Raw genomic sequence first — 57,671 nt, 5'->3', positions numbered from 1 at the left:
CAGCCAGACGTCTGCCCCGCCCCGCGCCAGCGTGCCACCGATCGTCGAGCCCAAAGCCCCCGCGCCGACAAAGCAGATCCTCATCCGAACGCTTCTCCCTGCGCAACTTTGCTGTTGGAAGCTCGGATACCAGCCGACGAAACATTTTGATATGCTATGGGACTTATATTGATTATTGTGAATCACAATGACGCGTCATGACCTGCCCCACGCCAACCTGCTCGACCCCCGCCTATTGCGGCTGTTCGACGCGCTGTTCACCACGGGCAGCGTCACCAAGGCGGCCGAGAGACTGGGTCAAAGCCAGCCGACCGTTTCGATATGGCTTGCGCGCCTGCGGCAGGAACTCGACGATCCGCTGTTCGTCCGATCGCCGGAGGGAATGCTACCGACGCCTCGGGCCGAGGCGCTCATCGGCACTGCGAGGCAGGCACTGGAAATGCTGCGGCGGCTGGCCGAGCTGCGCACGGACTTCGATCCAGCCACCGCCAAACGGCGTTTCAGCATCTGCATGACTGACGCAAGCCATATTACGTTGCTTCCAGCCATCCTTGCCCATGTTCGCCGCGTCGCGCCGGGCATTCGGATCGAAGCGGCACAGATCGGCATGGACACTCCTCGCATGCTTCAGTCCGGCGAAAGCGATCTGGCGCTCGGCTACATCTCGGATCTTGATGCCGGCCATTTCCAACAGGCGCTGTTTCCGCAGGATTGGGTCTGTCTGGCGAACGCTCATCATCCTCGCATCAAGAACCGCATCACATTAAGAGATTTCAGGCGTGAGGCTCACGTGCTCATTCGGTCCGGCACGGGGCATCAACTGCTCGCTGACGCCTCTCGGGAACAGGGGATCGCGCCGGATATCGCGCTGGAGCTACCGGGCTTTCTCGGTCTGCCCGCAATCATCGGGACCACCGACCTGATCGCCACGCTGCCGCGCCACATCGGCGAAACCCTGGCACACTATTACGGGCTGCGCGTGCTCGCGTGCCCGCTACCAATCCCCAGCTTTACAGTCAAACAATACTGGCACGCCCGCTTCCATCATGATCCAGCAAGCCAGTGGTTGCGCGGCGTTTGCGCCGCGCTTTTCCAGCAGCAGGACGTCCGCGGCCTGCATCGCTCAGCCCGACCGCGAAGACGCAAGGCGACCTGACTGGCAGCATGGCAACAGCATCTGTTGCTCCACCACGCAGCTTCGATCCATTCTCGACGAATAGTCGGGGAATCCAACCATTATTGCATTTCCCAATAGAGCCTATCACGCCTCGCACATATACGCCGACGCTAAAGCCTCCTAATCCTTCCTCAAGCACCAGCGCGGCAGCCGCTGGAGAAGGCGGGAGGCCTATCGCTATTTGCGGTATCGACGCGTGACTTCGCGCGTCGGATAAGACCCTCAGCCGATGGAGGATCCATTGACCCATCGAAGCTCTGTTCCCTGTGGCACGATCATTCCTTTCTTGGCCTCCTGAGTGCCGGCATATGGCAGCGCGGGTTACTGGCTCTTGTCCCCAAGCGTCGGGGTTAAAGGACTTGGCTGATGTTGGGCGCGCTTTGTGGATTACGTTCGTCGATCCTAATCCCCTTGACAATGCCGGCGCGCTCGCTCGCGAGGACGGATCGTGACCTATCACTTCGACTTCAGCAGCCTGCTTCCCTATTGGCGGGACTTGCTGTTCGGCTGCGGGCTTACCCTCGCAATGACCTCCATCTCGGTTCTGCTGGGCTTCACGATTGGCTTGTTGACCGTGCTCGCTCGCCGCAGCAGCCTGAGGGCGCTGAACGTCCTGGCCATCGGCTACATCGAGATCATCCGGAATACGCCCTTCTTGGTGCAAGTGCTGTTCATCTATTTTGGCCTGCCCGCGTTGGGATTGAGCCTCGCTGCATGGCCGGCGGGCGTGATCGCGCTCAGCTTGAATGCCGGTGCGTTCGCGGCAGAGATCATTCGCGGCGGCATCGACGGTATTCCAAGAGGCCAGTTCGAGGCTGGCGCCGCGCTAGGTCTGCATCCTTTTCAGGTTTTGCGTTTCATTGTCTTCAAGCCCGCGCTGCGCGCGATCTACCCCGCCCTCGCAAGCCAGTTCGTTCTGTTGCTTCTGACCTCGAGCATCGTTTCGGCGATCTCGGCCGAAGAACTCACCGCAGCAGCCCAGTCCGTCGACACGCTGACATTCCGCAGCTTCGAGATCTACATCGTTGCCACGCTACTGTACCTGCTAATGGCGCTGGTTTTCTCACAGGCGTTCAAGGCAATCGAACGCCATGCGCTCGCCTACCCCGTAAGGTGAGAACCGCGATGATTCGTGACTTCGCTTTCCCTGAAATCCTGTCCATCGCAGCAGGCATCAAGGCAACGATATTACTCTCGTTGATCGCCTTCTGCGGCGGCGGCGGTGGCGGCCTCATCGTCGCCCTGCTGCGCACGGCCGAACGGAAGTGGGTGCGCTCGCTGGCCGCCATGTTCGTAGATTTCTTTCAGGGAACACCGATGCTCATGCAGTTGTTCCTGGTTTACTACGGACTTCCGGTCCTCGGATTTCACGTCAACGTATGGGTGGCTGCCAGCATAGGGTTAACGCTGCACGCCAGTGCTTTTCTCGGCGAGATTTGGCGTGGCGGCATCATGGCAGTGCCACGCGGCCAGATGGAGGCCGCGAGCGCGCTCGGTCTTGGTTATACATCTCGGATGATCGACGTTGTTTTGCCGCAGGCCTTCCGATTGTCACTCGCTCCGACGGTCGGCTTTTTGGTGCAGTTGATCAAAGGCACGTCGCTTACGTCTATCATTGGTTTCGTCGAGCTCTCGCGTTCGGCGCAGATCGTGGCGAGCACGACCTATCGTCCTCTCCTCGCCTACGGCATGGCGGGGCTTTGTTACTTCGCCCTGTGTTTCCCGCTTTCCCGTTACAGCAGCACGCTCGAGCGCCGGCTGGCGACTCGGAGTTGATCCTAACCTTCGAGATAAGAGCAAGGAGTGAAACGATGCCCAAATTCTCCCGTCGTCAGGTGTTGAGAGCCGCTGCCGGCGCCGCAACGCTGTCGCTTCTTGCGCGGGCAGCAAGCGCCGATACATTGCAAGACATTCGCAAATCGGGCGTCCTGAAAGCCGGCTGCCAGGTTGCGCAGGTCCCCTGGGGATTCAGCGACGACAAGGGGGTATTAACCGGCTTCGATGTCGAGTTCGTCCGGCTATTCGCTGCCGATCTCGGCGTAAAAGCCGAAATTTCTCCGGTTACGTCCTCTAACCGCGTCGCCGCGCTGCTGACAGGACAAGTGGACATGCTTGCCGCAGTCATGGGCATCTTCGCCGATCGACAAAAAGTCGTTCTGTTTGCGCGCCCTTATTGTGTCAATGACACTGTCTTCATTGGGAAAGTCGGACAGACCGTAAAGGGCTGGAGCGACATGACCGGGCTGCGGGTCGGCGTACCGCGTGGCACACCGCAGGACATAGCACTCACCAAGGCCGCACCGAAGGGCGCAACAATCCAGCGCTACGATGACGATGCCAATACTGTCCAAGCACTCATCGCCAACCAAGTCGATCTGATCGGCGGAGCCTCTACTCAGGTTCGAAACATCGCTCATGTGGCCGGCGACGGAAAATTCGAACAGAAATTCGTGCTGGCCCGTGCGTATAACGCCGCTGCATTTCGTCCCAGCGAGCGTGCGCTGGCCGATGCATGCAGCGCGTTTGTGGCCAATAGCCTCGCAAACGGTTCACTCCCAGCGCTGTTCGATCGATGGATCGGGACAAGTCTGCCGGATATGCCCGCCACCGGTGAGGGTAATGCGGCTTTGCCGATTTCGATGACCGCTTTGTAATCAGGGCTTCGCGTCCTGTTCAAAGAAGCTCTCGCCCGTCGCCGCCGATATCGCAAGTCTCGAGCCCGTCCGTTTTTTTCGCTAGAGTGTCCTAATCTACGACGGTCATGTAATTCGCCTGCACCGCGCGGCGCTCGCGCTGTATCTCACGATGCGAACGCACTAGGAGGGACAGAGCCAAAGTGGGTGTGTGACTTGGTCTCGACCACAGAGAGGATCGATCAACCCGAGTGTCCAACAGAAAGGCCCGTTCTTAGGCAAAAGCCTTCCAACCGGTTGATTTCGCTATGGTGGGCGCACCAGGGCTCGAACCTAGGACCCGCTGATTAAGAGACAGCTCTAGCCTGAAAAACTCAATGATTTACTGATCGCATGACCGAGCTTACCCGACCGCTAATGGGCATTCGTCGCACGATAATAGTCGTGGATGTCTGCGCACGCCCGCAGCGGAAACATCACGGAACTATCTCCAACAACCATCATCGTACTGTCCTTGATTTGCTGTCGCTTTGAGGCCCGTGCGATGGAGAGGCAGTGCGACGAAGTTCCAAAGATTGCCGGCACCGGTGCCCAACCGGAGTCGACCGCGTTGCTCCAGACGCGCGGCCAGCGGCGCGCCTGCTTCGACGCCAGCGCGATGGTGTGTGGCCCCTCACAATTGAATGAACTGGCGATTGAGACGTGCGGCGTCTGGACAGCCGACAAGTGCCAGCGTCGTATCGAACTCGGCAGTAAGGATTTGAAGCGCGTGACTAGCCCCTTCTTCGCCTGCAGCGGCGAGCCCATAAAGGATTGCACGTCCCAACAACACCGCTTTGGCACCGAGCGCTAACGCCTTTACCGCATCTGCTCCGCGGCGTATGCCGCCATCAACGAGGAGCGGCATCGCATTCTGATTCGAGATTTCCGCTAACAAATCTATGGGCGCCTGAACGTCCTCGATCTGCCTTCCGCCATGATTGGACAGAACGACGGCATCAACGCCAAGTTCCCGACATCGATTTACGTCGGTCGCAGTCATAATGCCCTTCACTATAAGCGTACCCGGCCAAGCGTCGCGGAGCGCCTGAAGATCCTGCCAACAGAAACTGGCATCCATCTGCCGGCGCATCAAGGCGGCCTGTGCATTCACGTCGGTTGCGTCAGGGCTGGCAAAATTTGCGAGCTGAGGCAATCCGTGGCGGATCTGGCCGAGCGCCCACCGTGGATGAGTTACGGCGTCCAGAACCGATCGGGGAGTTTGGCGGAACGGTATCGCAAACCCATTTCGCAGATCACGCTCCCTTTTGCCATTCACTGCAACATCGACGGTGAGGACCAGCACGCGGTAACCCGCGTCTTTGGCCCTGCGAACAAGCTGCTGCGCCAGATCTCGCTGCACGACGTAAAGCTGGAACCAAAGGTCACCGCCCGCTCGTTCCGCGACGTCCTCAATTGTCGCGTTTGATGCGGTCGAAAGGGCAAACGGGATCCCTGCGCTGCGAGCGGCCCGGGCTAACGCGACATCGCCATCAGGCCACAGAGCACCATTCAGGCCTGTCGGCGCGACCACAAAGGGCGTTGGAAGCGTCCGTCCGAACAGAGATATGGACGAACTGCGCTGGCTGACATCGACAAGCCGCCGAGGAGCAAAATTGATCGCCGCAAAAGCTTTGAGATTTCGGCGCAAACCGCGTTCGCTTTCGGCTCCCCCATCAAGATAGTCGAACACCATTCGTGGAAGGCGACGCTTAGCCAAGGTTCGATAGTCGTCCACGTTAATCGGGGTCACTGTAAGCCCTCAAGCCACACCGTTCTTATCACAAAGGTAACTCCAAACGGTTCCCGGCAAGGCACGTAACGGATGCCGAGCGAACGCAGTATCACGTCGACGGTTCAAGTCTCGGTGAAAGTGACCGCCGCGTTCTCGTCTTCGCTGAAGCTGACGCTCGTGCGACGCGGGCTGCGGTTGACCATGAGACGGACGACGTCACCGCGGGCGTAGTGCCCCGTGGGGTCGTAAGCTGCCTTGGCGATTGCAATCATTGACAGGTCTACGTCAGCATAGAGGATGCCTTCCTTGTCTTGCGGCAGATGCTCGCACATCGGCTGACCATCGGGACCGAAAATCATCGAATAGCCTCCACCCGGCTTCGCTCCCTCCGCGTTCAGCAAATCGGCCTTTTCCGGAGTATCGCAAAGCATGTCGAACATATCCTGACCAGTAATTGCCGAGGCATGCAGGACGAAGCAACCTCCCTCTAGCGCATAGATCTGGCTGGCGGCGAGATTCACCTCATGGCCCAAAGCGTAGGCCTTGCCGCGATACAGCGTAAAAGATGGCCACGACGCCACGTGAACTTGCTCGTTCATCGAGTACATGGCGTATTTCGACAACGGCTGAATGTGCTCGGCGCAGCACAAGGCTCCGAGACGTCCGACACTGCTTTCGACGACGCGGAAATCAGACCCATCTCCTTCGCCATAGAGCGTACGTTCGACGTGTGTCGGCTTCAGCTTTCGGCGCTTGAAGATGATCTCTCCCGCATCGCTGATAAAGACCTGACTTAGGTAGAGCGTTCCTCCGTCGATTTCGGAGAAGCCCATCACAACATTGATTTTCGCTTCGGCGGCGGCCGCACACAGTGCGAGGATTTCGGGCCCATCAGCACGCAGCGAATTGGCGTGATAGCGGGGTACAAACTGCATTCCCCAAGCCGGCGTCCCGAGCCAAAGCCACCAAGGATAGCCCGGAATCCAGACCTCCGGGAACGCCAGCAGCTTCGCCCCCGCTGCACCCGCCTCCGCAATGAAACCAATCGCCTTGGCCACGGAAGCTGGCGCATCCATGAATACCGGCGCAGCCTGAACGACCGCGACTTTGAATTTCGTGTCCTGCATGCGAGTTCTCCGAACTAGGTTTTCAAGTTGTGGGGAATGACGCGGACCGGTCCAGATCGGACTCGACCATGCGCCGGCGTATCCGGAACGGATCAAGGCGCCACTTTTCCGGAACGAGAGAAACCGCGCCGCCCGGAGCTGCCACCATTGTCAGGATCGCAAGCAGCCCGACCCCGATGAAGTACGAGGCGCCATAGCCCGCGAAGGTCTCGCGGAGCAGGAAATACACGATCGTACCTACGATCGGGCCCTCCAACGTTCCGATGCCTCCGAGTACAGCAATGAAGATTGCCGCCGCGGTCCAGTTCAGCGAGAAAGAGGCATCCGGCGTAACCTGAAGCGTATTCATGTACGAGACGGCGCCGGCAAGCCCCGATATGACAGCGCAGAGCACCCAAAGCGCGATCTTCGCACGAGCAACCGGAACGCCGCTCGCAAGCGCGGCAGGTTCGGAGTCACGCACACTCATCAATGCAAGTCCCAGCGAGCCGCGCAGCACCTGCCGGCTTGCGACCAGCGATCCCACACCGACGAACAGCGCTGCCCAGTAGACTCCCGCGTTGCGCGTCCACCGATCGATGTCGCTCATCGCCTCCAGCGGCATGCCGCCTCCTGCGCCCAGCCATGGCGCATTCAACGTCAGGATCCGCATCATCTCAGCGAGAACCCATGTGCCCACCGCGAAGTAAGCACCGCTCAAACGGAACATCGGCCAGGCCGAAACGAGGGCGAAAGCAGCCGCGAAGACGGCCGCGGCGGGCAGCAGCAAAAACGGATTCAGATGCAACTGGTTCGAGAGCGCGAAGAGCGAATAGGAGCCGACGCCGACAAAGACATGCAAACCGATGGCGACCAGGCCGCCGTAGCCTGCGAGCAGATTCCAGGCGAGCGCGACAGCGAAGAGCGTGAAGACTTCGACGAGCAGCCGCTGGACGGCGAACGTCGACAGCCAGGGCATCGAAACTGCGAGCACAGCGGCAATGAGGAGCGCCGCCGCTGAGGACATCCGCACCAATGTTGTCCTGGAATTCACACGTGACATGGTGGCCACGGTCATGACGGCGCCTTTCCGAACAAGCCCTGGGGACGGGCGAGCAGTGCCACGAGAAATGCGAGATGGCCGAAGAAGGGACCGAGACCAGAGGCGATCTTGGCGCCGAAAAGCTGTGCGACGCCGATCACCAGTCCGCCGAACAACGTACCCCAGATATTGCCGAGCCCACCGAGCACCACCGCCTCGAACGAATAGAGAAGCCGCTCGGGTCCAGCCGTTGGCGAAAAGGGCGTCCGGAGAGCGTAGAGCACCGCTGCCACACCGATCATCGAAAAGATGACGCCGGTCACAATCCCGAACAGCCGCCTATCGTTCACGCCGACCAGCCTTGCAGTGCCGGGGTCATCCGATACGGCGCGTGCCTGACGCCCGAAATGGGTGTGACCGACCAGCCAATGCGTCGCACCGAGCAGTGCGATGCTCGCGAGCGCAGAGACAAGCGGAAGAACTCCTATGGAAACGCCAAGAACGTTAAACCCAAGACCGGCGAGATCACCGGCCGGCAAGCTCCGCGTGTCGGCAGTAAACATCTCCTGAAGGACATTCTGCAACACGATAGAGAGACCGAACGTCAGGAGCAGCGGCGCGAGGGCATCCCGTCCCACGACACGGTTGAGCAAAATAATCTGAAGGATCCAACCGAGCGCGAACATCACCGGAATGACCACGAGCAACGCGGTAAGCGCACCGACGCCTGCTCCGCTCATGACAACGCTGGTGATATAGGCCCCGACCACGATCAGATCGCCGTGGGCGATGTTGATCATGCGCATGACCCCGACGCTCAGACTCAGACCAAGTCCGAACAGCGCGTAAAGCGCCCCCAGCATCAGCCCGTTCAACAACGTTTCTGCCGCGATCTGCATGATCAATCTCCGAAATACGCAGCCGATACGCGCGCGTAATCGGCCGTCTTCGAGATGCCCTCGAGCACGACGTTCCCCTTCAATATGCAGTAGTACCTGGACGACTTGGAGAGCGCGCGACGCACGTTCTGCTCGACAAGGACCACCGCCATGCCTTCCCCGATAACGGTGCCGAGCAGCTCGTAGACCGTCTCGACAGCGACCGGCGAAAGACCGAGTGATATCTCGTCGCAGAGAAGGAAGTCTGGATTCGTGACCAGCGCCCGACCAACCGCCACGAGCTGCTGCTGACCGCCAGAAAGAGCCGTGGCAGGACGAGAGCGCAGTTTCTCGAGAACCGGCAGTTCCCGGTAGAGACGGTCAGGCGTCCATGGTCCTGGGCGGCCGTTTCGCGCGGCGAGAAGCAGATTCTCCTCGACGGTCAGGCTCGGAAACAGCCGGCGACCTTCCGGCACCAGCGCAATTCCGCGACTTAGCTGATCGATCTCGGCCGAGCCGCCGACCGGCTTTCCGTCGAGCAACACACTCGGAGCGGCAACCGGGACAGAGCCGACGATGGCGCGAAGCAGCGTCGACTTGCCAGCGCCATTTGCGCCGATCAGTGAAACGACCTCGCCGCGCCCGACCGAGAAGTTGATGCCGAACAAGGCCTGAAACATGCCGTAGTTCGCGTTGAGATGCTCAGTGGACAGCATGGGACGCCTGCTCGTCGAGATCGGATCCGAGATATACGTCGCGAACTTCGCGGCTGCTCATGACCGCGCTGGGCGCACCGTCGCCGAGCAATCTTCCCTCCGACAGCACGAGCAGGCGATCGGCGGACGAGACCAGCGCATGGACGAGATGCTCGATCCAGATCACCGTCACGCCGGCTTTGTGGATCGCGGTGACGAGTTCCAGCAACTCTGCGACTTCGGCGTCCGTCAACCCGCCCGCGACTTCGTCGAGCAGTAGCAACCTTGGCTCGGTCGCTAGTGCCCGGGACAATTCAAGCCGCTTGCGCTGGAGCAAGGTCAGGCGGCCGGCTCCCGTGTCGCCGAGATGCTCGAGGCCGCAACGAACGAGTGCTTCGCGTGCTTTCTGCTCAGCTTGCTTGCCGCGCAGAGCGGCCCCGAAAGTGGCCGCCACGAGCGCGTTCTCGAACACGGTCATGCCCTGGAACGGCTGCGGGATCTGGAATGTCCTGCCGACGCCGGCACGGCAACGCGCATCGGCGCCGAGCGCAGTGACGTCTTCCCCATCGAGATAGACCGCTCCGGAATCGCAACGCAGGTTACCGGAGATAAGGCCGAACAGAGTGGTCTTACCCGCCCCATTCGGCCCGATGACTCCGACGAACTCGCCTGCCTGAACCCCAAGCGTCAGGCCAGGGATCACGACCATGTCGCGATAGCGCTTGCTGACATCCCGCAGTTCGAGCAACGCTGTCATGGCCGTCAGCTCTTCAGACGTTCGAGTTTGCGCTCGGCCTTGATTTCGGGCGCAGTGCTGTTGCTCGTGATGTAGAGGTGCGGCTTTCCGCCGTCCTCGACATGCCACTGTCCTCCGACCACCCGGATCTTCGAAACATTGGCGATGCCGCTTCCACCGAAGTCGAGACTTCCGATGACCGTATCGGTCTTGAGCTTGCGCAGGCTCTCGACGACCTTGCCCGGGGATTTCGGATCACCGCTTGCCTTCAAGGCTTGAATCCCGGCCTCGAACAAGGCGTGCGCGACGCCGATCGGTTGCGTCCACTCCCGCTTTGTCGTTTCCTGATAGGAAGCCGCAAGCTCAGACGCGGTTTGCCCGGTCAGGCTCGAGCGGAACGGGTAGCTCGGCAGCCACCAGATTTCTGTGGACATGCCTTCCGCGCGCGGTCCGAGAGCCGCCACACCGCCCGGGAAGAGCAACGCCTTCGCGATGGTACAAACCTTCGGCTTGAATCCCATCTGGGCAGATTGATTGAGAAAGGTCGCCCATTCCGGTGGGTTGAACAGGCCGGTGACGATCTCCACGCCTTCCTTCTTGAAGGCCTGGATGTGGGTCGAGAAATCGTCCGCTCCGACCGGGAAGCGCCCGACATCGACGATCTTGTAGCCGGCCTTGGCGAAGGCACCAGGCATGCCGAGCTTCGCGTCGCCCATGGCGTTCCCGGGAACGTCATTCGAGAAGACGGAGCCGACCACCTTGTTGGTGTCCGCGTCCTTCCAGATGTCGAGATAGACGGCCGCAATGTCCTCGATCCCCCAGAAGAAATGAAACACGTTCTTGAATCCCTTGGCCGGATCGCCCTTCATCGGGAACATCCACGCCTGCCACGGACCCATCGTCGAAATGCAGGGTACGCCGTTGAGCTCGCATTGCTGCGAAACTGCCGGACCGATCGAGACCTGCGCGAGCATCAGGTCGATGTTCTCCTTGTTGATCAGCTCGGCGGCGAGATTGGACTGCCGATCCGGGCTGCTCTGATCGTCGCGCGCGATGATCTCGACCTCATATTTCGAACCTCCCACCGAAAACCCGCCGGCGAGCGACTTCCTGACCTGATCGAGGATGAAATCGTCCGCCTCGGCAAACGGTGCGAACGGCCCGGTTTTCGGACTGATGTAGCCGATGCGGATTTTCTTATCGGCGGCAGCCCACGCGCGGCCGGTCGATCCGAGCGTCGCGCCTGCCGTTAACGCCGCTGCGGCCTTGAGAAAATCGCGGCGCGCGAGGTCGGCAATACCAGTCTCGGGGACAAGACTGGGGTTAATCTTCGAAACCATGAATGCTCTCCGATGCAAAGATGCTGACCGAATTGACGGCCCTACATTGGTCAGCTCTGTCGAAGGCGGCTTGGTTCGGGCGGAACAGAAACTTGTCTGAGACGGCTAGACGAGGTCCTCGCGCCACAGGAAAACAATCCGGGCCAACCCGGGAAATTGGCATATTTCGTGCTTGATCGGCCCCGAAATTGAGCAATAAACTTCGCATTGGCGGATGACTGTCAGTGATCGACCGCCGAAGGGGCACCCAAGAACCCCATCGTAACGGACCGAGGGGAATCAAGAGATGCTTCTAGAAGCCACAAAGATTGCTTCGATGCAGTCGTGCTTCGCCTCGACGGCGAGCCTTCCGCCGCGAGAGCGCTTCGACTATTGGCACGACGTTGTGAGCCGCAACCTCGTCGACCTGGACTACCGGTTGGTCGGCGAAGCTCAGTTCGATGCGAGCTTCCACTCCACACCGATCAATGGTCTCGACCTGTGCCGCATCAAGGCTTCTCCCCACGTGGCTCAGCGAAGCGCCGCAGGCATCTCCCGCGCAGACCACTCGATGCTGGTCTTCAACTTCGTCCTCTCGGGCTCGTTGGTCGCCGAGCAGGATGGGCGCCTGGCGCACTTGAAGCCCGGCGACGGTGCACTGTGTGACGCAACGAAACCCTACAAGCTTTCCTCGCACGAAGCGTTCGAGCTTGCCTGCGTTCGAGTCCCCCGCGAGCAGTGCATCGGCCGGATCCCGCACCTCAATCGTCTCTCGGCGTGCAATTTGGGCGAACGATCTGAGCTCGCGCCAATGGTCTTTGGCTACTTGTCACATCTCGTCGATCGCGCGCCCCATCTCACGAGCCGTGCAGCCGGCCTCAAGATATCGCAGAACTTCAAGGACCTTCTGCTCGCCCTGCTAGTGGAATTGGCCGACTCCTGCGCGCCCTCGCTTACCGAATATCGGAGCCTGGCTCTGATGAGGATCAAGGAGACGGTCGAGCGCAACGTTCACGACGCCGATCTGACACCGGCGACGATCGCAGCCGAGCTCAAGCTGTCGGCACGATACATCAACCAGCTGCTCGAAGCCGAGGGGACCTCGTTGTCGCGCTACATATGGTCGAGACGGCTCGATCGCTGCGCCGAACAGCTAAAGGACCCGGCTTTGCGCGCGCGCGGCGTGTCACAGATCGCGATGGACAACGGGTTCAACGATCTCAGCCATTTCAGCAAGGCCTTCCGCATCAAATTCGGAGTGGCGCCGCGCGACTATAGAAATGGTCAGGCGATGCATTCCTGATGTCCCGGCGCTGACCCGCTCAGCCCAGGCAACCACGTTGGGCCCAATTCATACCGTGAGGTGGGCGAGAATCTGCTGTCGATCGAGCTCGGACGCAGGCGCGCTCAGGACGATTTCTCCGTGGTCCATGATCACGATCCGGTCGGCCACCCGGTCGACCAATGTCAGGTTCTGTTCGACGACCAGAAACGACGCCCCGGCGTCCTTCTGCGCGAGCATGAGTTCGGCCATACGAACGACGTTCTCGAACTGAACCCCCTCGGTCGGCTCGTCGATCACTATCATGGCCGATCCCTCCGAGAGGCCGCGCACAAAGGACAGCAGCCTCTTCTCGCCGCCCGAGAGCGTTCCGGCGTGCTGGCTGCGGCGTTCGGAGAGCCGCGGAAAGGCGCGAAAATAGGGCTCGAACTCGTCGAGCCGGCGATCAGTGCGCATCAACGACAGATTTTCCGCGACGGTGAGGTCATCAAATACCACCCTCTCTTGCGGGCAATAGGTCAAACCCAGTGTCAGGTTCTCCGACGGTCGCTTGCCTGTGATCTCAACGCCCGCGAGCCGCACTGCTCCGCCCATTGGTCGCAGGAATCCGCACGCAAGCTTCGCAAGGGTCGATTTTCCCACGCCATTGCGACCAAGCAGACACACCACCTCTCCCCGACCGATCGAAATGCTGACATCGCGGACGACGCGTCCCGACCCATACCCGCCGGAGATATTCTGGATCTCGAAATACCCGCCTGTCACCGGGAGCCCCCAACATAGACCGCGCGAACTTCCGGATTTCGCTGCACCTCCTCGACGCTGCCGTCCGCGAGAAAGCGGCCTTGATGCAGCACGACCACGCGGTCGGCGAGGCGGCGCACGAGCTCCATGTCGTGCTCGATGATGATGACGCGCAGGTTGAGCTCGCCTCGCGCCCACTGGATCGCGTCAATCACCGCCGCGGTCTCTTCGTGCGACAGCCCCGCACAGGGCTCATCCAGCAGCAACATGCGCGGCTCGGTGATAAGCGCCATGGTGAGCTCGAGAATTTGACGCTCGCCATGGGAGAGAGCAGATGCCGACCTTGTTCCAGCATTCAGGAATTGGAAGCGCCTCCGCATCTCTTCAAGCAACGGCGAGGTCCATTCAAACAGACCGAGCCGAAGCAGATCGAGCCCCCGCCAACGCCCGGCCCAAAGCGCGACCGCCAAATTTTCATCGATCGTCAACTTCGGAAACACCGACGGCGTCTGGAATTTGCGGGCGACGCCCTTATTTGCGACGATCGCCGGCTCCGGTCGAAGAACATCCGTTCCATCGATGACAATCCGGCCACCCCGCCTCGGCAGCACACCGGTCATGACATTGAGCGTCGAGGTTTTGCCGGCTCCGTTCGGGCCGATAACACACAGCACGGCTTCCTCGCCGGTGCGCACCGACAGGCCATCGAGGATCGTCACATCCCCCACGCGCACACATACATCCTCAAATGCCACAGAGAGAGACGTCGCAATGCGCGGCTTACCGGGGGCTGTTGATCGGACGCGTGTGGAAGTCCTCGCGAACGAGAATCGCCGCAATGGCGCAAAGAGAGTCATGAGTCCGCCGGGAAGACGAAGCACGACGACGATGAAGAACAAAGCGATACCAATCTCCCACCAAGGGAAGCGATCGCGCAACTCGGCCGACAGAACCCCGACGACGACGGCGCCGATCACAGGCCCGAGTACGGTGCCACGACCGCCCACCGCAGCAAAAATCACCAGGTCACCGGAGAAGGCGAAGCCCGCAAGATCGGGCGTCACGAGGTTTTGCTGCGGAGCATACAGGGCTCCCGCAAGCCCGGCGAGACCGGATGCTACAGCAAACGCTGCTGCTTTAATAACAGCAACGTCATAACCGAGAAAGGCGAGCCGCCGCTCGTTGTCGGCGATCGCGCGCCACAGCACACCAATTGGGGCACGCACGAGGTAGTCGACGGCGGCGATGCTCAACCCCAAGAGAATGGCAATGAGATAGTAGAGGTCGAGAAAGCCATCCAGGCCGGGCAGGCCCGGAATATTGCGAAGCCCATTGAATCCCCCCGTGACGCTGCTCCAGCCGTTCGCCACCTGAAATGCCGCCAGCGTCAAGGCGAGCGTCATCAATGAGAATGACGGGCCTTGCTCAAACCGCCCTCGAAACACCAGAGCAGCGAATGCAAAGGCAAGAACAGCGACGAGAACGCAAGCGGCAGGCAGCGCGAGATAAGCGATCGGCGACGAGCCGAGAGCCAGCAGCCCATGTGCCGTGACGTAGGCGGCGATCGCGACAAACATTCCCTGCCCGAGCGGCAGGATTCCAGCCTGCCCCCAAGCGAGACCAACACCCAAGGCGGCCAGGCCGTAAATGAAATAGAGTCCGAGCTGATAGGCCCAGAACTCGCCCATGAATGGCGGAATGAGGAGCAGGAACGCCAGTATCAGGACGTTACGGACGAGGAAATAGGCCACGGGGTCGCTGCCAGAGGAAGAGGATGGAGATGAGGAGCATCGCAAGATAGGCCGAGGTCGGGCTGACGGCGGCCGATAGAACGCTTTGCAGACCACCGATGATAGTCGCGCCAGCGAACAGGCCCGATACCGTTCCCATTCCGCCGACCACCAGCGCGAAGAATGAGTTCACGATGAAAGTGAGCCCCATGAATGGTTCGACCGGCGTGAGCGGCGCGACCATGACTCCGGCGACACCTGCCAATGCGGTGCCCGTGACGAAGGTGTTTCGCGCGAGTTCACGCGTTCGGATACCGACCGCCTCCGCAAGCACGGGATTGCCGACCATGGCACGGATCCGAGCCCCGGTCGGAGCGCGGCGGTACCAGATGAACAGGCCGGCAAGCACCAAGGCGGCGACCGCCATCAGCACCAATCGGTACGCTGGATAGGATTCACCAAAGAGGCTCAACGAACCACCGATTGGTATCTCGACGCTGCGATAACCGCGGCCAAACGCAAGCTCGACGCACTTGCGAAGCAGCAGTCCCAGCCCCCAGGTCGCCAGGAGCGTCTCGAACGGTTCGTAGTGCAATGGCCTTATCAGGCATCGCTCCACGACAAAGCCGATGGCCCCACAAACCAGCGCCGCGGCCGGCACTGCGAGCAAATATGGAAGCCCTGCCCTTTGCACCACGTAGGCGGCATACGCGCCCATCATGATGAACTCGCCATGCGCGATGTTCAGGACGTTCAACAAGCCCATCACGACGGCCAGGCCCAGGACCAGGATCGCAAGGATCAGGGCTTCGTAGACGACGTTGAGTCCCTGCGTGAAGAGCAAAGCTTCCATTCTCGGCGACCTCTTCAGGTACAGGACTGCTGTGTCGGTACGGCTGCAAACTTGTCGATCACAGTGAACTTCGTTCCCTCGCAACGAGCCAGGAAGATGTTTTTCGCGGTGTGACGATGCGTCATGGTCATCGACCCGCTCGGGGTCTCGAACTGCACACCCTCGGCCGCCGCGGCGAACTCCTTGGCCGCGAGCGATTTCGACTTGGTCGTCACGGCAGCGGCGAACACAAAGGCATCATAAAGGCCCTTGGAGATCGTGCACTGCTGCGGCGCCTTATCGCCATACTTCTTGGTCAGCTCGCCAATGAAGGCCTTGTTCTCCGGAAGGTCGAGATCCGCGAAGTAGCCGAGGCTCGAATACAGGTTCTTGCTGGCGTCCTTCCCGATTCCGATCAGCGTATTCTCCTCCAGAAGGCACGACAGGCGAACGATATCGTCCGACAAATTGAAGTCGGCGAAGGTGCGGTTGAAATTGACATTGTCACCGCCGACCAAGGTTTGCAGCACGATAGCGGGCTTCGCAGACTTGATCTTGGCCACCGTGTTCTCGAACTTGTTCGGCGCGCCAAGCGGATAATAGTCCTCCGCGACGACGGTGCCACCGAGATCCGCGATGTATTTCTTTGCCTTTTCATTGGTCGTGCGTGCCCAGACGTAGTCGTTGCCGACAAGGTAGAAGGTCTTCCCCTTGGCGAGTTCGACCATTTTCGGAAGCGTCTTCTGCAGCTCCTGCTCGGGTACTTCGCCGAGAAAGTAGACGTTTGACGAGCAGTCATCGCCCTCGAACACGGGCGTGTAAACGTAGGGTATTTTGCCCTTGACGACGTTCTCCACGCCCTGCCGGACAGCGCTGTCGTGCGACCCGAAGATCATCTCGACCTTGTCGCTCAACATCAACTTGACGGCGCTCTTGGCCACCTCGGCAGGCGGAGCACCCGCATCGGCGAAGATGATTTCGACCTGACGTCCGAGAATTCCACCCTTGGCATTGATGGTCGCAGCACCCAGTTCTGCAGCCGCGCGTTGCGCAGGGCCGAACAAGGCAGCTGGCCCAGAATCGGCGACAAGAACGCCGATCTTGAGGACGTCCGCGGCCAAAGCTGGGCGAATGATTGCGGGCGCCCCGATCGCAAGGGCCGCTGCGCCGGCGGCGCGGACGAGGTCGCGACGAGTCATCTTGATCGATGTAACCACTTTTTCCTCCAATGATGGCATAACGATATGTGCGATCGGGTCAGGGCGTTGGCGGCGTCGGAAGCACCGTCTCGAGCGCGATAGCAAGCGAGAGCAGTTCTCGATCCCTGCCGGCGGGAGCGTCGAATTCGAGACCGACCGGCAGACCAGCCGAGGTCAGGCCGACGGGGAGGCTAATGCCGGGAAGGCCCGCATTGCTTCCCGGATCAGTGTTACGGATGACGGCTGCGAAGGTCGGAATGGCCCGGCCGTTGAGCATCACGCTATCGTCTTCACCGATGAGTGGCGGCGGCAGCGGTGTCGTTGGAAAGGCGATCGCATCGACCTTGTTTTCAGCAAAGCATGCCCGATAAAGAGAGATCAGTTTCGGTCGATGGACGTCCATAGCCTCCCGATAGGCCTGTTCTGGAACTGACGTCGCAGGGTTCAGCAAAGGAGCGAGAACGGCTTTCACGTCAGGGCTGGCTACGTCCGCGACGATCTCGGCAAAGCGCGGAGTGATGCCTTCGTCCCGTAGATAGGCATCGAGGTCACGCTTAACTTCATAAAGCGCCACCGTGAACGAAACGGCCTCGTTAAGCGCGGCAACCTCGTGCAGATCGACCTCGATCAAGGTGATGCCAGCGCGCTTGAGCACGTCGAGAGCCGCTTCGCATAGACCGGCAGTCCCCCGCTCTAGGTCATCCCAGAAGAATGACCTGGGCACGCCGATCCGGAGGTCCGAAAGCTGCTTCATTGGGACGGGATTGGCATCCCCCGTCACAGCAGCGTCGAGGGCTGCGAGGTCGACCGAATGTCGCGCCAGGGGCCCCGCGGTGTCACGCGTCGACGAGATCGGAACGATGCCAGCCTGGGACCACCGCGATACCGTTGGCCGAAAGCCCGCCACCCCGCAAAAAGCGGCAGGAACGCGGACCGATCCACCAGTGTCGGAGCCGATGCTGGCCGGGACCAGCCTGGCCCCTACGGCCGCACCAGAACCACCGCTCGAACCTCCCGGTATGTGGCCGTCCCCAAATGGATTCCTGATGGCTCCGAACGCCGAATTGTTTGAGCTGATACCAAACGCCAATTCGTGCATTCCGGTCTTGCCGAACGGAAGCGCGCCAGCGTCCTTCAAGGCTTTGACGACCGGTGCGTCCGTTTTGGGCCTGTGCGTGCGCAATCCGGGCGTACCGGCCGTCGTAGGCAGGCCAGCGGTATTGATGTTGTCCTTGAATGCGATTGGCACCCCATGGAGCGATCCAAGCGGTTGACCAGCCTGTCTATGCTGATCGGCGCGGCGAGCTGCCGCCATGACCTGGTCTACATCGAGCGTGACGAATGCGTTCAGCGCACTGAACGTGTTCGCGCGCTCGAGCAGCGCCGAAGCAAGCGCCTCTGCGGTGATATCGCCGGAGCGGATCGCGGCAGCGGCCTCCACCACGCCCATTTCGTGCAGATTTTTCATGGCCAGTCCCAGAAATTGCTTCCAGGACACGATTGATAGGAGGCCTCGGCCCGAGCCGGTATCAACACAAATGTGGAGCGCGCGCGACCGCACTGCAACACGGGCGCGACGCCGCCTCGATTCTAAGTGGTCGAGGTCTGCTTCGGCTCAGCTGATCGGCTTCTCGCGCGCCACCAGGGCCGCAAGTTCGGCACGGTTGGCACAGCAGCGCTTCCGCATGGCGTTGTTGATGTGCGTGCGCACGGTTGCAAAGCCGATGTTGAGCAGCCGCGAAATATCTCGATCCGTGCAGCCCCTCGCGACCAAGCTCGCGACGTCGCTTTCGCGCGCGGTCAAGTCCTCGTACCTGTGCATGCCCCGCAACATCGCGCCGCGCAGGAACGGCTCAAGACCGGTAAGAAGGTCGATCTCGCGACTTTCGAAATCCGGGCGACCCACCGCGCGCCAAATCCTGAAGTCACCGAGGTCGCGATCGCCGTCGAAGACATACATGTTGATGCCATGATGCAGGCCATCTCGAGCCAGGAAGTCGTTGTAGAACTCGGTACGGATCATATCGCGGCGAGACAACACCTCTTCAACGAACGATGCGCGACGGCGCAGGCGAAGCTTGGCAGTCATCGGGTCGTGAAACTGAAACCAGTCGTCGTAGCGCTTCAGATTCTGCGGATCCATGTTGAGCGAGACGCCGTGTTGGAAATTCGCGCTTTCCGACCGCCAGACATACGATGCGACGAAGTCGGCGCGCAGCAGCCGCAGCAGGTCCGGAAGAATTGATTGCCTCAGGTCGGCGCCCGGGTCCATGCGCTGAAGTCGCACGACGATGTCACCGAACAGCTTCAGGTCTTGCGAAACAATGTCGCGGACGCGGTTCATCGATCTTTCCCTCCTCCCGGCGACCGAAGCAATTTTCTTGCCATCATAGGCAGAGGCGGCGGTACCGATAAAGGGATTAATTCAGGACAGCCCAACCCGGCGCGCGTCCCAAGCTCGAAGCTACCCGCTTTCTACTAACGGGACAGGTATCTAAACCATTGCATCACAAACCTCTTTAGCTGCTGTCGCAACTCGTTAGGGCTGTTGTCCGGACTTTCGGTCAGCGTTTACGGCTTCCTGTCGACGTCAGCCGCCTCAACTCGTCCAGCAGCTTCACCGCCGGAACGGCCAGGAGACCCCGCCGGCGGCGAAACGCCATCAGTCTACGCCTCCCATCGACCCCGGCGATCGAAAGGGGAGCAATGAGACCAGCGCGCCGTTCCGGCTCGAACATCGGCTCCGCCATCCAGCTCAGAAAACCGGAATCCACGATGAGACTCTTGAGCACCGTGATCGAGCGCGTCCTGACGATGACGTCGGGCATGCCGAGGCCTTGTTCGGCGAACACACGTTCGACGTGCTGATGCGGCCCGGTGCCGGGCGGCGGGATCGTCCATTTCTCGTGAAGCGTATCGGCGAGCGTCAACTTTCGACGACGCCTGAGAGGATGCCCGGGCGAAACGATCACGTGGCTCGTGTCTTCCCAATAGCAATCACGGATCGCAACGATTTCGTCAGTGTCGGGCGCTTCTGCGCCCAGGGCCAGATCAATCTCGTGCTTGGACAGACTCGCAGCCAGGAGATCCCAGACACCTTCAAATACTTCGAAATGGAGGCCAGGCCACTTGCTCAAGGTGCGCTCGATCGCCGGCGGCAGGATCGAGCTCGCGATGCTCGCAACAGCGCCAACGCGGACGGTTCCCTTCGCCGCGCCGCGCAACGCCTGAATTTCCTCCAGGGCTTGCGAGGCTTCGGCCTGCAGCGACGCCGCGTGCGGCAAGAAAGCCTTTCCGATGTCGGTCAGCTGCATACCCTTGGAATGGCGCTCGAAAAGCTCGGTACCAAGCTGCTGCTCCAGCCGTTTGATTGCCCGGCTGAGCGCGGGCTGCGTCATGTTCAGCAGGGCCGCGGCCCGACCCAGGCTGCCGGCCTTGACGATGGTGGTGAAGGTCGTCAGTTGTTCGATGCTCAATGCCATAACCAAGTGTAATGGCTTTTCCTGATTTATTCAATTCTCTGCAACAGCCTCCGTCCCCTAGTGTTCGGTCAACGACGAAAAACGGGATGGAGCGGACATGGCCAAGGGGACGGATACGTTCGAGCAGCGACGCGTGACTGCGCCAACCGTGCGCGATGCCGTCATCGATCTGCTGCGTCGTCTCGACATGACGTCCATCTTCGCCAACCCCGGATCGACGGAATTGCCGCTGTTCCGGCACTTCCCGGACGATTTCCGCTACGTTCTCGGCCTCCAGGAGGCCGCTGTGGTCGGCATGGCCGACGGGTTTGCGCAGGCAACGCGCAATGCATCCTTCGTCAATCTACATTCGGCCGCCGGCGTCGGCAATGCGATGGGAAACATCTTTACGGCGTTCAAGAACCGAACGCCTCTCGTCATCACGGCCGGCCAGCAGGCCCGATCCATCCTTCCTTTCGATCCGTTTCTGGCCTCCCGCGAAGCCACCGAGCTTCCGAAGCCTTATGTGAAATGGAGCATTGAGCCTGCTCGTGCCGAGGACGTGCCACACGCCATCGCGCGGGCCTACTACATCGCCATGACTCAACCCTGCGGTCCCGTCCTCGTTTCGGTGCCCGTGGACGACTGGGATCGTCCCGCCGAATACCTGCCGACGCGCACCGTGAGCCAGCAGGTTCGGCCCGCTCCAGCCATTCTCGAGCAGATTGGAGACGTTCTCGATCGTTCCAAGCGACCGGCTTTCGTCGTCGGAGCGGCCGTCGATCGCGACGGCGCGTTCGACGAGGTCCGCAAGCTCGCCGAGGCACATAATGCGCGTGTCTTCGCGGCCCCGATGTCCGGCCGTTGCAGCTTCCCCGAGGACCACCGGCTGTTCGCCGGGTTTCTGCCGGCAATCCGCGAGAAGATTGTCCACCTGCTTCAGGGACACGATCTCATCTTCGCGATCGGCGCGCCGGCGTTCTCGTATCACGTGGAGGGGTTCGGTCCGCATCTGCCAGCTGGAGCCGAGCTCTGCCAATTGACTGACGATCCGCAAACCGCCGCATGGACGGCCGAGGGAATGGCTGCGATCGGGAGTGTGCGGTTGGGCCTCCTGGACCTTCTAGCGCGTGCAACGCCACCCAGGCGCGATACCCCTCCTGCTCGCATCATCGCACCGAGGGTGCAACCGACAGCGCCTCTCTCGACTGCCTTCGTTATGCAAACCATTGCAGACAAAAAGCCTGCAGATGGCATCATCGTCGAGGAAGCGCCCGGCGCCAGGTCTGTGATGCAGGCGCACTTGCCCATCACGCAGAGTGAAGCTTTCTACACCATGGATAGCGGCGGCCTCGGCTACGGTATGCCGGCGGCGGTGGGCGTTGCGCTCGGCAAGCCCGGGCGCCGAGTGATTTCCCTGATGGGCGATGGCTCGAGCCTCTACTCGATCCAGGCAATCTGGAGCGCGGCACAGCTCGGCCTCCCCGTGACCTTCGTCATTCTCAAGAACGGGCGCTATGCCGCCTTACAGGACTTCGCGCCCGTATTCGGCTTCGGCTCGCAAGAACACGTTCAGGGTACCGACCTTCCTGGGCTCGATTTCGTCTCGATTGCAAAGGGCTTGGGCTGCCCCGCAGTCCATGTCGATAAAGCCGAGGCTCTTCATGATGCTTTAGCGAAGGCATTTTCGTCCGAGCGACCGACACTGATCGAAGTCGAGGTCGAGGACAGAGACTTACAGAAATAGAACAGAACCGAGGGAGAGTAGACCATGAATACGATTTCGATGTTGATCGGCGGCGAACAGAGAACAGCCACGGGTAACGCCACGTTCGAGCGGCTCAATCCGCTGGATGGCCAGATCGCAACGCGAGCGCCGGCAGCCACGGCGCGCGACGCAATTGCGGCCGTGGAAGCCGCCGCCGCAGCCTTCCCGACCTGGGCGGCGACGGGGCCGTCCGAACGCCGGGCGTTGCTCACCAAAGCCGCACATGCGCTCGAGGCAAAAGCAGGCGCTTTCGCCGCCGTGATGGCCGTGGAGACTGGCAGTTCGGGAATCTGGGCAGGCTTCAATGTCCATCTCGCGGCCGGCATGCTGCTCGAAGCCGCCGCTATGACGACGCAGATCAACGGCGAGATCATTCCCTCCGATGTGCCCGGCAGTTTTGCCATGGCGGTGCGACAACCCGCCGGCGTGGTCCTGGGCATGGCGCCCTGGAATGCACCCGTGATCCTCGGCGTGCGCGCCATCGCACTACCTTTGGCTTGCGGCAACACTGTCGTTCTGAAGGGGTCCGAGCTGTGCCCAGCGACACACGGGCTGATCGTCGAGGCGTTCAAGGAGGCCGGCTTTCCCAAAGGCGTCGTCAACTACGTCACCAACGCGCCCTCCGACGCCGGAGCGGTCGTCGAAGCGATGATCGCGCATCCCGCCGTTCGCCGCGTCAATTTCACCGGATCGACCCGCGTCGGGAAGATCATTGCGGCGACATGTGCGAAGTATCTCAAGCCTGCAGTGCTCGAACTCGGAGGCAAAGCACCCCTCGTCGTCCTTGACGATGCCGATATCGGCGCCGCCGTAAATGCTGCCGCGTTCGGCGCCTTTGCGAACTCGGGACAGATCTGCATGTCGACCGAGCGAATCATCGTTGATGAGACCATTGCAGACGAGTTTGTGCGTCGTCTCGCCGACAAGGCCTCCAAGCTGCCGCTCGGCGATCCGAGAAAAGGCCCTGTCGTCCTCGGCTCCGTCGTCGACATGAGCACCGTGAAGCGCTGCAACGAACTCATCGAAGATGCACTCGCAAAAGGTGCAAAGCTGCTGTGCGGCGGAAAGGCCGATTCCACGCTGATGCCGGCCACGCTGATCGACGGCGTCACATCGCAGATGAGAATCTACAGCGAGGAGTCCTTCGGGCCGATCAAGCCGATCGTTCGGGTCAAGGGCGAGGACGCCGCGATCGCTTGCGCAAACGACAACGCTTACGGCCTGTCGTCCGCCGTGTTCACCAGGGACACCTCGAGAGGCATGCGCGTCGCGTCCCGTATCCAATCCGGCATCTGCCATATCAACGGTCCGACCGTTCATGACGAAGCACAGATGCCGTTCGGAGGGGTCAAGGACAGCGGATACGGACGATTCGGCGGCAAGGCCGGAATCGCCGAATTCACGGACATCCGCTGGATGACCATTCAGACAAGCGAACGACATTATCCGTTCTGATCAGGCGCGAGCCGATCTCAACCTCAAATGAACAATGCCGCCTCCCCCTCAGGGGAGGCGCGAGGAAGCTCGTCCAGATGGAGCGCAGAATGTCAGATCGGCAGTTACCGCGGCCTCGTATCGCCATTCTCGGCTCCGGCGCGATGGGATCCTTGTTCGGCGGTTGTCTTTTCGAAGGCGGATCGGACGTCACCCTGATCGATCTGAATGCTTCGCATGTCGAGGCGATCCGGAGGGAGGGTCTCGTCCTGAGCACCGATTCGGGCGAACGATCGATCCGCGTACCGGCTTTCTTTCCGCACGAAGTTGCGACGACATTCGATCTCATCATCGTCTTCACCAAGACCATGCACACGACGGCTGCCCTCTCAGCGGTTCGCTCCTGCATCGGGCCGAAGACCATCTTGCTGAGCCTTCAGAACGGGCTTGATAACAAGTTCCTGCTGACAGCGTTTGCTCGCCCTCAAAACGTCCTGATCGGCATCACGACCAATCCAGCCGATCTCGTCGCGCCCGGCCACGTGGAGTCGCACGGTGCGGGGATCGCTCGACTGGCGGCGACCGCCGAGCCTGCCACGCCAATTCTGAAGCTGCTGCCCGACCTGCTCGCGCGCGGCGGGCTAAACGCCACCGTCGACCCCAGGGTCGAAACCGCCATTTGGGAAAAGGTCGCGTTCAACGCTGCCCTCAATACGCTCTGCGCGTTGACGCGCTCATCGGTCGGCCAGATCGGGGCCGACGAAGCCACGCGAAGCCTCGCGTTCGCCATTGCTGCGGAAGTCTGCAACACCGCTATTGCCTGCGGCTTTGCCGTCAATCGTTCGCACGTCGAACAGACCTTGGCATCCGCGATGCAGCACCACACACACCACAAGCCTTCAATGCTGCAGGACGTGCTTGCCGGAAGAACGACCGAGATCGAGGCGATCTGCGGTGCAGTCGTGAGACATGCGAAGGAACGCGGCCTCTCGACGCCAATGACTGAAACTGTACTGGCCTTGATCCGACATATCGACGCAAAGATCGCCGCCAGGTCCTGAACGGCAAATGTCCTGCGCAGGAGCCGCAGGCATACGAAAGATCGTGCTGGCAATTCAACCACACGACGCAAAACAACAGGGAGGAAATCAAGTCGTGACAGAGTCGTTCCCCATGGGCCAAGTGTCCGCTTCGCACATCGCGGCAACAAGATCCGATCCAACTCGCGGCCTCGAAGACACACATTCCTCCTTGGACATTGGCCAGTTCCTGGATAATGGCCCCTGGAGCCTCGTGCAAAAGCTGGTCGTCTTCATCGCCGCCCTGTCGATCATCATGGACGGGTTCGATGGGCAGCTGATTGGCTTCGCCGTCCCGGTTCTGATCAAGGAGTGGGGCGTGACCCGCGGCGACTTTGCACCCGCACTTGCGGCCGGGTTGGTCGGAATGGGAATAGGGAGCGCCTTCGCTGGCCTCCTCGCCGACCGGTTCGGACGACGCGGAGCCGTAATCGTCAGCGTGATGGTTTTCGGGCTGGCGACCTTCTGCATCGGCTTCGCGGCCAACCTCTGGCATATCGGTGCACTGCGATTTTTGGCGGGGCTCGGCATTGGCGGAGCCTTGCCGAGCTCCACCACCGTTGCGGCAGAGTTCACGCCCGCACGGCGGCGGACGCTCGCCATTACCGCGACCATTGTCTGTGTTCCGCTCGGAGGCATGCTCGCCGGCCTGTTCGCCGGCGTCGTTCTGCCGAACTTCGGTTGGAGGGCCCTGTTCTTTCTTGGCGGAGCTCTGGCCGTGCTCCTGAGCTTCCTTCTGCTCTTCATTCTCCCGGAAACGCCCCGTTTCCTCGCGCGCCGGCCGGCGCGCTGGGCCGAGCTGCGCCGACTCGTCGGGCGCATGTCGCGTCCGGTCGCAGCCGACATCGCCTTCACAGATCTGGGCGAGCAGAGAATCGAGAAACGCGAGGGATTTCTTGCATTATTTGAGAACGGCCGGACGCGCGACACGATCGCGCTCTGGTGCGCCTTCTTTCTCAACTTGCTTGCTGTTTACAGCGCGTTCACGTGGTTGCCGACGATGCTGACGTCGGAAGGACTGGACGTCGCTATCGCCGGGTCAGGTTTGACCGCCTACAACTTCGGAGGCGTGCTCGGCGCGTTGACGTGCGCCATGATCATCACCCGGTACGGCTCCCGCTGGCCGCTCCTGCTTTGCAGCCTGCTCGGTGCCGCGACCGCGTTTTACCTGACCAGCGTGAACATCGCCGCGCAGGCGGGCATTCTGATAGCCGGGTTCGGTGTGCAGGGCTTCTTTGCCAATGCGGTGCAGTCGACCATGTATGCCGTGTGCGCCCATGTCTACCCGACCACTGTCCGGGCCACGGGCACGGCCTCCGCCCTCGCCTTTGGTCGGCTTGGAGCGATCCTCAGTGCCTTTGCCGGCGCAGCAGTGATCACGGCCGGAGGAAAGGACGGTTATCTCCTGATGCTGGGCGTCGCCATGCTTGGTCTTGCCCTTTCGCTCGCTGTCGTTGGTCGACACATCCCCGCACGAGAAGCATGACGAGAGGTCGTTACGGCCGCTCGATACATCAGGAACATTCCGAGAGGAACACGCAATGCGAACACAAGTAGGTATTGTCGGGGCTGGTCCAGCGGGACTCCTGCTCTCTCACATGCTGCATCTGAGCGGCATCGAGTCGATCATCGTCGAAAGCCGGTCGCAGGCAGAGATCGAACAGACGATCCGGGCCGGCGTGCTCGAGCAGTCGACCGTAGATCTGATGACCGAGATCGGTGCCGGAGATCGCATGAAGCGCGAGGGCTTCGTGCATGGCGGCTTCGAGCTGCGGTTCGCCGGCCGCGGACATCGCATCGATCTTGAGAGCCTGGCGAATGGCCGCATGATCACCGTTTATCCGCAGCACGAAGTCCTGAAAGACCTGATCGCGCTTCGCTTGCGCACGGGCGGCCAGATTCATTTTGAGGCCAAGGCAACCAACATCGACGGCCTCACTTCCGACCAGCCCGTCATCCGCTTCACCACCAAGCAAGGCGAGACGCGCGAATTGTCCTGCGACTTCGTCGCGGGATGTGACGGCGGGTACGGTGCAAGTCGCGCCGCAATACCGGAACATTCGGTCCGCCACGACTACTTCCGCGTCTATCCTTTCGGCTGGTTCGGGATCCTGGCCAAGGCGCCCCCATCATCCGAAGAATTGATCTACGCTCACCACGAACGCGGATTCGCGCTGATCTCGACGAGATCTCCGGACGTTCAGCGCATGTATTTCCAATGCGACCCCACCGACAGCGTCGATAACTGGTCCGATGATCGGATCTGGGATGAGTTGCAGAGACGTGTCGGCGGCGACGGGTTCGAACTCAAGACGGGTACGATCTTTCAAAAAGGAATCATCCCGCTCCGCTCGTTCGTCTGCGAGCCGATGCAGCACAGGCGACTATTCCTGGCGGGCGACGCTGCGCACTCCGTCCCCCCGACCGGCGCCAAGGGCCTGAATCTGGCCGCGGCCGACGTGCACGTCCTCGCGCGGGCGCTGTCGTCATTCTACGCCAATCGGTCAACCGACCTGTTGGACGCCTATTCGCGCACTGCACTTCGGCGGGTGTGGCGAGCTCAGCACTTCTCATGGTGGATGACGTCGATGCTCCATCGATTCCATGAAGGGACCGATTTCGACTTGAAGCGCCAACTCGCAGAACTTGAGCTCGTGACCTCGTCGCGGGCCGCTGCGACAACGCTTGCTGAGAACTATGTCGGGATGCCATTAGCGTGAAGTGAAGCGGTAATCTTTGACGTCTGAGGATCGAAGGCCATGCCAACCAAACCTGTCGTCGTCGCAGTCGCCATCACGGGCTCCGTGCCACGTAAACGCGATAATCCCGCTCTGCCAGTGACACCCGCGGAGCAGATCGAATCGACCCACGAGGCGTTCGAAGCAGGTGCGTCGCTCGTCCACATCCACGTGCGCAACGACGACGAAAGCCCGTCTTCCGACGCCGCGCGGTTTGCAGTCGTGAAGGAAGGGATCGCGAAACATTGCCCCGGGATGATCGTGCAATTTTCGACGGGGGGACGGGGTCGAGACCCAGCCGCACGCGGTACGGCGCTTTATCTCAAGCCCGATATGGCTTCCCTGTCCACGGGCTCAGTCAACTTCCCGACCATCATCTATGAAAACCATACTGCTCTGGTGGAGGACCTCGCCTCCAAAATGCAAGAGAATGGTGTTCGTCCCGAAATCGAAATTTTCGACTTGTCCCACATCCACGGCGCGCGCCGCCTCATCGACAAAGGGCTGATGGACCCGCGCCCGCATGTTCAATTCGTGATGGGCGTGCTGAATGCATTGCCTGCGGATGAACGGCTCCTTGATATTCTTCTGAATGAAACCCGCCGTATCCTGCCGCAAGCTACCTGGACGGCGGCGGGGATCGGACCGAATCAGGCGCGAGTCATGGAATGGGTTCTGGCCCGCGGCGGCGACGGGGTGCGCACCGGGCTGGAAGACAACATCCGCATTTCTAAGGACAGGCTCGCAAGTAGCAACGCAGAGCTGGTCAAACGCGCCGTCGATGCCATCAGCCGTCACGGCGCCCGCCCCGCCACGCCACGGGAGGCGCGCTTGGCCCTCCATCTCAATCCCGTCGCCTGAAAACCCATTGGCGCGTCGGGCTGGGGCGCGGACCATCCTCAGCATGAAATCGTCAAGTCGACGCGACGCGTGTCAGCGAACCAACCGGTTTAAATTGACTGACATGCGAGTGACCGCAGAACCACCGGAATGGACAAGAAAGGTTGCGGAAGTACCTGCGACGGCAAGTGCCAAGAGGCGGTAGGGTTAGGTCCTCACAGGTTTGCGAAGCGTCGCCCCACTCTTACCCAGCGATCTCGTTTGCTTGGGTGAGCGCATTCCTGATCAACTTCGCGACTGAGCCGTCGTCAGTGAAACCAAGCGCGCGCTCGTCGGCAACGTCGAGCTCGGGGAAGCGGCCGAATGTCGCCTCGATGCGCTCATCCGGACGATATTGAACGAGTGACGTTCGTACCGTTCCACCGACCTCAGCAAACGCTTCGACGACATCTTCGACGGTGAGATGCAACGCCGGGAGCTGAATGGTACCGCAATGGGCGATCACGCCGGCGTGCATGAGGTTCTTCACCGCCGCGACAATGGACAGCCACCACATGGTGGCACCCGGCGACACTGGGCAGCAATAGGGCTCGCCGGCCGCGAGCGCGTGCAGGAGCTCGCTCATGAAGGCGGAGCCGAATCCGGTCGCCGGTCCAGGGCGAGCCACGACCCCGGGCAGTCGCACCGAGATGCCGGTCATCTCACCCCGCCTAGTGTGGTCGGCCAAGGCGATCTCGACCATGCGCTTGTGCGCGCCATAGGTAATCGCAGGACGCGGCGGCGTTCGCGAACTGACGGGACCGGAGCTTGGGCTGTAGACCGCGATGCTGCTGGCATAGACCACGCGAGGGCAGCGAGACGTCGCCGCCAGTCGCTCCAGAAGATCGAGCGAGGCGTCGAGATTGACGCGACGTCCGAGCCGCGGATCTTTTTCGGCAAGCGCTCCCGGCACACTCGAGAGATGGAAGACGAGATCGAATTCGTCGCGAAAGATCGCGTCCATGACGGCGCAATCGTCGACCCCGCCGCAAAGCCAGCGCACGCGACCTGCGGCAGCCCAGGCCGGCCGTTCCGCGAGGTCGACAGCGACGATCTCTGGCACAGCGGGGTCGCCGATCAGCGACTTCAGCAACGCACTACCGATGAATCCCGCGGCTCCAGTGACCAGAATCCGCATCGACTTAGATGCCTCCGCGATTGGACGAGCGAGGCGGGGCCGCAGACTCATCGTCCGCCCGGACGACCTTCTGATCGATGCGGCCAAACGGTCCGTCCCGCCCGTCGGCGAAGCACGCCTGCATGGACACGCGATCGCCGAATTTCAGGAACGGCGTCCTGGCCGCGCCGTGATCGACCATTTCGATGGCCCGCACCTCCGAGAGGCAGCTCGAGCCCACCGACCGATCGGCGTTCGACACTGTTCCCGATCCGATGATCGTTCCCGCCGTGAGGCGTCGCGTTTTCGCGGCATGGGCGATGAGATCCGCAAAGCTGAACGCCATTTCGCGGCCCGAGGCAGCGCCGATCCGCTCCCCGTTGCGCCAAATGCCAAGCTGCATGTCGACGCGTTCATCACGCCAGGCGGCGTCGATTTCATCCGGCGTCACGGCGATGGGCGCAAAGCTCGTCGAAGGTTTGGCCTGAAGGAAACCAAATCCGGTTCGCACCTCGCGCGCGCCGATGGCGCGCAGGCTCCAGTCGTTGATCTGCACCACGAGCCGGATGTGCGTGCCGCACTGCGCGGCCGGTGTCGCCATCGCCACCTCGTCGACGATCACCCCGAACTCGCCCTCGAAATCGATTCCGTCCGCCTCTGTCACAAACGGCACGTCGGCCTGCGGGCCGAGAAAATCGTCACTCGCTCCCTGGTACATCACCGGGATCGTGTCGAAATCTGGAATCGGCGACTTGTCGAAGGCAAGATCCATCAGTCGCCCGTGATTGAGAAATGCCGATCCATCGCACCATTGCGGCGCGCGCGGCAGCGGCGCGAGGCAGCGCGCGGGATCGAACGGCATGATGTCGTCGACACGGCCGTCGTCGAGCCGGTCGTTGAGGGCGCGCAGGGGCGCCTCCACCGATGGCCAGCGGCGGAGCGCCGTCAGGAGGTTCGGCGCGATCGCGCGCGCATCGACCGCCCGCTGAAGATCCCTGGAAACGACGACCAGCTGGCCATCGATCGTCCCGTCATCGTAGGTCGCAAGTCTCATGAGGCAGCCTTCGACGGATTGACTTCGTCGCTGAATTGTCCATCGACGAGCATGAACAGCATCCGACACGGCTTGCCGCTTCGGTTGGCCCACGCATGGTTTGTGCCACGCTGAATCACAACGTCGCCGGCTTTCAGGTTCGCTTCGCCCTTGTCGAGCACCAGCGTGACCTCCCCGGAGATGACGATTCCGTAGTCGACAGTTTCGGTGCGGTGCATCAACGGATGCGGCGAGTCCGGTCGCACGGTCGATGCGTGCACATCGCCGGCCTGGCTGAACGCATCCTTCATCCGCGCCGCGCCATGCTTGAGGAAGTCCTCGGTGTCGGGCGGAATATCAACGAAACGGATGCGGGTGCCGTGCGCCGGCGGCGGCAGACGCAGGGGACCAATGGTCGGATCCGGTCCGTTGTCGATGGAAACAGGCGTTGCAGTCGTGCTCCACACCTCATGAAACATCGTCCCCGGAATCGCAGCGAGCGCGACCACCGTCGGCAAGGAGCCGTCGGTTGTGATCACGGCATCCCCATGCGCGTCGTGACCTGTCACGACACGGCGAATTGGTGCAAGCGACATTTTGATTCCTCAATTTGATTCAGGATCAGGCAACTTCGAGCGACTGTCGGCCTGCGACCCCTGCCCTCGTGGCAAACACCCTCGAGAACAGCAAGACGGCGACGGTCGAGATGGCGATCGCGCAAAGTCCCAGCGCCTGGTAGCCGAACGATTGAACCAACGTGCCGCCGAGGATCGGGCCGACCGCGGCTCCGATCATCAGCATCGCCGGTGTCCCCGCAAGTGCGCGCGCCGTCGGATCGAGCCGCGACAGCAGACCGAAGGCGAAGGTGTGCGTGAAGATCATCACCGCGGCGAACAGCGCCGTCGGGATCGCATAAGCTAGAAAGCCGCTGCCGAAGGTGATCGTCACCGCGATGACCGCCTGGCAAACAGGCCCCGCGAGCACCACAGTCCTCGCTGACACCTTCCTTTCCAGCACTACCGCGAGTGGCGCCGGCAGGAGATTGACCAGGCCGAGCGCGATCAACACGCCGGTGACCGCTTCGGTGCCGAAACCTCTATCGGCACCGATGCGCTCGATAAAGCTGAACATCATCGCCTGGGTCAGCGCCATGCAGCTCACCCCGGCGACGCCAAACCATACGGCCCGCGGGAGGCGGCTGACGTCTGCGACCGAGCTCTTGTCACCAGCAACCGCGGCAGGAAATGAGATCGCGGCGACGATTGCGGCAACTGCCATGATGCTCGAGAACACCGCGAACAGCACGTGCCCTCCGAACGCGACGATCAGGTTCGGCGTGGCACCAAGAAACACGATGGCGAAGACACCCAGTGCGATGCCGACGATCGCAAACAGACGATGCGGATTGGCGCTGCGCGCGATCGTCCCGTGCGTGAAGCTGAGGCCGCAGGCCGCTGAAGCGCCAGCCAGCGCGTGCAGAACGGCCAGCGTCGGGAAATCCGTGACCCACGCTGCGGCGAAGAAGGCTGCCGCGGCAAGCGCGAAGCCACCGATCACGGCCAGCCGCGCATTCATGCGGTTAAGGCGTGGTGCAAAGAACAGGCTGCTGAGCACCGCGCCGGTCAGGAACAGCGTCGCGAGCCCGCCCGCCTGCTGAGGCGCGAACTTGTACTGTGCGATCAGGGCGCCGACCCAGACCGGCAAAGCGACGAGGTCAACCATGCCGGCGCAGTGTGCCACCATCAAGGGAAGACGGCCTGACCAGCTTTCCGTTGTCGATTGCATTCCTATTCCCCCTCTTTGTGATTTGTGTTTCGGCACGACGGCACCGAGCTGCGCTCGCAGCTTTCCGTCGGATCAAATCGGTTGCGTCAGCGCCATGACCGACTCTCGCATGATCCTCGCATGTTCGGCTTTGTCGCCGTTTTTCATCTCGATCCGGCAGAGCCGTTCCGAATTCTCGATCACCATGCGACAGCGCTCCCAGCGGCGCGCGTGGAAGCCGTCGAACGCGTCTTGCAGGGTCGTGGCCTTGGCGAGCTCTTCCGCAAGAACGATGCCGCTCTCGATGCCGATGCCGGCGCCGGATGCCAGATGCGGCGTGGTCGCCGCAACGGTATCGCCGATCAGGATGACGCGACCACGATTCCATGGTGCTGACACGAGAAGGTTGGCGAGCGGGCGATAGTCGATTGCGGCCTCAGGGGCGAAGAGTTGGGGGCGAAGCGCGGCAAGAGCCGGGTCACTGAACGGCTCGATCATGCTCGCGACAAGCTGCGGCCAGGTCTTCGCGTCGACGTTGAGCTTTTCCGCCCGCGGCTCGGTGACGAACATGTACAAGTGCGTCGGCGAGACCGGATTCACCCCGACCTTCACGGCGCCACCCAGCCACATGCGCGGACGATCGATATCCGATGGCCTCGGTAAAACCGCCCGGAAGACGCCCTGCCCGATATACTGCGGCGGCTTGACCTCCGGAAAGAAACGTTCGCGCGTTTTCGAATGGACGCCGTCGGCGGCGACAACGAGGTCGTAAGTATCGGTCGTCCCGTCTGTGAACACGACGGTGACCTGATCGCCCGTCTGCTCGATCGCCGTGTAGGTACACCCGACGCGAACCGCGACACCGCTCGCGCGGGTGGCATCGGCGAGAATTCGTCCCAGTTCCGGCCGCATGATCCCGCCGCCGCCGGGAACGTCGGAGCCCGCGACTTTAGGCGTCGGGATCTCGCCGATCTTCTGCCCGATGGGGGTGAACAGATCGACGCCGCTGGAGGTGAAACCGCGCCTTGCGAATTCGTCAAAGACCCCGATCGTCTCGAGCGCGCGCAAGGTCGGCCCATTCACGGTGATGCCGGCCCCTTCAGGACGCCAATCGGGATCGATCTCGACGAGATCGACGTCGATGCCGGCCTTGCGCATCTGGATGGCCGCAGCCATGCCAGAAAATCCGCCGCCAATTATCAATACCTTACGAACCACCGCCAAGGTGTCCCTCCTCTCGAAACTTGCGCCTTTTCGGCTGCCTTATTCTTCTGTTACCAAGAGATCGCCGTGCGTATCGATGGCGATCGGCACGGCGGTCAGCCGTTTACCCACGCACGGCCCCTGCACACACATCCCGCTGTCCGGCAGGAATTCCGCCCCATGCGCATGACAGACGATGCGCGAGCCATCGGCATTCAGATACCCGTCCTTGCGCCATGCCATCGGCGCGCCATCGACATGCGGGCACGCGTTGCGCCAGACCTGCAGAACACCGCCCCACCGCACGACGAACATCGTGTCCTCGCCGCAGTCGTGCGGATCGAAGCCGCGCGATTGACCCTCGCCGATCTCGTCGGCTCGGCCTATCCGGAGTAACCCTGCAATCTTCACCTCAAGCGTAGTCGCCATTTTCGTGGATCCCTGGACCAGGAGCCCATTTCTTTCGCATCTTCAAAAGGAACGTCTGGGACGCATCGGCGGACAATGCGGCCTCGCGCGGCGCCCAACTGGCGTCGTGCAGATCCATGTCCGCATCCATCTCGATGTGGCAGGCGAACGGGCTGTTGAAGTACCAGAACCAGTTCGAGCCCAGGATGTGGCGGCCAGGTCCCCAGAACGCCTGGTAGCCCTTTTCCACGAAGCGGTAGCCGTTGGTAATCATCTCCGACGGGCCGCCGAAATGGAACGTGAAATGCTCGACGCCGTGCATATGCGGTGGCGCCGCAATCAGGAAGTGGGTGTGATGGTCAAGCGATCCCGCCGGTTGCAGGAACGGACCGGTCGAGGTGAAGCGATCCGTGCAGCGAAAGCCCAGCCGATTGACGTAGAAGGCCTCCGCCTTCAACACGTCGGGCACGAAATAGACCACGTGCGACAGCGAGCGCGGGCGGATCACCGTGCCGGGCGGCGGCACGCCGAGGCTGTTGACCGGACGAAACACCACGCCACCGGGCGCATTGGAGATTTCGCCCGGCAGCGCGAAGGGCCGGCGGACGGTCACGCGAAAGCCAATGACGAAATTCGAATCATCGATTGATTCGATCGAGCCGTCAGGTAGCACCCGGACTTCGCGATCCCGGCGCAATTCCGCAGCAATCGCCTGGAGCGTCGCGCTGTCAGCGACGCCCATCATGGTCTTGCGCAGGCGACAGCCCGGCGCAGGCGGCGCGGGCAGCCGCGGATTGTCTTCGCGCGCGATTACGACCGATGTGCCGTCGATCGCCTCGAACCGTCCTCCAGCATCCGAGACGTCGACGGGCGTCAGCCCGTAGTCGACAAGGAAGCGTGCAGTACCGGGCACGTCATCCACGCCGAAGATCAAACTGTCCAAACCTACGATTTTCATTCTTCCCTCCGGAAATGCCGGCGTTCAACTAGTGCGGCCGCTCAATGTCTCGGCCACCCAATCGGCGATGTACTGGCCCGCATTGATGCTGTTATCGAAGCTCGCGTGTTGCGCACCACCTTCGCGGTCGGTGACGACCTTGAGCTCGCGCTTGGGACTGTTCACGAGATGCTCGTAGGTGCGCTCCGCCCAATGCAGCGGAATCTGCGAGTCCTTCTCGCCATGGGTCACGAGGAAGGGCACCCTGACGCGGTCAAGGATGCCGTCGAGATGAACGTTCTCGGCAATCCTCTCGAAATCGTCCTGATCCTTGGCGCCCCAAACCCAACGCACATGCGCCCAGTAATGCGGGACCGGGAAGTTGCCTTCCTTCTGCAGCCTCTTCTTCTGCACATCGCGCCAGTCATGATTGGCCCCCCAGGCGACGCCGCAGGCGAAGCGCGGCTCGAAAGCAACGGCGCGGGGACAAAAATAACCGCCGAGCGAAACACCCTCCAAGCCGATCCGCCGGGGATCGACGTCGGCGCGCGTCTCGAGCCAATCGACAACCCGGCTCGCCCAATGCTCGCTGTCGTAACGGGCCGTCAGGCCGTGCAGCCGCAACGCCTCGCCGGATCCCGGCTGGTCGATCACGAGCGAGGAAACGCCGCGCCTGGCAAGCCAGGCCGGCAATCCGACGCGGTACTTCATCTCCTTGGTTGAATCGAGCCCGTTGACCTGCACCAGGAGCGGAGCCGGACCTTCGACCCCCTCGGCTCGCACGAGGAGACCGGCGATGTGGGCACCCTCATATGGGATTTCGACCCGCTCGCAATTCTCCCTCGCCAGGGTGACTCCTTTGGCGAACACGTCGAGAAAACGGCGGTAGAGTTCGAGGCGGCCCGGCGCACCGTGCGCCTGTAGCCGCTCGCAGGTGATCAGATAGGTGGCCGCACGTCCGTATTTTTCGCCCGCGGAGAGCAACCGTCCGCGCGCCTCATCCTCCGCAGCTAGTCCGCAGAGCTTGTCGGCCATGCGCGACCAGGTCTCGCGGAAGGCTGCGGTACCTGCTGCACCAGGCTGGCGCGCGGCCTCCTGCAGAGGCGCGCACATTTCCTCGATCTCGCCGATCCTGGCTCCCATTTCGATCGCAAGATCGACCGAGAGATTCCAGACGTAATTCGTCGGAAAATACCTGAACATAAGCCTACTCACGGCGCACGAGAGGCGCCCCTGGACGTTCTTCCCAATGCTCAGGTAGCGCCCTTTAACTCCTCTGAAAAATTGATTATTAACATCCCAGATATTGATTTCATAAATGGATCGCTGGAGCTCGCGATGCGCTTCAACAACAAGTTCGATCTCAACCTTCTGGTCGCCCTCGATCATCTGCTGCATCTGCGCAGCGTCAGCGGGGCGGCGGCGCGCGTGAATGTGACGCAGTCCGCGATGAGCAACGCGCTGCTTCGGCTGCGCAACTATTTCGATGACGAACTTCTGGTGAAGATCGGGCGCAAGATGGAGCTCACGCCGCGCGCCGAAGCTCTGAAGGATTCCATCAAGGACTTGCTGGTCCGGATCGACTGGACGATTGCGTCGACGTCGGAATTCGATCTGGCTCAGTCCGACCGCTGCTTCAAGATCCTCGCGTCCGACTACACCATGGCAACCCTGGTGCCGGCGCTGCTTGCGAAGTGCGAGGCGGCTGCCCCTAGCATTCGCTTCGACTTCCTCCAGCAGGTTCAGGCGCCCGAACGCGCCCTCGAACGGGGCGACGTCGATCTGCTCATCATCCCGCAAGAGTTCAGCTCAAAACTTCACCCTTCAGAGGTCATCGTCGAGGAAGACTTTTGCGTCATCGCCTGGAGCAAGGGGAAGTTCGCGCGGGGAAAGCTTTCGCGCAGCGACTACACCAAGGCATCACATGTTGTGATGCGGCCGGCTATCGCGACTCAATCCCTGGAGACGCGCTACCTGGAACAAAGCGGAGTGACGCGCAACGAGGCGATCTCGACCTACGCCTTCACCGCAATTCCGCATCTGGTTGTGGGAACCAATCGCATTGCCACCTTGCATCGGAGGCTCGCGAAGCTTGCGCAGCGAAGCCTTCCGATACGGATCATCGAGCTGCCGGTATCATTGCCGATCATGCAGCAATGCGTGCAGTGGCACCGCTACCGCTCGAATGACGCCGGCCTGATCTGGTTGCGCGATACCATGCGGGCGGCCGCGCTCGAGGTGCGGTAGCTCGATACAAAAAAGCCGGCGCATTTTGCGCCGGCTCCTTATTGATGTCCATTCGCGGGACAGATTAGGTCCTTGGGCGATCTCTGATCAGTGCTTGCCCGGTATGGCGCCCGGCGGCGGTGCCGGCACCCAGATGGGGAATGCCAAATTGGCCCAAACGGTGTCGGCCTTGGTACCGTTCTCCACATAGAACGTGTGCTGGTAGTTCAGGTTGATCTGCATGGTACCCAGATCATAGGACAGCGACGGTCCAAAGTTCAGCGACCGAAGTCGGTTTCCATCCTGAATCCCCGCGGCATTGAATGCCTTGATCCCGTTCACCGTATCGTCGGTATATTGCTGAGTGTAGCCACCGACGATGCCGGCCTTCCACTTTCCAAAGTTGTACCCGGCGGTGAAATCGACCACCAGCGCATCGCCGCTCTTGTATTGCTGCATCATCTGCGTGAATGGATTGACCGATTCCGAGTTCGTTCCATTGATCAGCAGTCGCGGTGCGACGGCGAACTCGAAACCTTTCGGATCAGCATAACGATAGGCGACGGTCGGCGAGATGGTTGTGTAGTTAGTGCCCACATTGAGGGGTTTATTGGGAGAGTAGGTGCCTGTGTTCGGCATGATGTCGAGCCCGAGCGTAACGCTCTGCGTTGGCGACAGTGCCCAGTTCAAGATCACCGGTGAAATCGTCAGGTTCGCAAATCCGTTGGCCTGAAACGTGCCCCCGGGATTGGAATTGTCGAGGTGTACGTAGGGGACGACAAGCTGCGAATAGACGTGAGCGCCAAAGAACTCGCCGGGATAGCTGGCGAGAAACCTGACCGTCTCCGAAACCGCCGAAAGCTGAAAGGGAATGGGCAGCTTGTTGCCGCTTCCATCATAGAGACCGTTAGCACTCGTGTAGTTGGTCTGGCTGATCGCAAAGAGACCTGGGATCGGTGGGAAAGCACCGACAAAAATGCCAGGCGAGCCGGCAGGATAGTTCGTCACCCCGTTCTCTGCGGCCATCGCTCCGTTGACCGCACCGGCCATTAGCATCATTGCGGAAAGCTTCAGTACTCGCTTCATAGTCCCCCCATGCGCGATCGTCCTCGCAAGCGAGGTCGCGGGCGTCATCCCCAAGTTCATTCATTCGTGCCGACGCGCCATCGACCGTCGGAATGGCGTCATATTCGGCAAGCGCCAGTCATTCGTAAAATTGATCTTTGAAATCCGAGCTATTTATTCAAATGATAGCTGAGGGTGCGATCCGCCTTATGGATCCAGCGACATGTGAATCGCGTCCAAATAGCTCTGCCTCACTCTGATGCGGTTCGGGGCGCTTCGATTGGAAGAATCAGCACTATGCGGCAGGCACTCGGCCGCTGCCGTCTGGTGCCGCTCAGGTTTGTGTAAGTGTGCGACCGTCCGGCGGCCTATGTGATCGCAGCTTTTGAAGCGCGAGCTGTCGTTGCTCGAATGCAAACCGCTGCCAGTAGTCGGCACAGTCCGCGCCAAGAGCCGAGGCGCTACCGTCGGCGGCGAAAAATCGCACGAGATCGCAATTTGGCGTACTAAATCGCATAAATGGCGGAGAGAGTGGGAGTCAAACCCACGATTCAAGACAAAGGTGCCGATTCCAATACAGTCGGCGGCTGTCCTGCGGGTGGTCGGTACCGGCGGCGACGATAGTTTATCCGTTTTGCTCGTCCGGATATCCTATTCTACCACGAGTACGTTGTTGGCCGGTCGTATTGGATCAAACGCAATGTATCGAATAGGCGAGATACGAAAACAAGGAAAAAGACACACGGCAGTCCGACTGCGCGGGGTTACACTGAGAAACGTCGCACGAGATTCCCGTGATCTCAGCAACCCGGCCGCGAAGGTCTTGTAAAATAAAGGCTTTCGCATGGTGGGCGCACCAGGGCTCGAACCTGGGACCGCTGATTAAGAGACATGCTGCAGGTCTTGATTTCTCGAGAGAATTTTTCCAACTGGGCCAAAATCCGATCATTGGAGATCAATGGCTTACAACGAAATATCCAACCGCGAGAGCGCATCGTGGTCGGCGATCCTAGCCTGAAGCCTCGATCGTTTCGAGTCATTGGAACCTATCGCCTTTCCGCACACCGACCAGACCTGCGCCACCTCATCCAATCTTGCGCGTAGGATTGTTCGTGAGCCGAGGCCCTGCCGCAACTGTATGGTCAGCTATCCGCCGATTTCCTCAATGAATCGCCCGGCGCGCTGGACGATAAGGTCCCTATCATAGTCGAGAGTTGCAACATGATAGGAGTCATTCAGCCACAGCAGCCTGACGTCATCGGACCCAACGCTCTCGAGAATTCTTTGTCCATTTCGCGGCGGCACCACATGGTCTTCGCGGGAGTGCATCGCCAACACCGGGCAAGTTATCTTGGAAAGAATTGCCGAAGTCGCGGCGACCAAGACAAACACCTCGCGTGCGCAGCTGACGGGCAGCTCCGAATAGGCGAGCTCCGACACCCCTGGATCCTTTATATCCGAACCTATCCCCGGGACCCGTGCTGGAGCCGACTTGTTCAGGACTAACTCCGCGAGCGGCGGTTCGAAAATGCCGACTGGGCTGTTTATGGGAATAATGCCGCGAACGATCGTGGAAAAGCGTGCAGCCAGGTTGAGCGCCAGCGTCCCGCCCATGGATAGGCCTGCGACGAAAACAGGCCTGCCGCCTGCGGCTAGTCCATGGAGCGCCTCTTCGCACGAAGAGATCCAGTCGTGTAAGCCGGTCGTTGCCATGTCATCGGGTGTCGTGCCGTGTCCAGCCAGGCGGGGACCACGGACCGTAAACCCATAGCGCCGGTGCAGCTCCTGCCCAAAATAGCGCATACTCTGCGTAGTGCCCGTGAAACCATGCAGGACGAGCACGGCAATGTCATTGCCATTGAAAAAGAACGGCTCAGCTTCCTGCATCACGTGCGGCATGCGTCTCTCCATCTTCACCAGCTTCAGTCGGGATTTCTTCGTGTGGCGGCAAGGGCAATGATCGCTCCCTGCAACATCAATTTCCCCGGCTCGCCAACGCCAAGGCTCGTAAGCAGATTGAAGCTGAACGTGAGCATGAAAGCGGCAACAGCGGGCCCGAGCGAACCTCCCTTGCCCGAGCCAAAGGTGACGCCACCGAGAATAACCGCAACGAGCGAAGTCAAGGGCAGGTCACGACCGATATCCAGGCTGCCGGCCCCAACAAAGCCAACGAGCACGAATCCGCTGAAAACCGCAAGAATGCTCGACAGAATGTGCGCAACCGTCACGATACGAACATAGGGAATGCCTGATATCAAAGCCGCCCGTGGGTTAGCGCCGATTGCGTCGACATAGCGCCCGAAGACTGACATGCGAAGGAATAGCGCGACGGGAAGGAATATCGCGAGCCAGAAAAGCGGCGAGATCGGTACGATGCCTATTCTCGTCTGCCCCAGATAACGCAGGATGGCTGGAGCTTCCCCGGGCGCACGTAGCTGGCTGAGCGAAAATACGACACCACTTAAAATCAGGGCGGTCGCCAGAGTCACGATGACGGATGATGCTTTGATGCGCGTGATGAAGAATGCATTTGCGGCGCCGACGGCTGCTCCGAAGAGCACGCAGATGATCAGCAGCACCGGTTCGGGTAACCTCAGGATGCCACTGGTGAGGATGTAGCTGACTGCGAGAATGACACCGCCGACCGAAAGATCGAGTGAAAGAACCCTCATGCAAAGCGATTGGCCAAGGACGGCGATGGCCAACGGCGCCGCCTGGCGGACGATGAGCAAGAGCAGCACAGGTGAGACGAGGGCTGGCCTCGCCACATAGGCAAACGCCAACAACGCGGCTGTTCCGGCGTAAGCAAGCGGAACGCTCAGGAGCACGCGCACGATGCTGCGGGGATGAACCGCCCGGCGGAACGAATTGGTCGTCATATCGCTCATACGCCGATCACGGTTCGGCGCTGCATGCTGATTGCGACAAGCAGCAATAGTCCCGTTGCGGCGGTACGCAGGAATGGGGAAATCCCGACGAGATTCATTCCGTTCGTCAACAGGCCTAACGTGATGGTGCCGAGGACCACACCTGCAACGCTGCCGGTACCCCCGGCCAACTGCACTCCCCCCATCGCTATCGCGGTGACCGAATCCAGGGCGAATGGAGAGCCGACCGTGGCATCTCCCGACGAGACTCGGGCGCTGATGAAAATGCCCGCTGTTGTCGCGGCCACAGAGCAGATCACGTAACAGCTGACGCTGTACCATTTCACCGCGATTCCGTTGCGGGCAGCGCTCGCCTGATTGGCGCCAATCGCAAACAGGCGCAATCCGAAGCGCGTCATCGACAACAGGAAGGATGCGATCATGACCGCACCAACACACCAGAAAAACGCGGCCGGAACACCTGCGGCCGAGGTCCATGCAAGGCCGGCAAGATAGTCGGGGACCGTTCCGCCGGGTACGGGATGGATCAGCAGCGCCAGTCCCTGCAGAAAGGTCATCGACGCCATCGTCATGATGAGCGGATGTACGCCGGCAACGGTGACCCCGATTCCATTGACAAGGCCGATCGCGATGCCGGCGAGCAAGGCGGCCGGGAGCGCGAACTCCGGGCTGACCGAGACAATGATCGTTGTCGTCAGACTGAGAGCTGCCCCCACGGAGAGATCGATCCCTCCGATCAGGGCCACGAAGAGCTGCCCTAGTGAGACGATCAGTAGCCCGGCTATCTGGCTGTTGATGTTGCTCAGATTCTGCACTCCCAGGAAAGCCGGGGACAGAATCGAAAGCGCCACGAAAAGCAATGCCAGCAGCGCGATGGTGGCAAGCCGGAGCCCGCTTCGATTGGACTTCGCAATTGAAACGGCCATCACAGCTCTTTCCTTGCCTCTGCTATCGACCCGGCCAGCGCGTAGCGCATGATCGCCTCCTCGCTCGCCCCGGCACCATCAAGCTCGGCCGTGATTTCGCCGTCGCGAACGACGAGGATCCGGTCGCACAGGCCCAGAATCTCCGTCAGTTCACTTGAGACAATGAGGACCGCGCCGCCTGAATTGGCGAATTCGCGCAGGAGTGCGTAGATTTCGGATTTGGCGCCGACGTCCACGCCCCGCGTCGGCTCCTCGATCAGAAGGACGTCTACTCCGGAGGCGAGCCATCGCCCCAACATCACCTTCTGCTGGTTACCGCCAGACAGAGAGGAAACGGGCTGGCCTTGGTCATTGGCGCGAACTCTCATCCGCAACAACAGGGCATCGATTGCTGACTTCCTCACATGAGCGCGGCGCCACATCGCCAGCTGCCGCAGCATTCCAAGTGCGACATTCTGCGCTATGGAAAGTGATAAATAGAGCCCTTCCGACTTTCGGTCTTCCGGAATGAACCCGATGCCCGAACGAGCAACGGCGACGATCGACAGATCTAGGCTCTGCAATGCGTCGTCGGCACTGCTCTTTTTGACGCGCCCGCGGACGTGAGGTCTCACCCCGGCAACCGCCCTGACGATCTCACGCTGCCCCTGACCCTGCAGCCCTGCAAATCCGAGAATCTCGCCACGGTCGATCCTGAACGAGACGGCGTGTTCGGCATCTGAAGGTACAAGCTCCGAGACTTCCAAGGCACAGCCGAGTTGGCCCGGGTGCGGATTGCGCGGAGGAAACAGCTGCCCAAGCGGGCGACCGACCATGAGCGATATCAGCTCGTCCTGCGTCAGTTCGCTTGTCTCAAATGTCCCAACGAGTCTGCCGTCCTTCAGGACGCTGACGGCCTCACTGAATCGGAATATCTCCTCGAGCCTGTGGCTTATGTAGAAAATCAGCTTGCCGGCTGTCTTTAGCGAACGGATCAGTTCCCCAAGCGTGTCGACTTCCGGTGCGTTCAATGCCGCGGTCGGTTCATCGAGAATGAATATGTCGGCATCTGCTATCAATCCCTTCGCGATCTCGATGAGCTGCTGCTCCGCCACCGAAAGCGCTCGGCAGTACGTGTTCGCGTCCACGCGACATTTGACCAACTCAAGGGCCTGCTCGGCGCGGCGGCGCATGAGGGACCGATCGATAATTCCCGTTCGATGCGGCTCCCGACCGAGAAACAGGTTTTCGGCGACCGTCAGGTTGGGAAGGATGGTCAGCTCCTGGAATATCGTGGATATGCCCGCGTTTTGCGCTTGGGCTGGGCTTTCGAGCCTGAGGGCTTGCCCGCGAACTCTAATCTCGCCCGAGTCAGGTTGATGAACACCTGCGAGCAGATTCATGAGGGTTGATTTTCCGGCACCGTTCTCGCCAGTGATCGCATGCACCGATCCCGCAGATCCTTTCAAAGAGAGGTCAACAAGAGCCCGGGTCGATCCGAAGCTCTTGTTGATGGAGCGGAACGCGACGAGCGCGTTTGCGGGAGAAGAGAGCGCCATTGGCGTATCCATCGCGCTCGCGTGATCTTACTTCTTGAACATTTTTTCGATTTCAGCGGCGGGCAGCTCGGACGGCATCCAGAAGGCATCATTCAGATCCGGCCGATAATATTTATCGAGGTTTGCGTTCGTAATGGGTGCGGGATCCGAGAAGTAGTGGTCATACAAGGACTTGCCCTGTAAAATCGCAACAGTCGCGCGCAATGCAGCAGGACCGAGTTCCGGCGTGAACACCGCGGCCACGCTGTCCAACTTCGACTCCTTCCAAGCGCGCAAGAAGCCGTTATTGCCTTCGCCTGTCATCGGCACAAGGGGCCTGCCGGCTTCCTTGAAGACGTCGATGCAACCGCGGGTCATTTCGGCGCCGGAGAACCAGATGCCATCCACCGGCTTACCCGAGAGCACGAGATTTTCGCAAAGCCCCTTGGCCTTGGCATAGTTCCAGTCGGCAAAGACTTCCGCGCCTATGGTGATCTCCGAACCTGCAATCGCCTTCTTGAATCCTTCATAGCGATCCGTCTCCTCCTGAACGCCGGCGACCCCACGGAACGCCCAGACCGTGCCCTTGCCGCCAAGCTTGTCCCTGAGCCATTTCCCACCAACCTCGCCGAACGGGCCGCCACCGCCCATGACCTCGACGGTGCTCGGGAGCGCGCCCTTGCTCCATCCCAGGTTGATCACCGGAATGCCCGCTGCCAGGGCTGCATCGACCTGCTTCTTCAGGAGAGGCATCGCGATGGGCGCAATGATGATCGCGTCCACTTTGCGCGAGATCATGTCCTCCATATTCGCGACCTGCTTTGTCGGATCCCAATTGGCCTCCGTAAAGATGAACTCCTTGATCTCCGGAGTGCGTGCTGCCTCAGATTTGGTTTCTGCGGCCATCTGAATAATCCACGTGTTTCCAACTCCGGGAAACACCATTCCGATCGTCCAAGGCGGCGCCTTTTTGTACTTATCCGGCGGAGTCTTCTTGTCGGTTGTCGGCGCGAGCAATTCCGGGGGTAACAGCTGGACGTCGTCTCCGGCAACGGCCGGGGCGATCGAGAACGCCGCGACAAACGCGATCAGGGAAACTCCGAAAAATCCCGTTACTGCTTTCATTTGGTCCTCCTCCCATGGCACTTCAGGGGCACTCATACGTGCCTCGTTGCGTGCAGCGTCGCTTTGGCGTCCCTGCACAGCGGTACTGCTGCTGCTTGTTCTTCAGATTAGTCGGGCGGTGTTGTGATCGTCGCTCGGCCGCCCATGCCGCGCTCGGCTTTGATCAGGCCGGATTGTGAGCCACACGATCAAAAGCCTGCAGGCGCTTCTTCACGTCATTCATGCCGTCTCCTCCCGCCATGTGTTGGACCTTGCCAATCCAATCACTTGACCAAATCGTATGATTGGATCAATCTGGAGTCAACCGGCTTTCGTATGACAGCTCAAACCGTGCGGCTCAAAGGTCGGGGGTCAGCGTTTTCTTCATGCTCGACGCGTCGAGCTTGCAGCCAGGCTTGAGGGCAACGGCTCCCGGCTCAGATGGAATGGACTATCTGTGTCGTCGTCCATCGCGGGACTGGCAGCGCCCGCCGCCTCAGCGTCGATCGATTCAGTCGGCCACGAGACAGCGGGAGTGCAGATCGAGGCGGGCCATTAACCGAGGCGCGCACCGCCTAGATCATGGAGTAAGGGAGCGGAATATTGCCGCCCATAGACCCAAAACAACTTGATTTGTTGGTACTGCAAAGCAACATAAACGACATGAATCAGCGAGTGATACAGAAGAGTTTCGCGCGGCCGAACAGTGACGGCCGCCGCGAGCAGATCATTGACGCGGCGCTCAAGGTGATGATCAGCGACGGTGTCTACCACGCCACAACACGCAAGATCGCCGAAGCTGCGGGCGTCAACGTGGCAACTCTTCACTATCACTTCCATGACAAGGAGGAGATCCTCTTCAAGGTGATGGAGGTTCTCGTCGCCAATTATCGCTCGACCCTCGCCAAGCAATTCGCAGCACCGCAGAAACTCCACGATCGAATCGCGGATCTTCTGCAGTTCATCTGGAGCGAAATCAGGAAAGCTCCAGGCGAACAGCTCGCCCTGCAGGAAATGACGCTCTATGTGCTTCGCCGTCCGCATGCGGAGCACATGGCGCGAGAGAAGGACCACGAATTCCTATTGCTCTACGCAGATTGGTTGCGTGCGGCCACGGATGTACACCCCGAGGACGAATCCCGGATCATGGAGCTCGCCAACTTCATCTACACGAGCTTCGTTGGCATGCTCAACCAATGGTTGGCGGTACAGGACGCCGACCTATTCGCACAGGCAATGGAGAATCTGATCCGAGCCGGTCAGGAACTGGCTGCGAGAAGCCTTCCGAAACGATCTCTCAAGCGAGGTCGAGCCTGAGATCTGGTCCACGGCCACTGGGTAGCTTCGTAAAAGTTGAACTGCCGGTCGTACCGACGCGTGGTCAGCACTCAAGTGCCATGGCTAGAGCGGCACGATGTCGACATGCAGGACGGCGGCGCGTCCTGCAGCGACTGCGCAGAGACAGCGCGTGATTGCATCATCGAGCCCATCCGGATCACTGACCCGTTCACCATGAGCACCGAACGCACGGGCGATGTGCGAGGCCGTGGACGGCGGTCTTGCCGCCGTAAAGAACGGCCAGGTCCATGCGGCCATTCATGACGAGCTCGGAAAGCGTAGTGCCATAGGTCTCGTTCAAATAGAGCAGAATGCCGGGGTGCCGCGCCCACACCGCGCGCAGCAGCGGCAGGGCCAGTCCTGCCGCGGCAGTCCCTGGCGCGAGTCCCACGGCCACAGCGCCGGAGATGTTCTTCGCGGCCGCATTCATGTCGGCGAGCGCCTGGTCGCATTGCCGGAGGATGAGCTGGGCGTGGCGATATAGCACCTTGCCGGCCTCGGTCGGCACGACGCCGCTCTTGGTGCGCACCAGAAGCTGCTGACGCACCTCGCCTTCCAAAGTCGCGAGTTGCTGACTGAGCGCCGGCTGCGCCACATGCAGAACATCGGCGGCTTGCGTCAGACTCCCGACGTCGACGATTTTCACGAAATACTGCAGTCGCCTGAGATTCATGTCGTCTCCTCAGACTACCTTCTGCTCCGGACCGGGAGAAGAGTATCCATAAGATATGCCTATCAGGCCAGATTGAACTCGTGTTGGCCAGCGCCCGGCTCTGCCTCTAGCGTCGCACCTCGCTTAGCTAGGGTCAATCTCTATGAACCATCCTCGCATTTCCGCGCGCGTGAGGCGCATCAAGCCTTCGCCGAGTTCGGCGGCAGCCGATCGGGCAACGGCGCTGAAACGGGAAGGCAAGAACATCGTCAGCCTCGTCGTTGGCGAGCCGGATTTCGATACGCCTGCGAACATTCGCGCCGCGGCCTCAAAGGCAATGGACAAGGGCGCAACCCGATACACGATGCTGGCCGGTTCCGTCGATTTGCGCCAGGCGATCGCCGCGAAACTGAAGCGCGAGAATAATCTCGTCTACTCACCTTCCGACATCATCGTCACCAACGGTTGCAAGAGCGGCATCTACAGCGCGCTGGAGGCGACGATCGAGGCCGGCGACGAAGTGATCATCCCGGCACCCTACTGGGTGTCGTACCCCGATATGGTGATCGCCTGCGACGGCGTTCCAAAGATTGTCGCGTGCCCGGAAAGTCAAGGCTTCAAGATCTCGCCGGCGCAGCTCGAAGCTGCAATCACGGACAAGACGCGATGGCTGATCATTAACTCGCCGTCGAATCCGACAGGCGCAAGCTACTCAGCGGCGGAATATCGCAAGCTGGCCGACGTCCTCGCACGGCATCCCCACATGCTGGTCATGACCGATGATATCTATGAACACATCCGCTTCGACGGTCGCGCAACGCCGCATTTGCTGAACGCTGCGCCTGAACTGGCGGACCGCGTGCTTGCGGTCAACGGCGTGTCGAAGACCTACGCGATGACCGGCTGGCGGATCGGCTGGATCGCCGGGCCCTCCGACCTCATCGGTGCGCTGAACACGCTGCTGTCGCAGGCAGCCGGCAACGCTTGCTCGATCAGCCAAGCCGCTGCTGTCGAAGCGCTCAACGGCGATCAGAGCTTCGTTTCCGAAAGCGTCGCGATGTACCGTACCCGCCGCGACCGCATGCTGACGCGCATCAACCAGATCGAGGGCTTGAGCTGCCTGCCGCCCGACGGGGCGTTCTACCTCTACGTCAATTGCGCTGCCTTGATCGGTCGAAACACTCCGGCGGGTGCGCGCCTCGAAACCGACGGCGACGTCGCCATGTACCTGCTCGAAAGCGTTGGCGTTGCCGTGGTCCAAGGCAGCGCCTATGGGTTGTCGCCATACTTCCGCATCTCGATCGCCGCCTCGCTCGATGTGCTCGACGACGGCACCAACCGCATCGCTCACGCTGTTTCCGAACTCCGCTAACACCCCGATCGAAAGCATTTCATGTCAAACACCGGCATTGTAAAGAACCCCTCGGCTCCGCAAGTCGATCCCGCGGTAATCACAAAACTGCAGGCTATCCCGGTCGCCCTGCTCAGCGATCAGTTGCACCGCAATTGCGGCAGCATCGGGCTGATCCCCTATCACGCGCCGGCGCCGATGGTGGGCACTGCCGTGACGGTGAAGACGCGCGGCGGCGACAACCTCGCCATCCTGCGCGCCTACGACTTCTGTCGTCCCGGCGACGTGATGGTTGTCGATGCCGGCGGTGATATCTCCAACGCACTGGTCGGCGGCATCATGACACTCGGCGCGGCCTCGCTCGGGCTTGCCGGCATGGTGCTCGACGGCGCCATTCGCGACGTTGCGGAAATCCGTCAGCGCACTTTTCCCGTGTACGCTCGCGGCGTCACCCATCGTGGTCCCTACAAAGATGGGCCTGGAGCGATCAACGTCCCGATCACCGTCGGCGGCATGCCCGTGAACGCGGGCGACATCATCGTAGGGGATCAGGACGGCCTTCTCGCTTTCCCACCGTCCCTGGCTGCAACGGTCATCGAGAAAGCATTGGCTCAGGAGCAAAAGGAGCACGGCACCATCCACGCAATCCGTGAGGGCCGATGGGATCGCGCCTTCGTCGATGCGCTCGAGGCACGTTGCGCGAACTGAGCACCACAAGCCGTTGCACCTTCCCAGCAGGGCACCATTCGAGCCGTTGCTTTGAGTCCCCTTCGCGTTACCAGTTGGAATCTGCTCACATTATACATGATGAGATTCTTGTTGATCTCATCAAAGGTGGTTCGCTTTGTGTCGACGGCAGCCTTGTTGAGCAAGGGCCCGTCCGTGTTCCGGAATCGCGTTCACTCCCCGTTGTCAGATTGGCCCCTCACCGTCGGTAACGGGCGAGGTAACTACCAGAAATACCAGGTCCGTTAGGCCGGAATTCGAGATCGCGTGATCGACGCCGGGCGGCAAGAAGATCACGTCGTGCTTGCGCACGACATGATTTTTGCCGGCGATCTCCATCAGTCCCTCGCCATCGAGCACGTGATAGACCTGCTCCTGCACCTTGTGATGATGCCGCGCTACATAGGCCATCGGTTGGTACATTGAGATGCGGTAATCGATGCGGCGCGAGCCCGCGGTCTCCGGCATCACCAGCGGTTTCGACAGCGCTCCGCCAAAATGGTTGGGAAACTCGCGCCAGGGCACTTCCGCGATGTTGCGGATGAAGGCGCCGCTGCTGTCTTCGGCCATGTTCCTTCTCCCTAATTCACCAGCGCGCCGCCATCGATATAGACGATCGAGCCCGTTGCGAAGCCGTTCGCCATGAAGCTCGCAATCTGCCGGGCAATGTCCTCGGCCATTCCGACGCGGCCAACCGGAAGCGCGGCCGCTGTCTTGGCCAGCATCTCCTTCCGGGCCGCCTCCGGCATTGCAGCCCGGATCGGGGTATCGATCACACCCGGCGAGACTGCGTTGACGCGCACCGGCGCAAGCTCAAGCGCCAGGGCACGGGCCAGCGACTCCAGCGCGCCATTGGCCGCGCTGATGATCGCCGAGTTCGGGCGCGGCCGGACGCTCAGAAAACCGGTCACCAGCGTCAGGGAACCAGCCGGCCGGATCTCGGCCTCGCGCGCGACGCGCCAGGCGCCCCAGAATTTTCCTTCCATGGTCGCGCGCACATCCTCCATCGCGACCGTCTTGAACGGTCCGGTACGGAGCTGCGCGGCCGTCAGCACGACGTGATCGACGGGGCCCGTGCGCTTGAACAGCTCGGCCACGCTTTGATCGCTGGTAACATCGGTCAGGATCGCCGTCACCCTCAGCCGCTCGGCGACCGGATCAAGCTTCGCGGCGCTGCGCGAGGCAACGATGACTTCCGCGCCTTCCCTCTTTACAAGCTCCGCCGTAGCGAGGCCGATGCCTGAGGATCCGCCGATCACGACGACCTTCTTGCCTGCGAGCGTCATTCCCATCTCCCGATATTTTATTGATTGCTTTGCGAACCAAGCTCAGCCCGGCTGAAAGCGCGTGCCGATGCCCGCTTTGCTCTGGCCGAGGCCCGGCAATTCCCAGACACCGGCGCCAGCAGGATTGACGTCGGCGGCGATGTCGACATCGATCAGATAGGGCCGGTTTGCGGCGATTCCCTTGCGAATGGCCTCGCCTATGTCGGCAGCGCGATCAACCCGTACGCCTTCGACGCCGCAGGAGCGTGCCATCGCGGCAAAATCCGGATTGTAGCGCTCGCCAGTCTCCGGATGCTTGAAGTCGGTTGCCAGTTCGCGCCCGCCGAGATAGCCGCGCTGAAGCCCGCGGATCGAGGCATAGGCGTAATTGTTCCAGACCACCCAGACTACAGGCAGATTGTATTCGACCGCCGTTCCCAGCACGTTGGCATGCATGAAGAAGGCGCCGTCGCCGCAGACAGACACGCAGGGACGATCGGGCGCCGCGAACTTCGCGCCCATCACGCCGGCGACGCCAAAGCCCATCGGGCCAAAGCCCATCGAACCGATCAACGAATCCGGCCGCTTCGGCTTGCAGAATCCAAGCAGCCAGTTGTGATGCACTCCGATGTCGGAAACGAGGATGGCATCCTCCGGCAGCGCCTTGTCAATCTCGGCCGCCGCGCGCTGCGGGTTGATTGGCGTGGTGTCGTCGGAGAACCCGGGCGCGACGAACTTGTCCCACTCCTTGCGATAGCCGTCGATCTGTGCCAGCCACTTTTTGCGCGCATCCGCCTTCTTGAAAAGATTGTCGCGGCGATCGAGCTCGGCATGCACCTGCCGCAGGAAGGTACGGACATCGGCCATGAGCCCGAGCGCGACAGGATAATTGCGACCGATCTCTTCGGGATCGATGTCGACGTGGATCAATCGCGTCGGCGGGATCGTGAAGGAATAGCCGGGAATCCACGAGCTCGAGGTGCGATCGTCGAAGCGGACGCCGAGTGCGAGCAGCACGTCGGCCTGCCGTGTCGCGTGATTGGCCTGGTAATGCCCGGCGCGGGCGACGAGGCCGAGCGCGAGCGGATGATTGACGTCGAGCGCACCGAGGCCGCTCGCGGACGCGGCTACGGGAATCTGGAGCCGCTCGGCCAGCCTGCGCAACTCCTCCGCCGCGCCGCCATAGCGCACGCCCTGCCCCACCAGCATGACCGGCCGCTCAGCGGTCAGCAGCATATCGACCGCCTTCTCGACGCCTTCCGGATCGGCGCCGCAGCGGCTGGAGATGTTGGCGTTCCACTCGATCGCTTTTGGCGCTTCTTCAGCTGCTGATTCCATGAAGACGTCGAAGGGCACGTCGACCACAACGGGGCCCGGACGTCCTGTGATCATGGTCTTCCAAGCTTGTCGCACCGCCAGCGGCACCATTTCGCCGCGGGTTGGCTGGAACACCTTCTTGCAGATCGTCTTCACGGTGGAAGGAAAGTCGGCCTGGTAGTGCCGGTACATCTCCTGGAACGCACCGCGATTGAACTGGCTGGTCGGCACGTTGCCGGTGATCGCCATGAACGGCACGGAATCGAGGAAGGCGTTTGCGAGCGAAATCGGCAGGTTCGCCGAGCCCGGCCCGCAGGATGTGAAGGTCGCGGTTGGCCGGCCGGAGACGCGATAATAAACGTCGGCCATGAAGCCGGCGACGCTCTCGTGGTGCACGGAGATCGTCTTGATGTCGGATGAGCGCTCGTACAGCGCGTCGATGAACTGGATGTTGCCGTGGCCGCACAGCCCGAACACCTGCGGCACCTTCTCCTGGATCAGATAATCGACAATGACCTGGGCGCCATTGAGCATATTTCGCGACATCAACCGGTCTCCCTCTCGGCCCGTCGACTTCTTGTGTACCGATGCGGAGAACGCGGCCGGTCATCATGGGGCCGCGGGCAGCCTATTTCTCATAATGCTATACGTCAATTTATATTGTGATAGGCTATTCATCGAGGAAGCGCGAAGCTCCGCGCCGACGACCGCGCCGGTTGCGTGCTACTGTCGCAGGAACGGAGCCAAGACGACTCACCAGAGGGAGCTCAGTCCTTGAGATCGCGTATCAAGCCAACGACCGGCGAGAAGCCCGCAAGCCCGCGCAAGGCCGCGATTGCCAAGCTGGTCCCCGCCCCCAAAGCGGATGGCGACGGCGAGGCCGAGGACAAGCAGCGTGCCGGTGGCGTTCAATCGCTAGGCCGCGCCTTCTCGATCCTCGAAGAGGTGGCGCGGCATCGCGAAGGAATTGGGCTTGCAGAGCTGAGCAAGCTGGTCGGCCTGCACAACTCCACCACCTTTCATCTCGCCAAGACGCTGGTGTCGCTCGGCTACCTCCGCCAGGAGAAAGACAACAAGCGCTACCGCATCGGTCGTCCCTTGTTTGCGCTCGCAGCATCCGCGCTTGACGAGATCGAGATGGTCAATGTCGCAATGCCCGTGCTGGAGGAGCTATCACGTCAGACCGGCGAAAGCGGGCATTTTGCCGTGCGGATGGGCGATGCGGTGGTTGTCATCGCGCGCACCAGCGGCCCCGGCGCGTTCCAGCTTGCCGATCGTGTCGGCGTGGTCCGGCCCGCCCATTGCACCGCGCTCGGCAAGATCATTCTGGCCTCGCTCCGCCCCGAGCAGCTCAAGCGCTTTATCGATCGCGTGGAACTGAAACCGTCGACACCGAAATCAATCAGCGACGTCGGAGCACTGATGCGCGAGATTGCCGAAGTGCAGCGCACCGGCGTTGCCTTCGACGACGGCGAGTTCAACCCGGAAGTGCGCTGCGTCGCCGTGCCCGTGACCGATTTCACCGGGCAGGTCATCGGCGCGCTCGGCATATCCGGCCCGATCTGGCGCCTCTCCAACCAGGCGCTGCACGCCGGCGCGCAAATCGTGCAGGCCGCGGCCGACCGCCTCTCAGCCGAATTCGGCGCCAAGGATCAAGCGCACAAGGCGTTCACGAAAAAGGCCTGAGACGCGCACAAGCGGCGATTTTGCCGGTTGACACCGGCAATGGCGTTCGGGATTATCCTCCCGCATTAGAAAAAGGTCTCTCACAATACCGGATACCCGGTTTTGAAGGGAGGCGCGCGATGCACCCGGGAGGAGATAGAGATGATCCGCACGAACCGACGGACATTGCTAAGGACGGGCGCTGCCTTTGCAGGCGCCGCCACACTTGGGTTTCCCGCAATCGTGCGGGCCGAGGCCGAGAAGATCCGGATCGGGCACCTGACGCCGCTCACCGGATTCCTCGGCGTGATCGGCAGCTACGCGCAGCTAGGAGTGAAGCTCGCGGCGGAAGAGATCAACGCGTCCGGCGGCATCCTGGGCAAGCCAATCGACCTCCTCTCGGAAGACTCGATCAACCCCGCGACCGCCGCGACCAAGGCGCAGCGCATGCTGGAGCAGGACGGTGCGGTGGTCTTGCTGGGGGAGATTTCGTCCGCATCCTCGCTGACCATCATGCAGGTGGCCGAGCGCAACAAGAAGGTGTTCTTCTCGACCGGCGCGCGCTCGGACGCGCTGCGGGGCAAGAGCTGCAACAAATACTCGTTCCACTGCGACATCCCGAACACCGTGATGGTGAACGCGGTCGGCACGGCCCTGTCGCAACAGGGCATGGTGAAGGGAAAGAAGTTCTTCACACTCACGGCGGACTATATTTTCGGGCACGATCTTCTGAAGGCTGCAAAGATATTCTTCAGTACGCACGATGCGAACTTGATCGGCGACGAGCTGATCGCGACGGATGTCACCGATTTCAGCCCGTATCTGCTGAAAGTACGGCAGGCCAAACCCGACGTGGTCTGCTGCAATCTCGCCGGCAACCAGGTGACGAACCTCGTCAAGCAATATGCCGAGTTCGGCTTCCCTTACCCGCTGGTCGGATTCAATCTCAACACCGGCGATGCCTGGGCCGCGGGCGCGGGTAATCTCAGCGGCACCTGGCCGACGGTCTGGTATCACACGCTCGACAATCCGGCGTCGAAGGCCTTCGTCGCTTCCTTCACCAAGAAGTACGGCAAGCCGCCGGAGAACCATGCCTGGATCGACTACATCACGCTCAAGCTGCTGGCGGAAGCGATCAACTCGACAAAGTCGACCGCGAGCGACGAGCTGATCGCCTATTTCGAGAAGCAGGCGCAGTTCGACATCGGCAAGGCGCGCAAGGCCTACTTCCGCTCCTGGGATCACCAGCTGGTGCAGGAGGCCTATCCGTTCACGGTCAAGCCGAAAGACCAGATGAAGGACCAGTGGGACATGCTGGTGCTGGGCGATGCGGTTCCGGCGGCCAACGATCCGCTGGAGACGATCTACCCGACGAAGGAACAGAACCCCTGCGAGATGAAGGCCTGACGCGCCCGCGCGCGGCAAGGACGCAACATGCAGTTCGAGTTCTTGCTGGAACAGGTGGTGAATGGCCTCGTGCTCGGAGGCTATTACTTGCTCATCGCGCTGGGGCTGTCGCTGATCTTCTCCGTTGGCGGCATCGTCAACCTCGCGCATGGCGCCTTCTATGCGCTCGGCGCTTACATCTGCGTCGAGCTGACGAAGCGTCTCGGCTTCGGTCCCTCCTTAGCGATCTCGCCGCTCGCGGTCGCCCTGCTCGGCATTCTCTTTGAACGCTTCATCCTGCGCCGCTTCTACACGGCCGACCCGATTCTCAGCCTGCTCGTAACCTTCGGCCTTGCGATGGTCGCGGAACAGGCGATCCGCATGATCTGGGGCGCGGCGCCCGTCTCGACCGAGATCCCGCAGGGCTTTCGCGGCTCGGTGATCGTCGGCGACTTCCTGTTCTCGCGCTATCGGCTGCTGATCCTCGGCGTAGTTGCGGCGATCATGGTCGGCGTCTGGCTGCTGTTGCACAAGACTTCGTTCGGACGTGTCGTGCGCGCCGGCATCCAGCGGCCGGACATGGTCGCGGCGCTCGGCATTCGCCTTCAGCCCTACATGACCGCGATCGTGATGCTCGGCGTCGGGCTTGCCGCGCTCGGCGGCGCGTTCTTCGCGCCGATCACGACGGTACACCCTGCGATGGGCGCCGAGATCATGACCATAGCCTTTGTCGTCGTCGTGATCGGCGGGCTCGGCAGTTTCTGGGGCGTGCTCATCGCCGCGCTCCTCGTCGGCGTCGTGCGCGGTATCGCCATCCACTTTGAGCCGGCCGCGGGTGAAGCCTCGATCTACATCCTGATGTTCCTGGTGCTGTTGGTGCGGCCGCGGGGGCTGCTCGGCGAACGCATCGAGAAGTTCGAATGAGGAATGCCTCGACCATCGACCGGCTGAGGCCGCTGCTGATCGCGACCGCCGCGGTCATCGCGCTGCCGTTCCTGCTGCGCGCGCTCGACCTGTCACTCAACACCGGTACCTGGATGCTTGGCCTCGCCGTCGCCACGATGGGGCTCAATCTCTGCATCGGCTATACCGGCCTCGTCTCGTTCGGCCACAGTGCCTGGTTCGGCGTCGGCGCCTATGCGGCCGGGTTGATTCAGTTGCGTTTCTTCCCCGGCGAGATCTGGCTGCCGCTGTTGGGATCGATGGTCGTCGTCGCCATCGCATCCACCGTGACGGGCGTCCTGATCCTGCGCCGGCGTGGCGTCTATTTCTCGCTGCTGACGCTGGCGCTCGCAGCGCTCGTCTACACCACCGCCTTCCGCTGGACGAGCCTTACCGGCGGCGAGGACGGGCTCGGCGGGCTGCAGCGCGGCGGCATCGGACCAGTCGGCTTTGACAGCGCGCTCAACTACTACATCGTGGTCGCGGCAACCGGCCTCGCGGTGCTCTACGTCCTGATGCGTCTGGTGCGCTCGCCGTTCGGGCATGTGCTGGTTGCGATCCGCGAGAACCAGTTGCGCGCGAACTTTCAAGGCTATCCCGTCGAGCATTACAAGCTCGTGGTGTTTGTCGTCTCGGCGGTCGTCACGGGCCTCGCTGGTGCGCTAATCGCGTTCTTGAACTATCTGGTCTCCGCCGAAGCCGTCTCGGTACCGTTCGCCGGAGAGCTGTTGGCGATGGTCGTGATCGGCGGCATGCGTAGCCTGCTCGGCCCCGCGCTCGGCGCTGTGTTCTTCATCCTGTTCCGAGAATTGTTCTCGATCTGGACGTCGGACTGGCTGTTCTGGTTCGGCCTCACCTTCGTGGCCTTCGTGATGTATTCGCCCGGCGGCCTCGTCGGCATCGGCGCGTTGATCATGCGACGCGTGCGTCCGCCTGCCGAGGAGACGGCCGCGATGAGCCGACGCAAGATCTATGACGGCCTGCCGCTGCCCGACTTCCTGCGGCCGGATACGTTGACGGGAACGGTGCTGGAGGTCAGCCACGTCTCGCGAAAGTTCGGCGGCATCCGCGCCGTGGAGAATGCCAGCCTCAAAGTCGCCGCCGGCGAAATCCACGCACTGATTGGGCCGAACGGCGCCGGCAAGACGACGCTGTTCAACCTGGTCTCCGGGCTTTACGCACCGGACCAGGGCACGATTCGTCTTCAGGGGCGCGACATCGCCGGGGTGCCAGCGAACCTTATCTGTCATCAGGGGCTGGCGCGCTCGTTTCAGATCACCAATCTGTTCCGCGGGCTCTCGATCTACGAAAACCTTCGCCTGTCGCTGCAAGCACGGCGCGCCATGCAGTTTGACATCTGGAACGATGTCGATGCCTACGGGGATATTCACGCGGAGACCGCGGCGCTGGTCAAATTCCTCGGCCTCGAAGGCATCGAAGAGATCGAGGGCGGCGAGCTCTCTTACGGCGGGCAGCGGCTGGTTGATCTCGGCATCGCGCTCGGCTCGAAGCCGCAGGTGTTGCTGCTCGACGAACCGCTCGCCGGCCTTGCCGCAGCCGAACGCGAGCGGGTGTCGAACCTCGTCAAGAACATCGCAGCTAACATCCCCGTGCTGATCGTCGAGCACGACATCGATCGTGTGCTCGGCTTCTCGCAGGTGGTCACCGTGATGAACCAGGGCGAGGTCCTGATGTCCGACTGCCCCGGCGCGGTCAGGGCCGATCGGCGGGTGCAGGAGATCTATACCGGCAAGGGCATTCCAGCCGTCGAACATCGGCGCGGTGACCCGCCTGACAGCGACCGCGCAACCGTGCTGCGGCTCGATCGCGTCAACACGTTCTACGGCAAGAGCCACATCCTCAACGACGCTGCGCTCGACGTGCGCGAAGGCGAGATCGTCGCACTGCTCGGGCGCAATGGCGCGGGCAAATCAACGCTCCTGAAGACCATTGCCGGCCTCGTGCCGGCGGCGACCGGTAGCATCGCCTATCGTGGCGACGACATTGCCAGCCTCCCCGCACCTGACATCGCCCGTCGCGGCGTCGGCTATGTACCGCAGGGGCGCGGCCTGTTCGCCGGCATGACGGTGCGCGAAAACCTCGCGCTTGGGCGCCTCGCGCGCAAAACCGACGGCAGTGATGGCGTGGTCTGGGACGAAGAGCAGATCCTGCAGTATTTCCCACGTCTCAAGGAGCGGATGAATATTGGAGCCGACTATCTCTCCGGCGGCGAGCAGCAGATGGTCGCGGTCGCCCGTGCGATGTCCGGCAATGTGCGCCTGCTGCTGCTCGACGAGCCGTTCGAGGGGCTAGCCCCTGCGGTGACGCTGGAGCT

General features: G+C 61.3%; 52 protein-coding genes and 1 tRNA gene (2 of these 53 only partly in view). 19 read left to right on the top strand and 34 right to left on the bottom strand.

Annotated elements, in window-relative coordinates; all coding sequences use genetic code 11:
* Positions 1 to 84: the 5' end (the start) of a ketopantoate reductase family protein gene (locus XI06_RS09880; protein ID WP_271605194.1), read on the bottom strand. Its footprint begins 861 nt before the window's first position; the window shows 84 of its 945 coding nt (coding positions 1-84); its start codon is at positions 82 to 84; the stop codon falls past the left edge of the window.
* 103 nt (positions 85 to 187) lie between these two features.
* On the opposite strand from XI06_RS09880, the gene XI06_RS09875 reads away from it, so the two are divergent.
* The 4 genes from XI06_RS09875 (at position 188) to XI06_RS09860 (ending at position 3,831) form a co-directional block, all read left to right on the top strand.
* A complete protein-coding gene (locus XI06_RS09875) occupies positions 188 to 1,156 on the top strand; it encodes a LysR family transcriptional regulator (RefSeq protein ID WP_271605193.1) in 969 nt (322 codons plus the stop codon).
* A gap of 469 nt (positions 1,157 to 1,625) precedes the next feature.
* A complete protein-coding gene (locus XI06_RS09870) occupies positions 1,626 to 2,294 on the top strand; it encodes an amino acid ABC transporter permease (protein ID WP_011089138.1) in 669 nt (222 codons plus the stop codon).
* Positions 2,295 to 2,302: 8 nt separating this feature from the next.
* Positions 2,303 to 2,953: an amino acid ABC transporter permease gene (locus XI06_RS09865; protein ID WP_271605192.1), complete on the top strand. Its 651-nt coding sequence runs from the start codon at positions 2,303 to 2,305 to the stop codon at positions 2,951 to 2,953.
* A 35-nt stretch (positions 2,954 to 2,988) separates the two neighbouring features.
* A complete protein-coding gene (locus XI06_RS09860) occupies positions 2,989 to 3,831 on the top strand; it encodes a transporter substrate-binding domain-containing protein (protein WP_271605191.1) in 843 nt (280 codons plus the stop codon).
* 288 nt (positions 3,832 to 4,119) lie between these two features.
* On the opposite strand, the gene XI06_RS09855 is transcribed toward XI06_RS09860, so the two are convergent.
* The 8 genes from XI06_RS09855 to XI06_RS09820 all read right to left on the bottom strand — a co-directional run bounded on the left by XI06_RS09855 (position 4,120) and on the right by XI06_RS09820 (position 11,381).
* A tRNA-Ser gene (locus tag XI06_RS09855) sits at positions 4,120 to 4,223 on the bottom strand.
* A 260-nt stretch (positions 4,224 to 4,483) separates the two neighbouring features.
* Entirely contained in the window at positions 4,484 to 5,602 is a 1,119-nt protein-coding gene (locus XI06_RS09850; protein WP_271605190.1) for an alpha-hydroxy-acid oxidizing protein, read from the bottom strand.
* A gap of 104 nt (positions 5,603 to 5,706) precedes the next feature.
* The gene (locus tag XI06_RS09845; RefSeq protein ID WP_271605189.1) at positions 5,707 to 6,711 is read right to left on the bottom strand and encodes a nitrilase; all 1,005 of its coding nucleotides are present in this window, start codon (positions 6,709 to 6,711) and stop codon (positions 5,707 to 5,709) included.
* Between the two features lie 22 nt (positions 6,712 to 6,733).
* Positions 6,734 to 7,768, bottom strand: a complete 1,035-nt coding sequence (locus tag XI06_RS09840; protein ID WP_271605188.1) for a branched-chain amino acid ABC transporter permease — start codon at positions 7,766 to 7,768, stop codon at positions 6,734 to 6,736.
* Entirely contained in the window at positions 7,765 to 8,631 is an 867-nt protein-coding gene (locus XI06_RS09835) for a branched-chain amino acid ABC transporter permease (protein ID WP_271605187.1), read from the bottom strand. Before XI06_RS09835 ends, XI06_RS09840 begins: the two co-directional genes overlap by 4 nt.
* A 2-nt stretch (positions 8,632 to 8,633) precedes the next feature.
* The gene (locus XI06_RS09830) at positions 8,634 to 9,326 is read right to left on the bottom strand and encodes a branched-chain amino acid ABC transporter ATP-binding protein (RefSeq protein WP_271605186.1); all 693 of its coding nucleotides are present in this window, start codon (positions 9,324 to 9,326) and stop codon (positions 8,634 to 8,636) included.
* Positions 9,313 to 10,062, bottom strand: coding sequence for an ABC transporter ATP-binding protein (locus XI06_RS09825; protein ID WP_271605185.1), 750 nt, complete (start codon positions 10,060 to 10,062; stop codon positions 9,313 to 9,315). The genes XI06_RS09830 and XI06_RS09825 overlap by 14 nt, the downstream gene beginning before the upstream one ends.
* Positions 10,063 to 10,067: 5 nt before the next feature.
* Positions 10,068 to 11,381 carry an ABC transporter substrate-binding protein gene (locus tag XI06_RS09820; RefSeq protein WP_271605184.1) on the bottom strand — a complete coding sequence of 438 codons (1,314 nt, stop codon included), beginning with the start codon at positions 11,379 to 11,381 and terminating at the stop codon, positions 10,068 to 10,070.
* A 316-nt stretch (positions 11,382 to 11,697) separates the two neighbouring features.
* On the opposite strand from XI06_RS09820, the gene XI06_RS09815 reads away from it, so the two are divergent.
* Entirely contained in the window at positions 11,698 to 12,663 is a 966-nt protein-coding gene (locus XI06_RS09815; protein WP_271605183.1) for a helix-turn-helix domain-containing protein, read from the top strand.
* 48 nt (positions 12,664 to 12,711) lie between these two features.
* Here XI06_RS09815 and XI06_RS09810 read toward each other — a convergent pair whose 3' ends face one another.
* The 7 genes from XI06_RS09810 to XI06_RS09780 all read right to left on the bottom strand — a co-directional run bounded on the left by XI06_RS09810 (position 12,712) and on the right by XI06_RS09780 (position 20,629).
* On the bottom strand, positions 12,712 to 13,407 hold the full coding sequence (locus XI06_RS09810) for an ATP-binding cassette domain-containing protein (RefSeq protein WP_271605182.1): 696 nt from the start codon (positions 13,405 to 13,407) through the stop codon (positions 12,712 to 12,714).
* Positions 13,404 to 15,137: a branched-chain amino acid ABC transporter ATP-binding protein/permease gene (locus XI06_RS09805; RefSeq protein WP_271605181.1), complete on the bottom strand. Its 1,734-nt coding sequence runs from the start codon at positions 15,135 to 15,137 to the stop codon at positions 13,404 to 13,406. Before XI06_RS09805 ends, XI06_RS09810 begins: the two co-directional genes overlap by 4 nt.
* Positions 15,115 to 15,969, bottom strand: a complete 855-nt coding sequence (locus XI06_RS09800) for a branched-chain amino acid ABC transporter permease (RefSeq protein ID WP_271605180.1) — start codon at positions 15,967 to 15,969, stop codon at positions 15,115 to 15,117. The genes XI06_RS09805 and XI06_RS09800 overlap by 23 nt, the downstream gene beginning before the upstream one ends.
* A 14-nt stretch (positions 15,970 to 15,983) precedes the next feature.
* Complete coding sequence (locus XI06_RS09795; protein WP_271605179.1) at positions 15,984 to 17,165, bottom strand: substrate-binding domain-containing protein; 1,182 nt, start codon at positions 17,163 to 17,165, stop codon at positions 15,984 to 15,986.
* A gap of 40 nt (positions 17,166 to 17,205) precedes the next feature.
* Positions 17,206 to 18,615, bottom strand: coding sequence for an indoleacetamide hydrolase (gene iaaH, locus XI06_RS09790; protein WP_271605178.1), 1,410 nt, complete (start codon positions 18,613 to 18,615; stop codon positions 17,206 to 17,208).
* Positions 18,616 to 18,762: 147 nt separating this feature from the next.
* Positions 18,763 to 19,491, bottom strand: coding sequence for a helix-turn-helix transcriptional regulator (locus XI06_RS09785; RefSeq protein ID WP_271605177.1), 729 nt, complete (start codon positions 19,489 to 19,491; stop codon positions 18,763 to 18,765).
* 220 nt (positions 19,492 to 19,711) lie between these two features.
* The gene (locus tag XI06_RS09780) at positions 19,712 to 20,629 is read right to left on the bottom strand and encodes a LysR family transcriptional regulator (protein WP_271605451.1); all 918 of its coding nucleotides are present in this window, start codon (positions 20,627 to 20,629) and stop codon (positions 19,712 to 19,714) included.
* Between the two features lie 97 nt (positions 20,630 to 20,726).
* Between XI06_RS09780 and mdlC the strand changes: the two genes are divergently transcribed.
* The 6 genes from mdlC (at position 20,727) to XI06_RS09750 (ending at position 28,488) form a co-directional block, all read left to right on the top strand.
* Positions 20,727 to 22,355, top strand: a complete 1,629-nt coding sequence (mdlC, locus tag XI06_RS09775) for a benzoylformate decarboxylase (RefSeq protein WP_271605176.1) — start codon at positions 20,727 to 20,729, stop codon at positions 22,353 to 22,355.
* 24 nt (positions 22,356 to 22,379) lie between these two features.
* A complete protein-coding gene (locus XI06_RS09770) occupies positions 22,380 to 23,831 on the top strand; it encodes an aldehyde dehydrogenase (RefSeq protein ID WP_271605175.1) in 1,452 nt (483 codons plus the stop codon).
* Positions 23,832 to 23,908: 77 nt separating this feature from the next.
* Positions 23,909 to 24,871, top strand: a complete 963-nt coding sequence (locus XI06_RS09765; RefSeq protein ID WP_271605174.1) for a ketopantoate reductase family protein — start codon at positions 23,909 to 23,911, stop codon at positions 24,869 to 24,871.
* A 190-nt stretch (positions 24,872 to 25,061) separates the two neighbouring features.
* Positions 25,062 to 26,375, top strand: coding sequence for an MFS transporter (locus XI06_RS09760; RefSeq protein ID WP_271605173.1), 1,314 nt, complete (start codon positions 25,062 to 25,064; stop codon positions 26,373 to 26,375).
* Between the two features lie 55 nt (positions 26,376 to 26,430).
* Complete coding sequence (locus XI06_RS09755; protein WP_271605172.1) at positions 26,431 to 27,609, top strand: 4-hydroxybenzoate 3-monooxygenase; 1,179 nt, start codon at positions 26,431 to 26,433, stop codon at positions 27,607 to 27,609.
* Between the two features lie 39 nt (positions 27,610 to 27,648).
* Positions 27,649 to 28,488: a 3-keto-5-aminohexanoate cleavage protein gene (locus XI06_RS09750; RefSeq protein ID WP_271605171.1), complete on the top strand. Its 840-nt coding sequence runs from the start codon at positions 27,649 to 27,651 to the stop codon at positions 28,486 to 28,488.
* 223 nt (positions 28,489 to 28,711) lie between these two features.
* Here the strand turns inward: XI06_RS09750 and XI06_RS09745 are convergent, their stop codons facing one another.
* The 8 genes from XI06_RS09745 to XI06_RS09710 all read right to left on the bottom strand — a co-directional run bounded on the left by XI06_RS09745 (position 28,712) and on the right by XI06_RS09710 (position 36,171).
* Positions 28,712 to 29,644, bottom strand: a complete 933-nt coding sequence (locus tag XI06_RS09745; RefSeq protein ID WP_271605170.1) for an NAD-dependent epimerase/dehydratase family protein — start codon at positions 29,642 to 29,644, stop codon at positions 28,712 to 28,714.
* Between the two features lie 4 nt (positions 29,645 to 29,648).
* Complete coding sequence (locus XI06_RS09740; protein WP_271605169.1) at positions 29,649 to 30,677, bottom strand: fumarylacetoacetate hydrolase family protein; 1,029 nt, start codon at positions 30,675 to 30,677, stop codon at positions 29,649 to 29,651.
* Positions 30,674 to 31,252 (bottom strand): cupin domain-containing protein, encoded by a 579-nt coding sequence (locus XI06_RS09735; RefSeq protein ID WP_271605168.1) that lies wholly within the window; start codon positions 31,250 to 31,252, stop codon positions 30,674 to 30,676. Before XI06_RS09735 ends, XI06_RS09740 begins: the two co-directional genes overlap by 4 nt.
* A gap of 25 nt (positions 31,253 to 31,277) precedes the next feature.
* Positions 31,278 to 32,441, bottom strand: coding sequence for an MFS transporter (locus tag XI06_RS09730; RefSeq protein ID WP_271605167.1), 1,164 nt, complete (start codon positions 32,439 to 32,441; stop codon positions 31,278 to 31,280).
* A gap of 72 nt (positions 32,442 to 32,513) precedes the next feature.
* Positions 32,514 to 33,644, bottom strand: coding sequence for an FAD-dependent oxidoreductase (locus tag XI06_RS09725; RefSeq protein ID WP_333909317.1), 1,131 nt, complete (start codon positions 33,642 to 33,644; stop codon positions 32,514 to 32,516).
* A 39-nt stretch (positions 33,645 to 33,683) separates the two neighbouring features.
* The gene (locus tag XI06_RS09720; protein ID WP_271605166.1) at positions 33,684 to 34,052 is read right to left on the bottom strand and encodes a Rieske (2Fe-2S) protein; all 369 of its coding nucleotides are present in this window, start codon (positions 34,050 to 34,052) and stop codon (positions 33,684 to 33,686) included.
* Positions 34,036 to 34,989: a VOC family protein gene (locus XI06_RS09715; protein ID WP_271605165.1), complete on the bottom strand. Its 954-nt coding sequence runs from the start codon at positions 34,987 to 34,989 to the stop codon at positions 34,036 to 34,038. Before XI06_RS09715 ends, XI06_RS09720 begins: the two co-directional genes overlap by 17 nt.
* 24 nt (positions 34,990 to 35,013) lie before the next feature.
* Entirely contained in the window at positions 35,014 to 36,171 is a 1,158-nt protein-coding gene (locus XI06_RS09710) for an alpha/beta hydrolase family protein (RefSeq protein ID WP_271605449.1), read from the bottom strand.
* A gap of 135 nt (positions 36,172 to 36,306) precedes the next feature.
* Here XI06_RS09710 and XI06_RS09705 point away from each other — a divergent pair, with 135 nt between their 5' ends.
* The gene (locus tag XI06_RS09705) at positions 36,307 to 37,215 is read left to right on the top strand and encodes a LysR family transcriptional regulator (protein ID WP_271605164.1); all 909 of its coding nucleotides are present in this window, start codon (positions 36,307 to 36,309) and stop codon (positions 37,213 to 37,215) included.
* A gap of 87 nt (positions 37,216 to 37,302) precedes the next feature.
* Here XI06_RS09705 and XI06_RS09700 read toward each other — a convergent pair whose 3' ends face one another.
* The 6 genes from XI06_RS09700 to XI06_RS09675 form a co-directional block, all read right to left on the bottom strand.
* Positions 37,303 to 38,280: a SphA family protein gene (locus XI06_RS09700; protein WP_271605163.1), complete on the bottom strand. Its 978-nt coding sequence runs from the start codon at positions 38,278 to 38,280 to the stop codon at positions 37,303 to 37,305.
* A 1,125-nt stretch (positions 38,281 to 39,405) separates the two neighbouring features.
* Positions 39,406 to 40,158: an alpha/beta hydrolase gene (locus tag XI06_RS09695; protein ID WP_271605162.1), complete on the bottom strand. Its 753-nt coding sequence runs from the start codon at positions 40,156 to 40,158 to the stop codon at positions 39,406 to 39,408.
* A 23-nt stretch (positions 40,159 to 40,181) separates the two neighbouring features.
* Positions 40,182 to 41,147, bottom strand: a complete 966-nt coding sequence (locus XI06_RS09690; RefSeq protein ID WP_271605161.1) for an ABC transporter permease — start codon at positions 41,145 to 41,147, stop codon at positions 40,182 to 40,184.
* Entirely contained in the window at positions 41,144 to 42,073 is a 930-nt protein-coding gene (locus XI06_RS09685) for an ABC transporter permease (protein ID WP_271605160.1), read from the bottom strand. Before XI06_RS09685 ends, XI06_RS09690 begins: the two co-directional genes overlap by 4 nt.
* Complete coding sequence (locus XI06_RS09680) at positions 42,073 to 43,611, bottom strand: sugar ABC transporter ATP-binding protein (protein WP_271605159.1); 1,539 nt, start codon at positions 43,609 to 43,611, stop codon at positions 42,073 to 42,075. The genes XI06_RS09685 and XI06_RS09680 overlap by 1 nt, the downstream gene beginning before the upstream one ends.
* Positions 43,612 to 43,638: 27 nt before the next feature.
* Positions 43,639 to 44,715, bottom strand: coding sequence for an ABC transporter substrate-binding protein (locus XI06_RS09675; RefSeq protein WP_271605158.1), 1,077 nt, complete (start codon positions 44,713 to 44,715; stop codon positions 43,639 to 43,641).
* A gap of 582 nt (positions 44,716 to 45,297) precedes the next feature.
* Here XI06_RS09675 and XI06_RS09670 point away from each other — a divergent pair.
* On the top strand, positions 45,298 to 46,011 hold the full coding sequence (locus XI06_RS09670; RefSeq protein ID WP_271605157.1) for a TetR/AcrR family transcriptional regulator: 714 nt from the start codon (positions 45,298 to 45,300) through the stop codon (positions 46,009 to 46,011).
* A 190-nt stretch (positions 46,012 to 46,201) separates the two neighbouring features.
* On the opposite strand, the gene XI06_RS09665 is transcribed toward XI06_RS09670, so the two are convergent.
* On the bottom strand, positions 46,202 to 46,705 hold the full coding sequence (locus tag XI06_RS09665; RefSeq protein ID WP_271605156.1) for a LysR family transcriptional regulator: 504 nt from the start codon (positions 46,703 to 46,705) through the stop codon (positions 46,202 to 46,204).
* A 142-nt stretch (positions 46,706 to 46,847) separates the two neighbouring features.
* Between XI06_RS09665 and XI06_RS09660 the strand changes: the two genes are divergently transcribed.
* Both XI06_RS09660 and XI06_RS09655 read left to right on the top strand, forming a co-directional pair.
* Positions 46,848 to 48,056 carry an aspartate transaminase gene (locus XI06_RS09660; RefSeq protein WP_271605155.1) on the top strand — a complete coding sequence of 403 codons (1,209 nt, stop codon included), beginning with the start codon at positions 46,848 to 46,850 and terminating at the stop codon, positions 48,054 to 48,056.
* A gap of 21 nt (positions 48,057 to 48,077) precedes the next feature.
* The gene (locus XI06_RS09655) at positions 48,078 to 48,743 is read left to right on the top strand and encodes an RraA family protein (protein ID WP_271605154.1); all 666 of its coding nucleotides are present in this window, start codon (positions 48,078 to 48,080) and stop codon (positions 48,741 to 48,743) included.
* A 204-nt stretch (positions 48,744 to 48,947) separates the two neighbouring features.
* Here XI06_RS09655 and XI06_RS09650 read toward each other — a convergent pair whose 3' ends face one another.
* The 3 genes from XI06_RS09650 to XI06_RS09640 are packed head-to-tail and all read right to left on the bottom strand — an operon-like array spanning position 48,948 to position 51,889.
* Positions 48,948 to 49,331 carry a cupin domain-containing protein gene (locus XI06_RS09650; RefSeq protein ID WP_271605153.1) on the bottom strand — a complete coding sequence of 128 codons (384 nt, stop codon included), beginning with the start codon at positions 49,329 to 49,331 and terminating at the stop codon, positions 48,948 to 48,950.
* Between the two features lie 11 nt (positions 49,332 to 49,342).
* Positions 49,343 to 50,047 carry an SDR family oxidoreductase gene (locus tag XI06_RS09645; RefSeq protein ID WP_271605152.1) on the bottom strand — a complete coding sequence of 235 codons (705 nt, stop codon included), beginning with the start codon at positions 50,045 to 50,047 and terminating at the stop codon, positions 49,343 to 49,345.
* Between the two features lie 42 nt (positions 50,048 to 50,089).
* Positions 50,090 to 51,889, bottom strand: coding sequence for a thiamine pyrophosphate-binding protein (locus tag XI06_RS09640; RefSeq protein ID WP_271605151.1), 1,800 nt, complete (start codon positions 51,887 to 51,889; stop codon positions 50,090 to 50,092).
* Between the two features lie 228 nt (positions 51,890 to 52,117).
* Here XI06_RS09640 and XI06_RS09635 point away from each other — a divergent pair, with 228 nt between their 5' ends.
* The 4 genes from XI06_RS09635 to XI06_RS09620 all read left to right on the top strand — a co-directional run.
* Entirely contained in the window at positions 52,118 to 53,029 is a 912-nt protein-coding gene (locus XI06_RS09635) for an IclR family transcriptional regulator (RefSeq protein ID WP_237858873.1), read from the top strand.
* A 141-nt stretch (positions 53,030 to 53,170) separates the two neighbouring features.
* The gene (locus tag XI06_RS09630; RefSeq protein ID WP_237858874.1) at positions 53,171 to 54,415 is read left to right on the top strand and encodes an ABC transporter substrate-binding protein; all 1,245 of its coding nucleotides are present in this window, start codon (positions 53,171 to 53,173) and stop codon (positions 54,413 to 54,415) included.
* 27 nt (positions 54,416 to 54,442) lie between these two features.
* Positions 54,443 to 55,318, top strand: coding sequence for a branched-chain amino acid ABC transporter permease (locus XI06_RS09625; protein WP_237858875.1), 876 nt, complete (start codon positions 54,443 to 54,445; stop codon positions 55,316 to 55,318).
* Positions 55,315 to 57,671, top strand: the 5' portion of a protein-coding gene (locus XI06_RS09620) for a branched-chain amino acid ABC transporter ATP-binding protein/permease (protein ID WP_271605150.1). 184 nt of this gene lie beyond the right edge of the window; only the first 2,357 of its 2,541 coding nucleotides appear in the window; it begins with the start codon at positions 55,315 to 55,317; its stop codon lies beyond the right edge, outside the window. Before XI06_RS09625 ends, XI06_RS09620 begins: the two co-directional genes overlap by 4 nt.

Source organism: Bradyrhizobium sp. CCBAU 11434, from assembly GCF_028128895.1.
Classification (GTDB): Bacteria; Pseudomonadota; Alphaproteobacteria; order Rhizobiales; family Xanthobacteraceae; genus Bradyrhizobium; species Bradyrhizobium zhengyangense.
This window is presented reverse-complemented; position numbering and strand designations above follow the sequence as displayed.

Bases quoted from the DNA above. Each gene is read 5' to 3' on its own strand.
- XI06_RS09875 (WP_271605193.1), top strand. From the start codon at position 188: ATGACGCGTCATGACCTGCCCCACGCCAACCTGCTCGACCCCCGCCTA.
- XI06_RS09865 (WP_271605192.1), top strand. From the start codon at position 2,303: ATGATTCGTGACTTCGCTTTCCCTGAAATCCTGTCCATCGCAGCAGGC.
- XI06_RS09860 (WP_271605191.1), top strand. From the start codon at position 2,989: ATGCCCAAATTCTCCCGTCGTCAGGTGTTGAGAGCCGCTGCCGGCGCC.
- XI06_RS09845 (WP_271605189.1), bottom strand. From the start codon at position 6,711: ATGCAGGACACGAAATTCAAAGTCGCGGTCGTTCAGGCTGCGCCGGTA.
- XI06_RS09840 (WP_271605188.1), bottom strand. From the start codon at position 7,768: ATGACCGTGGCCACCATGTCACGTGTGAATTCCAGGACAACATTGGTG.
- XI06_RS09835 (WP_271605187.1), bottom strand. From the start codon at position 8,631: ATGCAGATCGCGGCAGAAACGTTGTTGAACGGGCTGATGCTGGGGGCG.
- XI06_RS09830 (WP_271605186.1), bottom strand. From the start codon at position 9,326: ATGCTGTCCACTGAGCATCTCAACGCGAACTACGGCATGTTTCAGGCC.
- XI06_RS09825 (WP_271605185.1), bottom strand. From the start codon at position 10,062: ATGACAGCGTTGCTCGAACTGCGGGATGTCAGCAAGCGCTATCGCGAC.
- XI06_RS09820 (WP_271605184.1), bottom strand. From the start codon at position 11,381: ATGGTTTCGAAGATTAACCCCAGTCTTGTCCCCGAGACTGGTATTGCC.
- XI06_RS09815 (WP_271605183.1), top strand. From the start codon at position 11,698: ATGCAGTCGTGCTTCGCCTCGACGGCGAGCCTTCCGCCGCGAGAGCGC.
- XI06_RS09800 (WP_271605180.1), bottom strand. From the start codon at position 15,969: ATGGAAGCTTTGCTCTTCACGCAGGGACTCAACGTCGTCTACGAAGCC.
- iaaH (WP_271605178.1), bottom strand. From the start codon at position 18,615: ATGAAAAATCTGCACGAAATGGGCGTGGTGGAGGCCGCTGCCGCGATC.
- XI06_RS09785 (WP_271605177.1), bottom strand. From the start codon at position 19,491: ATGAACCGCGTCCGCGACATTGTTTCGCAAGACCTGAAGCTGTTCGGT.
- XI06_RS09780 (WP_271605451.1), bottom strand. From the start codon at position 20,629: ATGGCATTGAGCATCGAACAACTGACGACCTTCACCACCATCGTCAAG.
- mdlC (WP_271605176.1), top strand. From the start codon at position 20,727: ATGGCCAAGGGGACGGATACGTTCGAGCAGCGACGCGTGACTGCGCCA.
- XI06_RS09770 (WP_271605175.1), top strand. From the start codon at position 22,380: ATGAATACGATTTCGATGTTGATCGGCGGCGAACAGAGAACAGCCACG.
- XI06_RS09765 (WP_271605174.1), top strand. From the start codon at position 23,909: ATGGAGCGCAGAATGTCAGATCGGCAGTTACCGCGGCCTCGTATCGCC.
- XI06_RS09755 (WP_271605172.1), top strand. From the start codon at position 26,431: ATGCGAACACAAGTAGGTATTGTCGGGGCTGGTCCAGCGGGACTCCTG.
- XI06_RS09750 (WP_271605171.1), top strand. From the start codon at position 27,649: ATGCCAACCAAACCTGTCGTCGTCGCAGTCGCCATCACGGGCTCCGTG.
- XI06_RS09745 (WP_271605170.1), bottom strand. From the start codon at position 29,644: ATGCGGATTCTGGTCACTGGAGCCGCGGGATTCATCGGTAGTGCGTTG.
- XI06_RS09740 (WP_271605169.1), bottom strand. From the start codon at position 30,677: ATGAGACTTGCGACCTACGATGACGGGACGATCGATGGCCAGCTGGTC.
- XI06_RS09735 (WP_271605168.1), bottom strand. From the start codon at position 31,252: ATGTCGCTTGCACCAATTCGCCGTGTCGTGACAGGTCACGACGCGCAT.
- XI06_RS09730 (WP_271605167.1), bottom strand. From the start codon at position 32,441: ATGCAATCGACAACGGAAAGCTGGTCAGGCCGTCTTCCCTTGATGGTG.
- XI06_RS09720 (WP_271605166.1), bottom strand. From the start codon at position 34,052: ATGGCGACTACGCTTGAGGTGAAGATTGCAGGGTTACTCCGGATAGGC.
- XI06_RS09715 (WP_271605165.1), bottom strand. From the start codon at position 34,989: ATGAAAATCGTAGGTTTGGACAGTTTGATCTTCGGCGTGGATGACGTG.
- XI06_RS09710 (WP_271605449.1), bottom strand. From the start codon at position 36,171: ATGTTCAGGTATTTTCCGACGAATTACGTCTGGAATCTCTCGGTCGAT.
- XI06_RS09705 (WP_271605164.1), top strand. From the start codon at position 36,307: ATGCGCTTCAACAACAAGTTCGATCTCAACCTTCTGGTCGCCCTCGAT.
- XI06_RS09700 (WP_271605163.1), bottom strand. From the start codon at position 38,280: ATGAAGCGAGTACTGAAGCTTTCCGCAATGATGCTAATGGCCGGTGCG.
- XI06_RS09695 (WP_271605162.1), bottom strand. From the start codon at position 40,158: ATGCCGCACGTGATGCAGGAAGCTGAGCCGTTCTTTTTCAATGGCAAT.
- XI06_RS09690 (WP_271605161.1), bottom strand. From the start codon at position 41,147: ATGAGCGATATGACGACCAATTCGTTCCGCCGGGCGGTTCATCCCCGC.
- XI06_RS09685 (WP_271605160.1), bottom strand. From the start codon at position 42,073: ATGGCCGTTTCAATTGCGAAGTCCAATCGAAGCGGGCTCCGGCTTGCC.
- XI06_RS09680 (WP_271605159.1), bottom strand. From the start codon at position 43,611: ATGGCGCTCTCTTCTCCCGCAAACGCGCTCGTCGCGTTCCGCTCCATC.
- XI06_RS09675 (WP_271605158.1), bottom strand. From the start codon at position 44,715: ATGAAAGCAGTAACGGGATTTTTCGGAGTTTCCCTGATCGCGTTTGTC.
- XI06_RS09665 (WP_271605156.1), bottom strand. From the start codon at position 46,705: ATGAATCTCAGGCGACTGCAGTATTTCGTGAAAATCGTCGACGTCGGG.
- XI06_RS09660 (WP_271605155.1), top strand. From the start codon at position 46,848: ATGAACCATCCTCGCATTTCCGCGCGCGTGAGGCGCATCAAGCCTTCG.
- XI06_RS09655 (WP_271605154.1), top strand. From the start codon at position 48,078: ATGTCAAACACCGGCATTGTAAAGAACCCCTCGGCTCCGCAAGTCGAT.
- XI06_RS09650 (WP_271605153.1), bottom strand. From the start codon at position 49,331: ATGGCCGAAGACAGCAGCGGCGCCTTCATCCGCAACATCGCGGAAGTG.
- XI06_RS09645 (WP_271605152.1), bottom strand. From the start codon at position 50,047: ATGACGCTCGCAGGCAAGAAGGTCGTCGTGATCGGCGGATCCTCAGGC.
- XI06_RS09640 (WP_271605151.1), bottom strand. From the start codon at position 51,889: ATGTCGCGAAATATGCTCAATGGCGCCCAGGTCATTGTCGATTATCTG.
- XI06_RS09630 (WP_237858874.1), top strand. From the start codon at position 53,171: ATGATCCGCACGAACCGACGGACATTGCTAAGGACGGGCGCTGCCTTT.
- XI06_RS09625 (WP_237858875.1), top strand. From the start codon at position 54,443: ATGCAGTTCGAGTTCTTGCTGGAACAGGTGGTGAATGGCCTCGTGCTC.